The sequence below is a fragment of the Actinophytocola sp. NPDC049390 genome (assembly GCF_044466355.1).
Classification (GTDB): domain Bacteria; phylum Actinomycetota; class Actinomycetes; order Mycobacteriales; family Pseudonocardiaceae; genus Actinophytocola.
The window spans coordinates 56,380-112,772 of record NZ_JBITMQ010000022.1 but is presented as its reverse complement, the minus strand read 5'-3'; the positions used below and the strand labels follow the sequence as shown (position 1 = coordinate 112,772).

Annotated in this window: 49 protein-coding genes (2 of these 49 only partly in view); 32 read left to right on the top strand and 17 right to left on the bottom strand. The window is 72.0% G+C overall.

Features of this window, described 5'->3' with window-relative positions:
* Positions 1 to 1,321, bottom strand: the 5' portion of a protein-coding gene (locus ACIBVP_RS41850) for a tol-pal system YbgF family protein (protein WP_396112163.1). The gene continues 227 nt to the left of window position 1, outside the view; the window shows 1,321 of its 1,548 coding nt (coding positions 1–1,321); its start codon is at positions 1,319 to 1,321; the stop codon falls past the left edge of the window.
* 220 nt (positions 1,322 to 1,541) lie between these two features.
* Between ACIBVP_RS41850 and ACIBVP_RS41845 the strand changes: the two genes are divergently transcribed.
* The gene (locus tag ACIBVP_RS41845; protein WP_396112162.1) at positions 1,542 to 2,996 is read left to right on the top strand and encodes a PKD domain-containing protein; all 1,455 of its coding nucleotides are present in this window, start codon (positions 1,542 to 1,544) and stop codon (positions 2,994 to 2,996) included.
* Positions 2,997 to 3,019: 23 nt separating this feature from the next.
* Entirely contained in the window at positions 3,020 to 4,444 is a 1,425-nt protein-coding gene (locus tag ACIBVP_RS41840) for a PKD domain-containing protein (RefSeq protein ID WP_396112161.1), read from the top strand.
* Between the two features lie 26 nt (positions 4,445 to 4,470).
* Here the strand turns inward: ACIBVP_RS41840 and ACIBVP_RS41835 are convergent, their stop codons facing one another.
* Genes ACIBVP_RS41835 through ACIBVP_RS41825 form a run of 3 tightly spaced genes read right to left on the bottom strand, consistent with a single transcriptional unit; the run spans position 4,471 to position 6,484 of the window.
* Complete coding sequence (locus ACIBVP_RS41835) at positions 4,471 to 5,235, bottom strand: hypothetical protein (protein WP_396112160.1); 765 nt, start codon at positions 5,233 to 5,235, stop codon at positions 4,471 to 4,473.
* Entirely contained in the window at positions 5,232 to 5,723 is a 492-nt protein-coding gene (locus tag ACIBVP_RS41830) for a SigE family RNA polymerase sigma factor (protein ID WP_396112159.1), read from the bottom strand. The genes ACIBVP_RS41835 and ACIBVP_RS41830 overlap by 4 nt, the downstream gene beginning before the upstream one ends.
* Entirely contained in the window at positions 5,681 to 6,484 is an 804-nt protein-coding gene (locus ACIBVP_RS41825) for a molybdopterin-dependent oxidoreductase (protein WP_396112158.1), read from the bottom strand. The genes ACIBVP_RS41830 and ACIBVP_RS41825 overlap by 43 nt, the downstream gene beginning before the upstream one ends.
* Positions 6,485 to 6,536: 52 nt before the next feature.
* On the opposite strand from ACIBVP_RS41825, the gene ACIBVP_RS41820 reads away from it, so the two are divergent.
* The gene (locus tag ACIBVP_RS41820; protein WP_396112157.1) at positions 6,537 to 7,130 is read left to right on the top strand and encodes a TetR/AcrR family transcriptional regulator; all 594 of its coding nucleotides are present in this window, start codon (positions 6,537 to 6,539) and stop codon (positions 7,128 to 7,130) included.
* Between the two features lie 35 nt (positions 7,131 to 7,165).
* On the opposite strand, the gene ACIBVP_RS41815 is transcribed toward ACIBVP_RS41820, so the two are convergent.
* Complete coding sequence (locus tag ACIBVP_RS41815) at positions 7,166 to 8,053, bottom strand: LysR family transcriptional regulator (protein ID WP_396112156.1); 888 nt, start codon at positions 8,051 to 8,053, stop codon at positions 7,166 to 7,168.
* A gap of 75 nt (positions 8,054 to 8,128) precedes the next feature.
* Here ACIBVP_RS41815 and ACIBVP_RS41810 point away from each other — a divergent pair, with 75 nt between their 5' ends.
* On the top strand, positions 8,129 to 9,118 hold the full coding sequence (locus ACIBVP_RS41810) for an alpha/beta fold hydrolase (RefSeq protein WP_396112155.1): 990 nt from the start codon (positions 8,129 to 8,131) through the stop codon (positions 9,116 to 9,118).
* A gap of 15 nt (positions 9,119 to 9,133) precedes the next feature.
* On the opposite strand, the gene ACIBVP_RS41805 is transcribed toward ACIBVP_RS41810, so the two are convergent.
* Entirely contained in the window at positions 9,134 to 9,724 is a 591-nt protein-coding gene (locus tag ACIBVP_RS41805) for a TetR/AcrR family transcriptional regulator (RefSeq protein ID WP_396112154.1), read from the bottom strand.
* 83 nt (positions 9,725 to 9,807) lie between these two features.
* Here ACIBVP_RS41805 and ACIBVP_RS41800 point away from each other — a divergent pair, with 83 nt between their 5' ends.
* The 4 genes from ACIBVP_RS41800 to ACIBVP_RS41785 all read left to right on the top strand — a co-directional run bounded on the left by ACIBVP_RS41800 (position 9,808) and on the right by ACIBVP_RS41785 (position 13,934).
* A complete protein-coding gene (locus tag ACIBVP_RS41800; RefSeq protein WP_396112153.1) occupies positions 9,808 to 11,736 on the top strand; it encodes a fumarylacetoacetate hydrolase family protein in 1,929 nt (642 codons plus the stop codon).
* Complete coding sequence (locus tag ACIBVP_RS41795) at positions 11,733 to 12,329, top strand: DUF2867 domain-containing protein (protein ID WP_396112152.1); 597 nt, start codon at positions 11,733 to 11,735, stop codon at positions 12,327 to 12,329. The genes ACIBVP_RS41800 and ACIBVP_RS41795 overlap by 4 nt, the downstream gene beginning before the upstream one ends.
* Positions 12,326 to 12,721, top strand: a complete 396-nt coding sequence (locus tag ACIBVP_RS41790; RefSeq protein ID WP_396112151.1) for a DUF6463 family protein — start codon at positions 12,326 to 12,328, stop codon at positions 12,719 to 12,721. The genes ACIBVP_RS41795 and ACIBVP_RS41790 overlap by 4 nt, the downstream gene beginning before the upstream one ends.
* A gap of 211 nt (positions 12,722 to 12,932) precedes the next feature.
* Positions 12,933 to 13,934, top strand: a complete 1,002-nt coding sequence (locus tag ACIBVP_RS41785; RefSeq protein ID WP_396112150.1) for a hypothetical protein — start codon at positions 12,933 to 12,935, stop codon at positions 13,932 to 13,934.
* 66 nt (positions 13,935 to 14,000) lie between these two features.
* Here the strand turns inward: ACIBVP_RS41785 and ACIBVP_RS41780 are convergent, their stop codons facing one another.
* The 5 genes from ACIBVP_RS41780 to ACIBVP_RS41760 are packed head-to-tail and all read right to left on the bottom strand — an operon-like array spanning position 14,001 to position 21,341.
* The gene (locus ACIBVP_RS41780; protein ID WP_396112149.1) at positions 14,001 to 15,983 is read right to left on the bottom strand and encodes a hypothetical protein; all 1,983 of its coding nucleotides are present in this window, start codon (positions 15,981 to 15,983) and stop codon (positions 14,001 to 14,003) included.
* Positions 15,984 to 16,005: 22 nt separating this feature from the next.
* The gene (locus tag ACIBVP_RS41775; protein WP_396112147.1) at positions 16,006 to 16,296 is read right to left on the bottom strand and encodes a hypothetical protein; all 291 of its coding nucleotides are present in this window, start codon (positions 16,294 to 16,296) and stop codon (positions 16,006 to 16,008) included.
* Positions 16,297 to 16,317: 21 nt separating this feature from the next.
* Positions 16,318 to 17,379: a hypothetical protein gene (locus ACIBVP_RS41770; RefSeq protein WP_396112146.1), complete on the bottom strand. Its 1,062-nt coding sequence runs from the start codon at positions 17,377 to 17,379 to the stop codon at positions 16,318 to 16,320.
* 39 nt (positions 17,380 to 17,418) lie between these two features.
* Positions 17,419 to 20,568, bottom strand: a complete 3,150-nt coding sequence (locus ACIBVP_RS41765) for a hypothetical protein (RefSeq protein WP_396112145.1) — start codon at positions 20,566 to 20,568, stop codon at positions 17,419 to 17,421.
* A gap of 14 nt (positions 20,569 to 20,582) precedes the next feature.
* A complete protein-coding gene (locus tag ACIBVP_RS41760; RefSeq protein ID WP_396112144.1) occupies positions 20,583 to 21,341 on the bottom strand; it encodes a Pvc16 family protein in 759 nt (252 codons plus the stop codon).
* A gap of 67 nt (positions 21,342 to 21,408) precedes the next feature.
* Between ACIBVP_RS41760 and ACIBVP_RS41755 the strand changes: the two genes are divergently transcribed.
* From ACIBVP_RS41755 to ACIBVP_RS41695, 13 genes are read left to right on the top strand one after another with little or no spacing between them, the layout of a single operon-like run.
* A complete protein-coding gene (locus ACIBVP_RS41755; protein WP_396112143.1) occupies positions 21,409 to 22,944 on the top strand; it encodes a phage tail sheath family protein in 1,536 nt (511 codons plus the stop codon).
* Between the two features lie 29 nt (positions 22,945 to 22,973).
* Positions 22,974 to 23,441, top strand: a complete 468-nt coding sequence (locus ACIBVP_RS41750; RefSeq protein ID WP_396112142.1) for a phage tail protein — start codon at positions 22,974 to 22,976, stop codon at positions 23,439 to 23,441.
* Positions 23,438 to 23,830 (top strand): phage tail assembly protein, encoded by a 393-nt coding sequence (locus ACIBVP_RS41745; RefSeq protein WP_396112140.1) that lies wholly within the window; start codon positions 23,438 to 23,440, stop codon positions 23,828 to 23,830. The genes ACIBVP_RS41750 and ACIBVP_RS41745 overlap by 4 nt, the downstream gene beginning before the upstream one ends.
* The gene (locus ACIBVP_RS41740) at positions 23,827 to 24,006 is read left to right on the top strand and encodes a DUF6760 family protein (RefSeq protein ID WP_396112139.1); all 180 of its coding nucleotides are present in this window, start codon (positions 23,827 to 23,829) and stop codon (positions 24,004 to 24,006) included. Before ACIBVP_RS41745 ends, ACIBVP_RS41740 begins: the two co-directional genes overlap by 4 nt.
* 14 nt (positions 24,007 to 24,020) lie before the next feature.
* Positions 24,021 to 27,161 (top strand): DUF4157 domain-containing protein, encoded by a 3,141-nt coding sequence (locus tag ACIBVP_RS41735; protein WP_396112137.1) that lies wholly within the window; start codon positions 24,021 to 24,023, stop codon positions 27,159 to 27,161.
* Positions 27,162 to 27,174: 13 nt separating this feature from the next.
* On the top strand, positions 27,175 to 27,636 hold the full coding sequence (locus ACIBVP_RS41730) for a phage tail protein (protein ID WP_396112136.1): 462 nt from the start codon (positions 27,175 to 27,177) through the stop codon (positions 27,634 to 27,636).
* A 28-nt stretch (positions 27,637 to 27,664) separates the two neighbouring features.
* Positions 27,665 to 28,135 (top strand): phage tail protein, encoded by a 471-nt coding sequence (locus ACIBVP_RS41725; protein WP_396112135.1) that lies wholly within the window; start codon positions 27,665 to 27,667, stop codon positions 28,133 to 28,135.
* A gap of 1 nt (position 28,136) precedes the next feature.
* Positions 28,137 to 28,988: a LysM peptidoglycan-binding domain-containing protein gene (locus ACIBVP_RS41720; RefSeq protein WP_396112134.1), complete on the top strand. Its 852-nt coding sequence runs from the start codon at positions 28,137 to 28,139 to the stop codon at positions 28,986 to 28,988.
* Positions 28,985 to 31,411, top strand: coding sequence for a phage baseplate assembly protein V (locus ACIBVP_RS41715; RefSeq protein WP_396112133.1), 2,427 nt, complete (start codon positions 28,985 to 28,987; stop codon positions 31,409 to 31,411). The genes ACIBVP_RS41720 and ACIBVP_RS41715 overlap by 4 nt, the downstream gene beginning before the upstream one ends.
* Before the next feature lie 13 nt (positions 31,412 to 31,424).
* The gene (locus tag ACIBVP_RS41710) at positions 31,425 to 31,835 is read left to right on the top strand and encodes a GPW/gp25 family protein (protein ID WP_396112132.1); all 411 of its coding nucleotides are present in this window, start codon (positions 31,425 to 31,427) and stop codon (positions 31,833 to 31,835) included.
* The gene (locus ACIBVP_RS41705) at positions 31,835 to 33,787 is read left to right on the top strand and encodes a putative baseplate assembly protein (RefSeq protein ID WP_396112131.1); all 1,953 of its coding nucleotides are present in this window, start codon (positions 31,835 to 31,837) and stop codon (positions 33,785 to 33,787) included. The genes ACIBVP_RS41710 and ACIBVP_RS41705 overlap by 1 nt, the downstream gene beginning before the upstream one ends.
* Positions 33,784 to 34,332: a phage tail protein gene (locus ACIBVP_RS41700; protein ID WP_396112130.1), complete on the top strand. Its 549-nt coding sequence runs from the start codon at positions 33,784 to 33,786 to the stop codon at positions 34,330 to 34,332. The genes ACIBVP_RS41705 and ACIBVP_RS41700 overlap by 4 nt, the downstream gene beginning before the upstream one ends.
* A complete protein-coding gene (locus tag ACIBVP_RS41695; RefSeq protein ID WP_396112129.1) occupies positions 34,329 to 35,912 on the top strand; it encodes an NADase-type glycan-binding domain-containing protein in 1,584 nt (527 codons plus the stop codon). The genes ACIBVP_RS41700 and ACIBVP_RS41695 overlap by 4 nt, the downstream gene beginning before the upstream one ends.
* A gap of 4 nt (positions 35,913 to 35,916) precedes the next feature.
* On the opposite strand, the gene ACIBVP_RS41690 is transcribed toward ACIBVP_RS41695, so the two are convergent.
* Entirely contained in the window at positions 35,917 to 38,640 is a 2,724-nt protein-coding gene (locus ACIBVP_RS41690) for a BTAD domain-containing putative transcriptional regulator (RefSeq protein ID WP_396112128.1), read from the bottom strand.
* Between the two features lie 222 nt (positions 38,641 to 38,862).
* On the opposite strand from ACIBVP_RS41690, the gene ACIBVP_RS41685 reads away from it, so the two are divergent.
* The 3 genes from ACIBVP_RS41685 to ACIBVP_RS41675 all read left to right on the top strand — a co-directional run bounded on the left by ACIBVP_RS41685 (position 38,863) and on the right by ACIBVP_RS41675 (position 42,793).
* Positions 38,863 to 40,122: a hypothetical protein gene (locus tag ACIBVP_RS41685; protein ID WP_396112127.1), complete on the top strand. Its 1,260-nt coding sequence runs from the start codon at positions 38,863 to 38,865 to the stop codon at positions 40,120 to 40,122.
* A 102-nt stretch (positions 40,123 to 40,224) separates the two neighbouring features.
* A complete protein-coding gene (locus ACIBVP_RS41680; RefSeq protein ID WP_396112126.1) occupies positions 40,225 to 40,863 on the top strand; it encodes a response regulator transcription factor in 639 nt (212 codons plus the stop codon).
* Between the two features lie 277 nt (positions 40,864 to 41,140).
* Entirely contained in the window at positions 41,141 to 42,793 is a 1,653-nt protein-coding gene (locus tag ACIBVP_RS41675; RefSeq protein WP_396112125.1) for a PucR family transcriptional regulator, read from the top strand.
* Here ACIBVP_RS41675 and ACIBVP_RS41670 read toward each other — a convergent pair.
* Complete coding sequence (locus ACIBVP_RS41670) at positions 42,753 to 43,910, bottom strand: lytic murein transglycosylase (protein ID WP_396112124.1); 1,158 nt, start codon at positions 43,908 to 43,910, stop codon at positions 42,753 to 42,755. The genes ACIBVP_RS41675 and ACIBVP_RS41670 overlap by 41 nt on opposite strands.
* A gap of 213 nt (positions 43,911 to 44,123) precedes the next feature.
* Here ACIBVP_RS41670 and ACIBVP_RS41665 point away from each other — a divergent pair, with 213 nt between their 5' ends.
* From ACIBVP_RS41665 to ACIBVP_RS41650, 4 genes are read left to right on the top strand one after another with little or no spacing between them, the layout of a single operon-like run.
* The gene (locus tag ACIBVP_RS41665; RefSeq protein ID WP_396112123.1) at positions 44,124 to 45,197 is read left to right on the top strand and encodes a PQQ-binding-like beta-propeller repeat protein; all 1,074 of its coding nucleotides are present in this window, start codon (positions 44,124 to 44,126) and stop codon (positions 45,195 to 45,197) included.
* A gap of 19 nt (positions 45,198 to 45,216) precedes the next feature.
* Positions 45,217 to 45,660 (top strand): hypothetical protein, encoded by a 444-nt coding sequence (locus ACIBVP_RS41660; protein WP_396112122.1) that lies wholly within the window; start codon positions 45,217 to 45,219, stop codon positions 45,658 to 45,660.
* Positions 45,657 to 46,871, top strand: a complete 1,215-nt coding sequence (locus ACIBVP_RS41655) for an ATP-binding protein (protein ID WP_396112120.1) — start codon at positions 45,657 to 45,659, stop codon at positions 46,869 to 46,871. The genes ACIBVP_RS41660 and ACIBVP_RS41655 overlap by 4 nt, the downstream gene beginning before the upstream one ends.
* Positions 46,868 to 48,601 (top strand): tetratricopeptide repeat protein, encoded by a 1,734-nt coding sequence (locus ACIBVP_RS41650; protein ID WP_396112119.1) that lies wholly within the window; start codon positions 46,868 to 46,870, stop codon positions 48,599 to 48,601. The genes ACIBVP_RS41655 and ACIBVP_RS41650 overlap by 4 nt, the downstream gene beginning before the upstream one ends.
* A gap of 152 nt (positions 48,602 to 48,753) precedes the next feature.
* Here the strand turns inward: ACIBVP_RS41650 and ACIBVP_RS41645 are convergent, their stop codons facing one another.
* Positions 48,754 to 49,275: a carboxymuconolactone decarboxylase family protein gene (locus tag ACIBVP_RS41645; protein WP_396112118.1), complete on the bottom strand. Its 522-nt coding sequence runs from the start codon at positions 49,273 to 49,275 to the stop codon at positions 48,754 to 48,756.
* Between the two features lie 12 nt (positions 49,276 to 49,287).
* Positions 49,288 to 50,703, bottom strand: a complete 1,416-nt coding sequence (locus ACIBVP_RS41640; protein ID WP_396112117.1) for an MFS transporter — start codon at positions 50,701 to 50,703, stop codon at positions 49,288 to 49,290.
* A gap of 185 nt (positions 50,704 to 50,888) precedes the next feature.
* Here ACIBVP_RS41640 and ACIBVP_RS41635 point away from each other — a divergent pair, with 185 nt between their 5' ends.
* Genes ACIBVP_RS41635 through ACIBVP_RS41620 form a run of 4 tightly spaced genes read left to right on the top strand, consistent with a single transcriptional unit; the run spans position 50,889 to position 54,689 of the window.
* Complete coding sequence (locus ACIBVP_RS41635; protein ID WP_396112116.1) at positions 50,889 to 51,170, top strand: metal-sensitive transcriptional regulator; 282 nt, start codon at positions 50,889 to 50,891, stop codon at positions 51,168 to 51,170.
* Between the two features lie 23 nt (positions 51,171 to 51,193).
* Positions 51,194 to 51,400 (top strand): heavy-metal-associated domain-containing protein, encoded by a 207-nt coding sequence (locus ACIBVP_RS41630; RefSeq protein WP_396112115.1) that lies wholly within the window; start codon positions 51,194 to 51,196, stop codon positions 51,398 to 51,400.
* 29 nt (positions 51,401 to 51,429) lie between these two features.
* The gene (locus ACIBVP_RS41625; RefSeq protein ID WP_396112114.1) at positions 51,430 to 52,410 is read left to right on the top strand and encodes a hypothetical protein; all 981 of its coding nucleotides are present in this window, start codon (positions 51,430 to 51,432) and stop codon (positions 52,408 to 52,410) included.
* A 20-nt stretch (positions 52,411 to 52,430) separates the two neighbouring features.
* A complete protein-coding gene (locus ACIBVP_RS41620) occupies positions 52,431 to 54,689 on the top strand; it encodes a heavy metal translocating P-type ATPase (protein ID WP_396112113.1) in 2,259 nt (752 codons plus the stop codon).
* Here ACIBVP_RS41620 and ACIBVP_RS41615 read toward each other — a convergent pair.
* Both ACIBVP_RS41615 and ACIBVP_RS41610 read right to left on the bottom strand, forming a co-directional pair.
* Positions 54,660 to 56,186: an AMP-binding protein gene (locus tag ACIBVP_RS41615; protein ID WP_396112112.1), complete on the bottom strand. Its 1,527-nt coding sequence runs from the start codon at positions 56,184 to 56,186 to the stop codon at positions 54,660 to 54,662. The two genes, ACIBVP_RS41620 and ACIBVP_RS41615, sit on opposite strands and share 30 nt — an antisense overlap.
* 10 nt (positions 56,187 to 56,196) lie before the next feature.
* Positions 56,197 to 56,393, bottom strand: partial view of an alpha/beta fold hydrolase gene (locus ACIBVP_RS41610; protein ID WP_396112111.1) — the end only. The gene runs 712 nt beyond the window's last position; only the last 197 of its 909 coding nucleotides appear in the window; the start codon falls outside the window, past its right edge — the gene reads right to left on this strand; the stop codon is at positions 56,197 to 56,199.

Genomic DNA, 56,393 nt, shown 5'->3' with positions numbered 1-56,393 from the left:
ACCCGGGCCGGCTGTCGGGCACGTACGGGCAGGTCTGGACGGCGGCGCCGTGGTATGACGCCTCCGCGCAGATCACGACGACCGCGTCGGCGGCGTCCTTGGCCCGCCAGCCCGCCGGGATCTTGTTGGTCTGGGCCGTGTTCCCGTACAGCAGCGACCGGTTCGGTTTGCCCGGCCGGTACGGCTTGGCGCCGCTGTACGCCGCGGGCGTGCTGCAGTAGGCGGGCAGCCCGCCCGTTCCGGGTGTGGTCAGCAGGTCGCGCACGTTCGCCAGCTCGATCGCCCGCGTGGCCTTCGTGATTCCCTGCTGCGCCTTGGGTGCCAGCTCGTGGTCGGGGTACTCGTCGACCAGCTGCTGGTAGTACCTGCGCCCGTTCTGCCAGTCGGCGGCCGCCATGAACCCGTCGGCGCACTCGACGATCGCCGTGGGCGCGACGTCGGGCACGACGTCGGAGGCGGCGCGGAGCACACCGCCGGGCTTCCTGTCCGCGAGCCAGTCGGTGATGGCGGTGGTGCGGCACGGGTCCCCGGTCGGCAGCCCGTCGAGGAACCGGTTCACGGTGGACCGGACCATCTCCTGGTGTCCCGGCAGGTCGGTGAGCACGCCGTCGAGGCCGTCGAACCCGTCTTCGAGCGCCTCGGTGTCCCCGTCGAGGCCGGTTTCGAGCTGCCGGCCCGCGTTCCCCAGCCGGTCGCACGCGGCCACGGTGTCGTCGGCGCGCTCGGCGAGCGGCGCGTTGGCGAGCCGGTTGCCGAACCACAGCCGGTCCGTGGCGGCGAGCGCCTCGGCGCAGTCCCCGTTCGCCCGGCCGGCGGCCGCGTCCTCGTCGACGTCGGCGGCGTCGAACCGCAGGAACCCGAACGCCAGCAGGACGGGCAGCGCGACCGCGAGGGCGACGACCCACTGCCTGCGTGCGGGCCGGGCCCGGGGATGCGGCCGTGCCAGCAGGTACCCGTGCGCGACGACCGCCACCCACCACCCGAGGATGACGAACTCGAACCACAGCGTCGGCCAGTCGAACAGGTGGAACAGCACGAGCAGCACCGTTCCCAGCACGGCCAGGACGCCGAGAATCCAGCGGCCCAGCAGGAAGTAGCCCACCCCGAGCAGCGACGCGTTCCCGACCGCCACGGCGAACGGGTCGGCGGGCCTGCGCGGCTTCGGAGCCGGGGTGCCGTAGGGCGGCGTGGCGTCCGGGTCCTGGTAGGGGACCTCCGCGTAGGTCGCCCACGAGATGGCCTGGGTTTCCGGCTCGGGCACGGCGACAGCGGGCTCGGGCGTGGCCTGGTCGGTGGGCTCGGGCTGCTGCGGGCTGTCCATCGGTGGTCCTTCCCCAGAAACGCGGCGGCAGGAATGCATTGTTCTGCCACAGTGCGGGGAGGGGTCCCGGAACAATCCGTTGTGTCCGCTTCCGGTCACGCGTATCAGCGCACGTTCGGCTCACGGACGCTGCGGCGGATGGCGGCATTTCGAGGTGAATCCGTAACACGGTGCGCCGACTCCTCGACAACTGGTGCGAGCGTGTCGAGATCTTGGGGGGATGACGATGTCCGCCACCGCACGGAGATGGTCCTTCGTCACGGCCGTGGTCCTGGCGCTGGGCCTCGCACTGCCCACGGTGGCGGCGGCCGCGCCACCGTCCAACGACGACTTCGACACCGCGACGGCGGTCACCGCCCTGCCGTACACGGCACAGGGCGACACCACCGAGGCGACCAAGGCGTCCGACGACCCGTGGTGCGACTACTCCAACAAGTCCGTCTGGTTCGCGTACACGCCGGTCGCGGACGTGATGCTGCGGGCCACCGTGGAAGCCGGTACCCAGTCGACCCTGTCGGCCTACACCGGTGCGCGTGGCGAGCTGGCGCCCGTACCCGACGCGTGCCGCGGATCGTCCGCCTCCCGCCCGGCGGTGATCACGTTCCGGGCGTACGCGGGCACGACCTACCACTTCATGGTCGCCGGCTACGCCGACCAGTCCGGGCCGGTGTCGTTCGCCCTGCAGGAGGTCGAGCCGGCACCCAACGACGACTTCGCCGACGCGGAGCCCGTCACCGCGTTGCCCGCCACCCGGGCGATCGACCTGTCGGTCGCGTCGACCGAGTACGACGAGCCGCTGCCGACGTGCGCCTACGAGTCCCGGCGATCGGTCTGGTACACGTTCACGGCGGCCGAGACGGCCTCACTCGTGGCGTCGGTCGCCGACAGCGGCGAGCACACCGTGTCCGTCCACACGGGAAGCACGCTGCCCGCGCTGACCGAGATCGGATGCGCACGCGGCGACTCCTTCGAGGAGGTGCTGTTCCGCGCCACCGCGGGCACGACCTATCACCTCCGGGTCGCCGGTCCCGCCACCGCGGCCACGCTGACCTTCGCCGAGGCGCCGCCACTGCGGCCCTACTTCATCGCCTCCTCCGATCCGACGATCTACGAGCTGACCCACTTCACGGGCTACACCGGGGAGTCCGGCACGCCGATCGCGGGCGGCGAGTGGGACTTCGGGGACGGCACCGTGGTCGCGGCGACCGAGGACGGCGTCTCGCACCACTACACCGCCGACGGGACGTACACGGTGCGGCTCAGCGTCGTGAGCCCGGACGGTCGCACCGGTTCGCACACGTCGACGGTGACGGTCTCGACGCACGACGTGTCGATCAGCCGGTTCTCCACGCCCAGCAGGGCAACCGCCGGGGACACCGAGGAGATCGCGGTGCGCGTGACCAACACCCGGTACCGGGAGACGGTCACCACCACGCTGTACCGGTCACGCGGGGAGTACTGGGACGTGGTCGGCACGCTCACGCTCGACGTGCCCGTCGGCCGTGTCGTGACGTTCCCCTTCGCCTACACGTTCACCGACGGGGACGCGGTGGCGGGCAAGGTGGCCTTCCGCGCGGTCGTGACGTTGCCGTACCCGGTGCGGGACGCCCGGCCGTTCGACAACGAGCTGATCTCCACCGGCACCACCGTGCGGCCCGCTCCCGCGGGCGCCTGATCACGTCTTCTGGGGAGCACGACATGACGAACACCATCGTGCGGCGGACCTGGACCGCCTGCCTCGCCGCGGCGGTGCTCGCGGTGCTCGCACCGGGCGTCGCGCGGGCCGAGGCACCGTCCAACGACGACTTCGACACCGCCGCGACGATCACCGCCCTACCCTTCGAATCCACAGTGGACACAACCGGGGCGACGGTGGCCGCCGACGATCCGGTCGGCTGCCAGTCCTCCTACGGCAACAGCGTCTGGTTCCGTTACACGGCACCGGAGGACGGGATCGTCAGGGCCATCGTCGACACCCCCGGGTACTACCCGTTCCTCACCGCCTACACGGGGACGCGCGGCGGCCTCGCGCGGGTGCCGGGCGTGTGCGTGTTCGGCAGCCGCAACCCCGAGACCTTCCACGTCACCGCGGGCACGACCTACCACTTCCTGGTGGGGGCGAACTACCACGACGGTGGCGCGACGACGTTCCGGCTGGAGTCCGAGCCGCCCGCGGCCAACGACGACATCGCGGACGCGCTGCGCGTGCCCGGGCTGCCGACCACGGTCGTCGGCGACCTGTCGCGGGCCTGGACCGAACCCGGCGAGCCGACGCCGAGTTGTGACGCCACCGCGCCCCACTCGCTCTGGTACGTGTACAGCCCGGCGACCCCGCGGTGGGTGAGCGTGTCGGCCGGCAGGGAGGTCACGGTCTACCGCGGCACCCCGTCCGTCGAGTCCGAAGTGGACTGTACGCGCGGAACTCCCGCCGTGTTCCACGCACAGGTGGGCGAGGACTACTACGTCCGGGTCGCCGCGCCACCCGAGTACGCCGGACCGCACACCATCGACTTCGCCACGGCGCCCGCGCTGCGACCGACCGTGTACCCCGCCCAGAACCCCGCGAACGTGCTGGAGCACACCCTGTTCAACGTCAACGCGGGCGACCCGCTCGGCCGGTCGATCGTCGGCGGCGAACTGACCTTCGGCGACGGCTCGTCGGTGCCGATCACCTCGGGCGGGTACTTCCAGCACCGCTACGCGACGGACGGCGAGTACCGGCTGGGCCTGTCCGTCGTCACCGACGACGGGCGCACCGGCACCGCCACCGCGACGCTGCGGGTCGAGACCCACGACGTCACGGTCACCGCGCTCGCGGCGCCGGCCACGGCACGCGCCGACCAGACGAAGCCGATCACGGTGTCGGTGACCAACGACCGCTACGACGAGACGGTGCGGGTGGAGCTGTACAAGCAGAGCGACGAGGGGGCCATCCGCATCGGCGTCCTCACGCTGTCCGTGCCCGCTGGACGCACCGTGCAGTTCCCGTTCGCGTACACGTTCGGGCCCGCCGACGTCGGCACCGTCACGTTCCGTGCGGTCGCGCGGCTGGATCCCTACGGGTGGACGGAAGCCAACCTCGGCGACAACGAGATGAGCGCGACGACAACCGTCCGCCAGTAGCGCAACGGCGGCCGTCACGACCCTCGTCACCACCTGTCGGAGGTGATGATCGCCGTCAGCTGGTCGAGGGTCAGGGGTGGCCGCGACGAGAGGATGGCACCGCCCGGCGAGTTGGTCGCAGCGCCGCGGGGGTCCTCCTGGTTGCCGACGTTCATGAGGACCATCGTCCCGTCGGGCCGCTTGAGGCACGCCATGTGCGACACCGCGCCGGGAGCCCGCCGCGCGGTTCCGGTCGCCAGCCGGGAGCCGTCGGGCAGCGTGCTGACGGCACAGTCCTCCGTGCGGGAGAGGGCGCACCACTCGCTGGGCTCGGAGTCGCTGGGGTAGATCATCAGGACGAAGCTCCCGGTGACGTCGGCGGCGGTCAGGGTCCCGCTGACGAGCGGGCTGGAGGGGGTGTCCGCCGGCTGTGTCAGGCTCGGTCCAGGCCCCGGTTGCCGGGACGGGGAAGCCCCTGGCACGGTGCTCTTCTCGGTCACCTCGAACGTCGCGGTGTCGCCGAGCACCGCGCTGAACCGAGCGATCAGGTCATCCGGTGAGGTGGGGATCGGGCCGCGCACCGTGGTCGTGGCGGGTGCGGTCGACGACGAGGTGCCCGCGGCGGGCGTGCCGGAGTCGCCCGGCGTCAGCCACACCGCACCCGCGACCAGGCCCGCCACCGCGACGACGGTGGCCGCGACGGGCACCAGCCGCGGGGCCCGGCGCGGCCGCACGACCGGGGCCGTACCCGCGGCGTCGGCGCGCCGCTCCAGCTCGGCGAAGGCATCGTGGAGGGTGCGCAGGTCGCTCATGAGGTCTCCTGGAGGTGGTGGGCACTGGCGGAGAGGTCGATGCGCAGAGCGTTGAGCGCTCGGTGGATCTGGCTGCGTACGGTCGGTTCCCGGCATCCCAGCTGTGCGGCGATCTCCCTGTCGGACAGGCCCGCGTAGTAGCGCAGGACCACGGCCGCACGCTGCTTCCTTGGCAGGCCGGCGAGGCGGCGGATCATCGCGTCCCGCTCGGCCCGCTCGGCCGCGCCGTCGGAGATCGCGGTCGGCTCGATGTCGGCGCGCGGGGAGGTGCGGGTCAGCCTTCTGCGCCAGGACAGGTACTCGTTGACGACCATCCGCCGCACGTAGGCGTGCGGCTCGGCCATCCCCGAGATCCGTTCCCAGTGCTCGAACGCCCGGCCCAGCACGTCGCTCACCAGGTCCTCGGCCAGCCACGTCCGGCAGGTCAGGACCGTGGCGAACCGCATCAGCGCGGGCCGCTGCCGTGCCACGTACTCAGCGAACTCCATCGGCCACTCCCGATCGTCGACTCGACCTCTGTTCCCGCACCCCTAATGCGGGAGTGACCCCTTTCGTTGCATTCGAGCCGGTCGTCCTGGGTCGTCCTGTCGTAGCGCTGTCGCACCCTGGGCAGGAGCGCGCGCCAGACGGGGCGCCAGAGCAGGCCGGGAAGGTACGCGCTGCGCTCCTCGTGTGCGACCCGTCCGCGGGGGTGGGCGGCCCAGCGGGCGGAGCCGGGGTCGTAGTCGCGGCGGTACTCGATCGCGCACACGTGTTTGACGCTCTTGTAGCCGTAGTGCGCGGGCGCGACCAGTCGCAGCGGGGCGCCGTGATCGAGGTCGAGTGGAGCGTCGGCGAGACGGTCGGCGAGCAGCACCTCGTCGGCGAGGATGTCGTCGATCCGCAGGCAGGCCCGGTAGCCGTCCAGGCCGGTCACGGTGACCCAGCGAACGGCCGGGTGGACGTCGACGTGGGCGGCCAGGAACTCGTGGACGCCGCCGAACGGCACGCCCTCCCAGCGCAGGTCCTGCGCGGTCCACGTGGTCACGCAGTGCAGATCGGCGCGTTGTGCGCGCCGCCGTCGCGGGTCGAGCAGGTCGTCGAGCGGGAACTGCGTGGGGTGCCGCACGGCGCCGGTCACGGTCACGACCGGACGTTCCGGCAGGTGCGGGCGAACGCGCGCGAACCGTGGCAGCCCGAAGCGGCGCAGCGTCGTGGCGACCTGCCCGGGCGGCAGCGGTCGCGTGGTCAGGTCCCTGGGCGTGCCCACGTCGCCTCCTACTAGAGCGTTCGTTCTAGATTACATGCTCTAGTATTTCGACATGGCCAGACGCCGGCTGCACAGCGACGAGTCGATTCTCGACGCCACGCGTGACCTGCTCGTGGTGGGCGGGGCCGACGCGGCGACCACGGCGGCGATCAGCTCCGCCAGTGGTGCGCCGGTCGGCTCGCTCTACCACCGGTTCGGCTCGCGCACGCGGCTGTTCGCCGAGGTGTGGCTGCGCACCGTCGGCCGGTTCCAGACGGGGCTGCTCGAGGCCGCGGCCGACGGCTCCGGTGTCGAGCGCGCCGTCGCGGCGGCGCGCTGGACGGTCGAGTTCGCCGACCGGCGTCCCGACGACGCCCGCCTGCTCCTGCAGGCCGGTCAGGAGCAGCTGCTTCGAGACGCCGACCTGCCCGCCGAAACCCGGCAGGCGCTCACCGACCTCAACCGGCCGGTGACCGACCTGCTGCGCGGGCTGGCCGTCGACCTGTACGGCGCGGCGACCCCGCGGCACGTCGAGTTGGTGACCGTCGCGGTCGTCGACGTGCCGTACGCGATGGTCCGCCGCCACCTCCGTCGTGGCGGTGTGCCCGCGTCGCTCCGCGCGGTCCTCGCCGACGTGGTCCGCGCCGTGCTGACATCGCCCACCTGACGCGAAGCCTGGGTCGTCTCAATCCTTCCCGCACGTCATGTGCGCGTCAGGTCCCTCGCCAAAGCGGTGAAGTTGGCCGCCGCCGCCGAGCGGGTCGCCGTTGGCAGCGCGATCGCGAGGTCGACCAGCCGGACCAGCGGGCTGACCGGCACGAACGCCACTTCGGGTCGTGGTTGTGCCGCCGAGCCGGGCAGGATGCTGACCCCGCAGCCGGCGGCGACGAGTCCCACGATGGTGGGCAGCTGCACGGCTTCCTGGGTGATGTCCGGGGTGAAGCCGCCGCGCCGGCAGAGTGCGGTGATCTCGTCGTGCAGGCCGGGGCCGAGCGTGCGCGGGAACAGCACGAACGGCTCGTTGGCGAGTGCGCTGACGGTGATCCGGCGGCGCCCGGCGAGCCGGTGGTCGTTGGGCAGCACCGCGACGAGTGGTTCGCGGGACACCGGGACCAGCTCCAGGTCGTCGGCCGGGCCGGGCAGCGGCGGACGCAGCAGGCCGAGGTCGATCGCGGCCGCGCGGAGCCGCTCGACCTGCGTGACCGTGGGCAGTACGTGGAAGGTCAGCGTCACGCCGGGGTAGCGGGCCCGGAACGCGCGGATGATCGTCGGCAGCGGGTGCTGGACCGCGGAGCCGACCATGCCGATCGTCAACTCGCCGGACTCCCCGCGGCCGGTCGCACGCGCCCGCCGCGCCGCGCTGTCCACCATGGACAGTGCGGTCCTGGCGTCGGCGACGAACGCCGCACCGGCGGCGGTCAGCGCCACCGCGCGGGTCGTCCGCTCGAACAACGGCACGCCCAGTTCGGCCTCGAGTGCCTTGATCTGCTGGGAAAGCGGTGGCTGGGCCACGCCGAGCGCGGCGGCCGCGCGTCCGAAGTGGAGGTGGTCGGCGACCGCGACCGCGGCACGCAGGTGCTTGAGATCCATATGGTCACCGAATCAACGAGAGCGAATTGTGTACAGAATAGGCACACGTCGGCGCGGCGGTGACAGCCTGGCGGCATGATCGCAAGTCTGGTGATGGCGTTGTTGACCACTGTTCTGCCCGCCGGGGAGCCGGATCATCTCGTGCGTGCCGACCGGGACGTCCCGGGTGGCGCGGGCACGCTCCACGTCCGCGAGGTGCGGCTCGACTCCGCGAAGCGGGCCCGGCCGGTGATCCTGCTGCACGGCGCGCGGGTGCCCGGCGTCGCCTCGTTCGACCTGCCGGTGCCGGGCGGCTCGCTCGCCGAGGACCTCGCGCAGGAGGGGCACCGCGTGATCGTGATGGACGCGAGCGGGTACGGCGGCTCGACCCGGCCGCCGGTCATGGCCGAGCCACCGGGGGCGAACCCGCCCGCGGTGACCGGCGAGCAGGTCGTGAAGGACATCGACGCGGTGGTGCGGTGGCTGCGGGCCGGCCGGGTGGACCTGGTCGGCTGGGCGACCGGCGGGCACTGGGCGGCCTGGTACGCGAGCGAGTACCCGCACCGGGTGGCGAACCTCGTGGTGCACAGCAGTCTCTACGGCGCGACCGCGGGCCACCCGATGTTCGGGACACCGCCGCCGACCGGGGCGTACCGGTTCAGCACGGCGGCCCAGCTCCTGCCCGCGTGGGACTCGAGCATCCCGGTGCCGGACAAGGCCGAGTGGCGCGACCCGCGCGTCGCACAGTCCTATGTGGACGAGGCGCTGGCGAGTGACCCCACAGCCGAGGACCGCGACCCGCCGAGCTTCCGCGCCCCGGCCGGCGCCATGGCCGACAGCCACCGACTGGCGAACGGCACCCAGCTCTGGGACGCGCACCGGATCCGGGCGCGGACGCTGGTGTCGCGCGGTGAGTACGACTTCTGGTCGCGGCCTGCCGATCTGACGACGCTGGCGGCGGACCTGACCTCGGCGAAGGAGGTGCGGGCGGTGACGCTGGCGGGCGCCACGCACTACGTGCACCTGGACCGCGCGGAGAAGGGCAGGGCCGCGTTCCTCGCCGAGGTCACCGACTGGCTGCGGTGACCTCGGCGCGTGCCGTCAGCGTGGCGCGCCGACGCCCGCCATGCGCAGGAGGACGCCGACCGTCGCGAAGGTGCGGTCGAGGTCGATGGCGTCGGGGTTGACGCGCCACTGCTGGTGGACGCCCATGACGGCGCCGAGCAGGACCGTGCCGAGGTCGTCGGCGTCGACGTCGGCGGGCAGGTCGGCCTGCGCGAGCCAGGCGCGGATCTGGGCGCGCAGCGCCTCGTGCAGGTCGGCGTACCACTTGCGCAGTGCTGAGCCGGGTTCCATGGCCTCCGCGATGAGGGTGACGAAGAGCTGGGTCGACGGGCTCCGGGTGAACGCCTCGAGCGCGCGCATCGCCTCGTCGAGGGTGCCGGCGTCGAGGGTGTCCGCGTCGGCCCGGAAGTCGGCCACGGCGTGGTCGACGACGGCGGCGAGCAGACCCTCCTTGTTGCCGAAGTGCCACGGGATCGAGCCGCGGCTGACGCCCGACCTCTTCGCGATGTCCTCGAACGTGGTCTGCCGGTAGCCGCGTTCGGTGAACAGCTCGGTGGCCGCGGTGACCAGGAGCCGGCGGCTCTCCTGCGTCATCTCGGTCCGCCGGGTGGCTCGTGAAGTCGTCACGGTCGGCGAGTCTACCCGTGGCTGGTGAGCACCTTGTTGGCTATGCAACACTCTCTATGTTCGCCAACACAGGGAGGTATGTCGTGAAGTGGGTCACGTATCGGTCCGGGCGGGGCGACCGGGTCGGCGTCGTCGCGGGCGACGCCGTCCACGCGCTGGCGCCCGGCACCGAGCTGGTCGAGCTGGTCGGCCGGGGTGCGGAGGGGTTGCGAGCGGCGGGTGAGCAGGCGTTGCGGGCGCCGGACGAGGTGGTGGCGCTCGCCGACGTGACGTTGCGTGCCCCGATCCCGCGGCCGCCCGCCATCCGGGACTGCCTGTGCTTCCTCGACCACATGCGCAACTGCCAGGAGGTGATGGGCGCGGGCCGGACGCTCAAGGACACCTGGTACGAGATCCCCGCGTTCTACTTCGCCTGCCCGTCGACGGTGCTGGGCCCGCACGAGCCGGTGCCCACGGCGCCGGGCAGCGTGTGGTGGGACTTCGAGCTGGAGATCGCCGCCGTGATCGGTGCGGGCGGCCGGGACCTGACGCCCGCCGAGGCGGAACAGGCGATCATCGGCTACACGATCTACAACGACTGGTCCGCCCGCGACCTGCAGCTGCGGGAGTCGCCGCTGGCCATCGGCCAGGCCAAGGGCAAGGACGGCGCCACCACGCTCGGCCCCTACCTCGTGACGGCCGACGAGCTGGCGCCGTACCGGCGTGACGGCAGGCTCGCGCTCGAGGTCGAGGCCACCGTCAACGGCGAGCGGATCGGCGGCGGCCGCACCGACGCGATGGACTGGACCTTCGGTGAGGTGATCTCGTACGCCTCCCGCGGGGTCGAGCTGCTGCCGGGCGAGGTGTTCGGGTCCGGCACGGTGCCGGGCTGCTGCCTGATCGAGCACTTCTCGCCCACCGCCGCGTTCCGCGGTTGGCTGAAGCCGGGTGACGTCGTGTCGTTGCGGGTGCGGGAGCTGGGCGAGACCCGGCAGACCGTCACCGCGACGCCCGCCCCGCACCCGATCCCCGCGCGGCGCGACCCGGACGCCGCACCGCGCAGGCGACGGGTGAACCCGGCGCGCTCGGCGGTGCCGTACACCAAGGGCCTGCACGAGATCGGCCCGGACGTGTGGGCGTGGCTGCTGCCCGACGGCGGCTACGGGTGGAGCAACGCGGGCCTGGTCGCGGGCGCGGGCGCCGCGTTGCTCGTCGACACGTTGTTCGACCTGCCGCTCACCGGCGAGATGCTCGCGGCGATGAAGCCGGTCACCGACCGGCACCCGCTCACCCACGCGGTGCTCACCCACGCCAACGGCGACCACACCCACGGCAACCAGCTGCTCGACGACTCCGTGCGCGTCGTCGCGGCGGCGGGCACCGCCGAGCAGATGCACACGGAGATCGCACCGGACATGCTCGCCGCGGTCCGGATCGCCGACCTCGGGCCGGTGCTCACCCCGTTCCTGCGGGACCGTTTCGGCCCCTTCGACTTCGACGGCATCACGCTGCGGATGCCGGACGTCACCTTCGACCGCGACCTCACGCTCGACATCGGGGGCCGCGAGGTCCGCGTGCTGAACCTGGGCCCGGCGCACACCAGCGCCGACTCGGTGGTGCACGTGCCCGACGCGGGCGTGCTGTTCGCGGGCGACCTGCTGTTCGTCGGCTGCACGCCGATCGTGTGGGACGGCCCGATCGCGAACTGGGTCGCCGCCTGCGACACCATGCTCGCCCTCGACGCCCCGACCGTCGTGCCCGGCCACGGCCCGGTCACCGACGCCGACGGCATCCGCGCGGTGCGCGGCTACCTCACGCACGTGGTCGAGCAGGCCGACGCCGCCCATGCCAAGGGCCTCTCGTTCCGGGAGGCGGCCGCGACCGTGGACCTGGCCGAGTACGGCGCCTGGCTGGACGCCGAGCGGATCGTGGTCAACGTCTACCAGCGTTACCGCGAACTCGACCCCGGCATGGCGCCGCTGGCACAGACCGAACTGCTCGCGCTGATGGCCGAGTGGGACGCCGCGCGATGACCAGACTCGACACGTCCGCCTACACCGGCGAGCCGTGGCGCATCCACGAGTTCGCCGCCGACTTCCGGGTCGAGGACACGTGGTCGTTCCGCACCCCCGGCGCCGGGCCCGACGACTTCCCGGTGATGCTCGCCGCGATGCGGGCCGGGGGCGGACTGGCGAAACAACCCGCGGTGGTGCGGGTTCTGTTCTGGGCACGGTGGCGGCTCGGTGCGCTTCTCGGCTGGGACACGGCATCCGACGGGGTCGGGGCGCGGGTCACGTCGCTCCGCGACCGGCTGCCCGACGACCTCCGCGACGCCCCACGCGGCCCGGACAGCGACGACCTGCCGCTCACACCGGTGTACGAACTGGACACCGAGGCCGCACGCGAGCTGGCGAACAGGACCGTGCACACCGTCATGCACCTCGGCTGGTCGCGACGGCCGGACGGCGACCACGAGCTGCGGATGACCGTGCTCGTCAAGCCCAACGGCACGTTCGGGCGCTTCTACATGGCCGCGATCGCACCGTTCCGGTACCTGATCGTCTATCCCGCGCTGACCCGGCGCTGGGAACGCGCCTGGCGTGACCGCCGGGGAGGGAACCGGTGAGCCCGCGCGCGACGCTCCGCTGGGCGAGCGCGATCATGATCGCGATCGGCGTGGGTCACCTGGTGGTACTCACGCTCACCGCGGGCGAGCACGTCGGCACGTGGGTCGACCGGGGCCTGTGGTCGGCGGTCCCGTTCCTGGACCGGGACGCGGGCGTCACGGCGGACGCGGTGACCTTCTGGGCGGGGCCGGGTGGTTTCGCCGTACCCCTGATCCTGCTGGGCGCCCTGCTGTGGCACCTCGCCGGACGTGGTGTGCCGGTGCCCGCCGGGATCGGCTGGGTGGTCGCGGTGTGGGCGCTGCTCGACGGTGTCCTGTTGGGACCGTCGCCGTTCTTCGTGCTGGTCGTGCCCGGCGTGCTGATCGTGCTGGCGGCACGGAAACGCCGGTAGTGCCGCCCGTGCGGATCGTGGTCACGACCAGGCCGTGGACGTCGAACTTACCTTCTTGGGAAATGCGGAGTTGCCCGTCCGCTGCCTCCGCGGGCAGTGCCGGGGCAGCGTGCCGGGTTAGCGTCGGTTCGCCGGTATTCCTGAATTCAGCGGGAAAGCGGCCCTTCTTCGGACCGCCGGCGAAAACCGTACCCCCGTGAAAGGTGACGTGATGTCCAGCAGCTTACGACCGGAACAGTTGGGGCATGACGATTCCGCCGAGCTTCCCCCCGTCGCGACGCCCGCGCAGGCGACGAGTGCCTTCGTCAACGGGCACTTTCCCCGTCGGCGGTGGCGGGTCGTCGGGTTCAGCGCGCTGGCCGGCTTCCTGCTGACCGTGATCTGGTCGGCGTCGTTCGTGGACGGCGTCATCGGCGACACGACGGCGAACGCGATTCTCGGTCACGACGCGAAGGAGACGGCCATCACCGGCGCCGCCGCCGGCATCGTGTTCGCGTTCGTCTCCGGGCTCGCCGGCACGTTCACCGCGTGCAACATCGCGGTGTTCGGCACCGTCGCACCGATGGTCGGCGGCGCGGGCGGGCGGTGGCAGCGGGTGCTGACCACGTTGCGGCCCATCCTGTGGCTGGCGGTCGGCATGATCGTGGTCTCCGCCGTGTACGGCGCGGTGGTCGGTCTCGTCGGCACCGGCATGCCGCAGTTCGACGAGGCCGCGACGCGACCGGGGGAGATCCCGGGGCGGCTCGGCCAGGCGATGGTGGTGTTCGGCCTGATCGGGCTGGTGATGACCTACCTCGGCATGGCCTCGCTCGGGTTCGTGCGTGACCCCTTCAGGCGGATCGCGGCGCGCTTCCCCAACGCGCCGCTGGTGTTCATGGGCGCGCTGGTCGGCGCGTTCCTCATCGGGCGGCCGTTCCCGTTGTTCCGCAAGCTCTTCCGGGACGCGGCCGACTCCGGCAACCCGCTCTACGGCGCCGGGGCGTTCGTGCTGCAGTCGATCGGCAACATCGTCGTGCTCGCCGTGCTGATGCTGGTCATCGCGTTCACCAGCGGACGGCTCCAGCGCTGGTTCGCCGCCGAGCCGCGCCGCCTGTCGGTGCTCACCGGCGCGGCGATGATCATCCCGGGTGTCTTCCTGGTGCTGTACTGGGATGTCCGGCTGCCCGCCATGCTCGACATCATCGGGTGGTTCCCGGTCGCGCCCTGGGTGTGACGGAACGAAACGGTGCGGCCGGCGGTGGCGAGGAGCCACCGCCGGCCGCACCGGCGTCGCGAGGGGTCAGAGGCGGGTGAGGTCGAACCCGTCGGACGGCTTCGTCAGGCTCGCGATGGTGTTCTTCGATCCGCGGCCCGAGCCCGTGTTGTCCTGGGACCGCGCCCATTCCTGCGTGACGCCGTCCTTGTGGAGGAACAGGTAGTACCCGGCGTGGCTCTCGCCGAAGGGCCGGTACCACTTTCCCTTGACGTGTGTGCCGTCCTCGTAGTAGCCGTCCCGTTCGACCACGCACTTCCGCCAGTCCTTGAACGCGGCGGGGTCGACGTCCGCGGGCCAGAACTTCTCGGTCTGGGTTTCGAGGTAGCCCCACACGGCGCCGATGCGGACCCACAGGTGGGGCTGCTCCGGGTCCATGCCCTGCGGCAGGGGGTGACCGACCTTGAAGCCGACGGACAGGTCGACCTCGTCGATGGCGCGTCCCTTGCTGTCCGCGCTGGGCAGCACCGCGAGCGGCTCGAACGCCTTGTCCGCCGCCTCGGCCGGCCGGAAGTCCAGGTCCTCCAGGTACAGCGCGCCTGGCACCCCGCCGATCTGGACCAGCCGGTACGGCTTGTTGTCCTCGTCGACCCGCACACCGCTGAGCACCTTCTCGACCGCGTTGCCGTCCTTGTCCTCGGTCGGCCTGGCGCCGGCCTTCTCCTCGGCCGCCATCTTCGCGGCGAACGCCTCGTCCTTCTTCGGTGCGTCGCCGATGATCTTCTCCGCGAGCTCGTCCATCTGCGCCTTGAGCGTGGCGCCGTCGACGGCCTGTCCCGGCTCGATGGGGAGGTGTTCCCAGATCACTCTGGCGATCCGGTCACCGACGCCGGACAGCACCGCGCCCTTGATCGCGTTGAGCGGGTTGAGAACCTTGAAGAGGTCCTGCTTCCACTCGTCGAGGAACTCCTTTCCGATGGCCTTCGCCACCCGCACCGCCGGGCTGTCCTCCGATTTCTGCCCGAGTTCCTCCTCCAACAGTGTGATCCTGGCGTCGAGATAGCCCACGAAGCTGGACTCGATCGCCTGCCGCACCACGTCCCACGCGAAGTCGGAGTACTCGAACATGTCCAGCACGGGGCCGATCGCGGCGTCGGCGAAGAGCAGCGCCACCTCCAGCTGCGCCTTCCGTTTGTCCACGAGCATCCGCGCCATGAGGGTCGGGTCCTTGGTGTGCGCGTCCCACTTGTCGTCCTCGGCGCGCTTCTTGAGGTACTCCTTGACCCGCTTCTCGTTCGACAGCGCCTTCGCCTGGCGGTGGAGGATCGCCTCCCCGATGGCGAGACAGCGTGAGACGTTGCGCAGCGCGATGCTGACGGGAGTGGTGTACGGGTTCGGGAAATACCCGCAGATGTCCCCCGCAAGCGACATGCCCGCGATGGCGCTCCGGACCGCGTAGAACGCCGCTTCCAGCGGGTAGTTCGGCTTGTCGCGGACGATCGCCTTCACGACCTCGAAGTCGACCGCGTCGTTGAACTGTTCGCCCACCTCGGCGGCCTGTCCCTTGGTGTCCTCGATCAGGTTCCTCATCTTCTCGATGAAGGCCTTGAACGGTTCGAGACCTTGCGCGTCCGCGGTCAACGGGAGCCGGGACTGGTGGCCGTGCAACTCGTGCAGGACGTCGTTGAGCGTCTTCAGCAGTTTCTTCAACCTGCTCGCGGCGGACGCCGCGTCGCTGCCGTGCACGGTCGCCCTGATGAACTCGTACTCACGCAGTTCGTTGCAGCACTTGCTGATCTCCATGGTCTGCCTGATCAGGCCGGTGAGGTAGACCTGGTAGTCACCGAACAGGACCTGGTACTCCGCGATCACCTTGGCGACCTCGGGGTCGAGCTTCTTCTCGATCTCCCCGGCCACCTCCCGCACCGCGGCGTCACGGGCGATCTCCGCCACCGCCGCGGCGTCCACCGCCACCTGGTTCACCTTGCCGCCGCCGAGACGTTTCAGCAGCGAGGCGCCGACGTGTTTGCGCAGCACGTCGCGAGCGGCGGAGATGTCCACGTTGGTCATGGTCTGTTCCTTTCCGTTGGACTCAGGCGGTTTCCGTGCCGAGGGTTTCCATGACGACCTCGGTCAGCGCCTCGCCGACGAGCGCGCTGAGCTCTTCCGGTGGCAGGTCCGCGGCACCGGGAACGGTGCGTCGTATCTCCTCCATGGCCGGGCGGAGCGCCGACTCCCGGACCTCCTCCAGCAGCTGCACGAGGTCGGCCTCGGTGACCGTGGCGTCCTCCTCCGCGCGGAGCGCCTTGAGCGCCAGGAACTTCTCGAGCAGGGGAGCGGCGAACGTGGAGACGTCGGCGGTGGTGGTCTCTTGCGTGGTCATCGATGTGGTCCCTTCGCAGGGTCAGAGGTGTTCCTGTGGGATGGTCGCGAGCAGTTCCCGCATCTGCTCCGGCGACAGGTTCGCGGCCTCCGGCATCTGGTTCACCAGCTCGGCGAACGCCTCGGCGACGGTGTCCTCGTGCTCGTCGGGCACGTGGTCGGACTCGTCCGCGAGCTGCGCGAACTGTTGCGCCGCGTCGGCGATCTGCTCGGCGGTGACCGGCTCCGGCGCGGCGTCGTCGGTGTCGGTCCCGGCATCGGACTCGGCGTCGGACTCGGTCCCGGTCTCGGTGTCGGTCTCGGTGTCGGTGCCGGTGACGACGCCGTAGGTGGCGAAGTACTGGACGCGGGCGTCGTTGTCGTCGGGGGCGTTCTCGAGGAACGCCGCGGCGAATCCCGTCACCCCGCGCTCCTCCGCGTAGTGCAGGAAGTACGGGGTGAAGCTCGCCCAGTTCTCCTCCGCGCCGTTCCAGACCGGGCCGTACTCGGCGAGGAACGCCTGCCACACCTCGGGATCCTCCTCGGCGGGGGCCTCGTCGGATGCCGCGACGTCGATGGTGACGCCGTACCGGGCGAAGAACGCGACGCGGTCGGACTCGCCCTCGGCGTAGTCCAGGAAATCGGTCGCGGGCGCGGCGACCCCGCGTTCCTCCGCGTGGTAGAGGAACCAGGTCCGGAACGCGTCCCAGGTCTCCGCCGCACCGTTCCAGCTCGCGCCGAACTCGGCGACGAAGGCGACCCACACGGACTCGTCGTAGGCGGCGGGGTTCCCGGCGGGCTCGGGCTCGGGCTCGGGCTCCGAGAGCAGGCGTTCGTACTCGCGGACGAGGTTGTCCGCGCCCTCGTCCGCGAACTTGCGCACGGTGTCGGCGCCGCCGTTGTCCGCCAGGTGGCGGACGAACAGCTCGCCGGGTTCGGTGAAGCCGTCGCGGTTCGCGCGTTCGGTGAACGCGGTGCGGAACGCCTCGAAGTCCGTGTTGTCGCCCGCCTGGCACACCTCGTCGAGTGCGGTGAAGAACAGCCTCGGGTCGCTCAGCTCGCTGTCGCACAACACCTCGAGCGAGCCGATCAGGACGGAGTCCATCGTCATTTCCTTTCAGGAAGGGAAACACCCTGGGAGCGGTCAGGAACCCGGCCACCACCGGTACAGCGCGGAGTCCGGGTCGTGCCTGCGGCGGGAGGTGGTGAGCAGCACGAGCCCGCCGACGACGAGGAGTGCGACACCGGCGGCGACGTACCCTGCGACGCTCGCCCCGGTCCACGCCAGCCCGTCACCGCCGCTCTCCGCCGCGTCCGCGTCCCGGCCGGTGCCGGTCGTGCCGCCCGCTGTCCCGTCGTCGTCGCGCACCGGGTCGAGGGGGTCGTCGCCCGGTGCGGGCGCCGGGGCCGCCTGTCCGGCGGCCAGCCGCACCGTCGCGTCGTCGGCGCCGTCCAGCGGCGGACCGGTGTCGCCGCTGCCCGGCAACGGTTCCGCCCGGTAGCCGGCGACGTTGGTCAGCTCCGTCGTGCCTTCGTCCGACGGGGTGGTGACCGTGCACCGCACGCCGTGCGCGGCGCCTGCCCGCAGCCCCGAACCGGGGAGGGTGAAGTCGCAGTCGGGTGCGTTGTCGTTGGTGACCGCCACGGTCAGCGGCACGTCCCCGATGTTGCGCACGGTCACGGCGAAGTCGACCGGCTCGCTGTGCCTGGCCTGCTCGGGCTCCGCGGTGGTGCTGATCGTCATGGCCGGGTTGGTCACCACGACCCTGGCCGGTGCCGTGCCGACCCGCATGACCCGGTCGTACCGGTCGACCGCGGCCGCGAACGCCTGGTTGTCGAACGTCCGGTCGGGGGCGGCTGTGCAGGACACGGACGCGGACTCCCCGGGTGCGAGCTCGGCGACCGGGGCCGGTACACAGTCGGGCGGCATCGTGGGGCTGGTGACACGCACGTCGCGCACCGGCCCGTCCTCCTCGGTGCCGACGTGCTCGACGGTGAAGGTGAGCGTCACCTCGTCGCCGACGCGGACGGTCGTGCGGTCGGCCTGCTGGCGCAGCGCGATGAACGGTTCGAGCACCGTCACCGTGACCGGTTCCGCCTTCGCCTGGACCGGGTCGCCGTTGACGTCGAGCGCCTCCGCTGTCGCGATGACGTCCCTGGTCGCGACCGGTGCGGCGGTGCAGGAGGTCGTGGCGGTCTCGCCGGGGCCGAGCCGGGCGACGGGTTCCGCGGCGCACAGGTCGTCCGCGGTCACGCGCACGTCCGTGAGGGTCTCGTCGGGGTCGGTGCCCGGGTTGGTGACGGTGAACGTCAGCTCTGTGGTGCCGCCCCGGTAGATCGTGTCGGGCTCGACCGCCGTCGCGACGGTGACCTCGGGCGCGATGACGTTGACCGTCACCCGGTCGCTGTCGACGGTGACCACGCTGCCGTCCTCCGTGGTGGCCCGCAGCGTGCCGCCGCTCTCGAACGCGGTGTCGGGCGCGACGACGGCGCAGGTGAACTCCATCGTGGTGGCCGCGCCCAGCGTGGTGCCGGGCGCCGCGCAGTCCGGTGCGGCGCTGTCGGTGTAGACGAGGTCGTGCACCGGGGACGTCGTGTTGTTCCGCAACCGCACCGCGAACTCCACCGTGGCCCCTGCGCGGGTCACCAGCCGGTCGGGCATCCGCGTGACCGCCAGGTCGGACGGGATCACCTCGACGTGCGCCGCGGTCCGCGCCGCCACCGTGCGTGCGGTGCCGTCCGCCCCGGCGAGGTAGGACCCCCGCACCTGCGCGGGCAGGTCGAACGCGGCGGCCTCGGTCACCGGCCGGACGCAGGTCGCGGTGGTCGACGTGCCGGGTTCGAGCGCGGGCAGGACCGTCGGCACGCACCGGGTGCCGTCGCCGGGCGCACCGACCAGCAGGGTGACGTCGGTCAGCGGCAGACCGCCGTCGTTGGTGATCTCGACCTCGAACGTGGCGAGCGAACCCTCGGCGACCGGCGCCGACGGCCCGGTCATCGTGACCGCGACCGACGGGGTTACGGACGCGGACATCACGAGGTTGCCCAGCACCACGAAGTCGGTCACCGAGTCCAGCCCCACCTCGACGTCGCCCGTGTCGTTGTCGGCCAGTGCCGGGCGGACCGTCTTCGCGTCCACGCTGAGGTTGTTGACCGTCTCCGCACCGACCGCGCAGGACCGGAAGAAGTCGGCGGCACCGTCGCCGGTGCACGGCTCCACGACGGGTACGCCGTCGACGGTCATGGTCTCCTCGCCCTGCCGCCGGTCCCCGTCGAACGCCGTGACACCGATCGCCACGTCGGCGGTGGAGCGGTGCGGTGCGAGACCGGGCAGCAGCACGCTGGACCCGGTCAGCACGGGCACGAGGCCGGGCAGCACACCGTCGAGCAGCGGCACGCCCGGCAGCAGCGGCTCCAGCAGACCCGGCAGCAGCACCCCGCTCCTCGGCAGGTCGTCGTTGTAGATGTCGACGACCCGGGGCCGGGGGTGGTCGGCGGTGGGTTGCCCGTGGTCGAACACGACCGTGAGCGACCAGCCGCCAGCGCACCCCGGCCCGGTCGGCACCCACACGTTGCCGACCGTGACCGGTACCGCGACACCGGTCGGCATGTCGGCGAACGCCGGGGTGACGTCCGCCCACGCCGTGTAGACCTGGCTCGGCTCGGCCTGCCCGTCGGTGGTGCGGAAGGCGTCCGGGGCGGGGCTCGCGGCGACGGCGGCACGGCCGGCGACGGAGACGCTCACGGCCTGGTCCGCCGGGTCGGCGGCCGCGGGCGGCGGTGGCGCCTCGCCCTGCAGCAGCAGCGGACGCACGCAGTTGACGCCGGAGAACCCGATGAACCGCCCGGTGTGCCCACCCCAGGTGAGCTGGGCGTGCCGCACCACGGCGCCCGGCGGCACGGTGATGGTGGCCGTGCTGGAGTCGAACGTCTCCTGCCGGTCGTCGACGTCGGCGTGGTGCAGGTAGTAGCCGTTGTTGTTGGACGTGGTGTCGAGCAGCCCGCCCGCGACGTCGCCGCCCGACGTCGCCGCCGCGCACTCGGCGGGGCTGTGGTCGCCCGCGGTCTCCCCGTCGGCCGGGCAGCGCAGCACGCTGTTGCCCGCGAGCAGGAAGTCGCCGTACACGGCGTCCCGGAAGGAGGGGGTGAGCCGCGGGCTCGGCGGCGGGGGCAGCAGGCTCGGCTCGGCCACCTGCTCGGTGGGTGGGACGGTGGCCGGCCGGTCCGCGCCGAGACCCAGGAAGGGAACGGTCACGAGCAACGCGAGCAGGACCACGGTGGCGTGTCGGGACACAGTCGCTCCTCGGGTCAGTGTTCGACGACGGTGGGGCGTTGCCTGCGTCGTGGTATCGCGGGTGGAGGTTGCGCGGCGTCCGCCGACCTGGTCAGGTCGTGCACGTCCAGTTCGCGGGTGCGCACCGGTGGCGCGACCTGCCGCACCCGCTGCGGCAGCGCGGGCGCGGACACCGTGAGCACGAGGTTGGTGCGCATGGGGGTGCCGATGGCGCTCCACACGTCGGGGGCGTGCGGGGATGGCGACCACCCCATCCGCATCGGCAGGGCGGTGTCGAGGTGCACCAGCGCGCCACGCAGGTGCTCACCGCTCAGGCTGTCCCGTTCCGCGTGCGCGCCGAGCACCGCGCCGAGCAGCTCGAACTCCTCGTTCGTGTCGGCCGCCCACGCGGTCACCAGGTACGAGAGCTGGTAGGTGCGGACCGGCGACACCGTGCCTGCCACCCGGCCCTCCGCGTCGACGACCCGTACCCGCGCGCCGGCCAGCCCCTCCAGGTCCTCGGCCACCGCGTACAGGAACAGGTTGACGAGCCCGGCACCGCTGGGCCGCCGCTCGATGCGCGCGAGGGCACTCGGCGGATCGAACCCGATCCCGGTCCCGGGGGACAGTTCGGAGGCGAGCCACGCACGGAGGGAGGATGCGATGTCAGCCAGCACATCCCGCAGTGTGTGACGGTGCGCGGAGTCGGGCAGCGCGGCCACGGCCCGCTCGGCGACCACGATCCGTTGTCCTGACGGGCAACCGGCGTTGGCTGTGCGGTTGCGCGTGCGCACCCTTCGCCTCGGCCGCGCCGGTGCCACTCTCGTCACGAGTGGTCCCCCGCTGCAACTGGGAGTGTCGATGCCCAACTACCTGGCTCCAGGCGTGTACGTCGAAGAGGTGTCTTCCGGGTCGAAACCCATCGAGGGCGTCGGCACAGCCGTCGCGGGGTTCGTCGGCTTCGCGGAGAAGGGCCCCGTCTCCGAGCCGACGCTGATCACCAGCTGGACGCACTACACCCGGGTCTTCGGCGGTTTCGTCGAGGACGCGTACCTGCCGCACTCGGTGTACGGGTACTTCCTGAACGGTGGCGGCGCGGCCTACGTCGTCCGGCTGCCGGAAACCGCCGGTGCCGGTGCGAACGGGAGCGCGGCGCCCCGAGTGGCGGTGCCCGCGTCGTCCGAACAGGACGATCGGCCCGCGTTCAGTGTCGAGGCGCTCAACGCCGCGCAGGCAGGCCAGTTCTCCGTCGCCATCGCCGACGCCAGCGAGTCGGCCGAGGACGGTTTCCGGCTGGACGTGCTGCGCGACGGCAAGGTGGTCGAGTCGTTCGACAACGTGACGGCGAAGCGCGGGCCGCGCAACGTCGCGACCGTGGTGGCCAAGCAGTCGAAGCTGATCGCGTTGGAACAGAGCAAGACCGGCACGGCGGTCGCGCCGCGCAGGGACGCGGTGGTGTCGCTGGGCACGTCCGCGTCGGACGCGGTGGCGGTGACACCGAGCACCTACGTCGGCGACGCGGTGGAGCGCACGGGCATCGGCGGTTTCGAGGCCATCGACGAGATCACCATGGTGCTCGCCCCGGACCTGCTCTCGGCCTACCAGCGCGGCCTGATCGACGCCGACGGGGTGAAGGCGGTGCAGCTCGCGATGATCGCGCACTGCGAGCTGATGTCCGACCGCGTCGCGATCCTCGACCCGCCGCCCGGCATGAACTCCCAGCAGATCAAGCACTGGCGCAGCGAGGTCGCGGGCTACGACTCGAAGTTCGCCACCCTGTACTGGCCGTGGATCACCGCGCTGGACCCGACGACGGGCCGTGCGATCTCGTTGCCGCCCAGCGGGCACATGGCGGGCATCTGGGGCCGCAGCGACGAGACCCGGGGCGTGCACAAGGCGCCTGCCAACGAGGTCGTGCGGGGCGTGGTGGCGCTGGAGAAGGCGATCAGCCGGGGCGAGCAGGAACAGCTCAACCCCGGTGGCGTCAACTGCATCCGGGCGTTCCCCGGCCAGGGCATCCGGGTGTGGGGTGCGCGGACGCTCTCCAGCGACCCGGAGTGGCGTTACATCAACGTGCGGCGGCTGTTCAACTTCATCGAGGAGTCGATCCTCAACGGGACCAACTGGGTGGTCTTCGAACCCAACGACGAGTACCTGTGGGCCTCGGTGCGCCGGGTCGTCGGCGCGTTCCTGCAACGGATCTGGCGCAGCGGTGCGCTGATGGGCCGCGCGGCCTCCGACGCCTACTACGTCAAGTGCGACGAGGAGAACAACCCGCCGGAGTCCCGCGACGCGGGCAACCTGATCATCGAGATCGGGGTCGCCCCGGTCAAACCCGCCGAGTTCGTGGTGTTCCGCATCGCCCAGATGCCGCAGGGCCCGGCCCTCGAAGAGTGAGCAAATCCCAGAACGGTTTGGAGTGAACCATGGCGTTGCCCCGTGTCTCGACCGCGAGCACCAACACCAACACCCTCGTCAGCGCGGCCCGGTTCGTGATCACCGCGGACCGGATGGCGGAGATCTCGTTCTCCGAGCTGTCCGGCATCACCTCCGAGGTGGAGGTGGCCGAGTACCTGTCGAGCAACCGGCTCGGTGTGTCGCTGTCCAAGCAGTTCGGCCGCACCAAGCCGGCGACCGTGGTGCTCAAGCGCGGTGTCGACCAGGACCTGGCGTTGTGGACGTGGCACCAGGAGGTGCTGGCCGGGCAGCCGACCGCCCGGCGCAGCTGCTCACTGATGCTGCTGGACATGGCGGGCGTGATCAAGCAGACCTACGACCTGATCAACGCCTGGCCGTCCAAACTGGACATCTCGGCGATGAGCGCGGGTGACAGCAAGCCGTCGATCGCGACGGTCACGCTCACCTGTGAGCAGATCGACGTCAAGCAGCGATGACCACCGCCGTCACCGAACAGCCGGGGCTGCGCACCGAGTTCCCCTTCACCCTGCCCCGCGGCTACGTGGACGAGGAAGGCAGGGTGCACCGGGACGGCGCGCTGCGGCTCGCGACGGCGAAGGACGAGCTGACCGCGCAGGCCGAGCCGCTGGTCCGGCAGAACGCTTCGTACCTGACCATCTACCTGATCATGCGGACGCTCACGCGGCTCGGCTCCCTGCCGGTGGTCGACCGGTTCGTGGTCGAGCACATGTTCGCCTCCGACCTCGCGTTCCTGCAGGACCTGTACCGGCGCGTCAACCAGTTGGGACACACCGAGGGCGAGGTCGCGTGCCCCAAGTGCGAGCACCGGTTCCTCGTCGACGTGGCCGGTGAGGCCGCGCCGTGACCGGGCCCGTGGTCGAGGAGTCCGACCGGCTGTGGGAGGAGATCGTCTACATCGCCTACTACCTGCACTGGTCGTTCGACTCGATCCTCGAACTCGACCACCGGACGAGGGCACGGGTGATCGAGGAGATCGCCGCCATCAACGCCCGTGTGGACGAGACGCCGGAGCGGTACTGACAGAGGAGCTCGCGATGAAGTGGTGGCCGTGGCGCCGGCAGGCGCGGGACGCGGACCCCGTCACGGGTGCGCCGTCCGCCGTGGCGCGCCCCGCGGGCGCGTGGCGGTCGCTGCCGCCGCTGCCCGCGATCCTGTCCGGTAGCGCACCGCTGACGATTCCGTCCGTCGCCCCCAGTCTCCTGGACCGCCTGACGCTGCCGGAGCCGGTGCTGTCACGCCGAAACGGCCCGGTGGGCAGGGTGCTCGGCCTCGTCACGGCCGTGCCCGGTCCAGCGGTCCGCGACGGTGACCGGGCCGCGCTGCCGGTCCATCGCCGCGGCGGCCCGGCGGACGGGTTCGAGGCGCCGGACCCGCTCCCGGACGCCGGTCCGCGAGCCTTGCCCACCCGGTCCGGTGACGTCCCGGAAAGCCCGCTCACCGTGGCCGCACCGCGGTGGACGGCACCGCCGACGGCGCCGGCCACGCCGTGGACACCGTCAGAGTTCCTGCACCGGGCGTACGCGGAGAAGGACCGCCTGCTGGCGCGGTCCTACCTGGAGGCCAACGGCGAGGCGCAGCCACGCCCCCACGTCGCCGCCACGCGTGCGGACGACGAGGGGCACGTGGCGGCGGGACCGGCCGACGTCCCGTTGGCTCCGGCGCCGCCGGTTTCGGTGCCGGAGCCCGGGTCCCGGCCACCGGCGGCCCGGCGGGCGTCGCTCGCGCAGGCCCGGCGCCAGGGGCTGACCCTCAGGCAGGCATCCACCACACCGCCGCCGAGCGCGTCCGCCGCGGACCGGGCGGTCCAGGAGACCGAGCAGCCGGACCTGCCCGGGGAGCACGAACCTCCCGGTCCGGCGACGGACCAAGCGGCAGGCAATGCCGAGCCGCTGCCGGAGGCGTCCAGCGGGCGGGCGGAGGCAGCTGTGGAGTCGGGGCCGGTGGAGCCGCCCGGGCCGCGATCGGCGTCGCGACGGGACGAACGACGGCCGGACGTACCGGAGGAGCCGCGACCGGTGGGAGGGGAAGCCCGTTCGGAGGTTCCTCGGGAGGGGGTGGAACAGGAGGTGGCGCGGGCCGGGGCACCGCGGGAGCCCCGGCTGACGGCGGGGGAGGAGCAACCACGGACGGCACCGCCGGAAGCAGGACAGGAGACAGCGCGGGAGGTCGTGCGGGAAGCGTCGCGGGCGCGGCAGGAGGGCGTCGAGGACGCGCGGCACGAGACCGTGCACGAGGCGCCACCGGTGCGGCGGGAAGCCCTGCGGGTCGCGCGGCGGGAGGCTGTGGCGGAGACACCGCGGCAGGCATGGCGGGAGGTCCGGCAACAGGCTCCGCGGCAGGTGCGAGACGCCCGGCCGGTGGTTCACGACAACGCGCGGCGCGACGCGCGACAGCCGGCGCCGCAGGAGGTGCTGCCCGTGCGGCGGCGGGAGGTGACGCGGGACCAGGCGCGATCCGCGGCCCCGAGGGACACGGCCGAGGACTGGCAGCCGGAGGACGCGGGCTCGTCGCCGCCACGGGATGGCATGGTGCCGCCACGGGATGGCATGGTGCCGGATGCCGGGGTAGCGGACGACCCTGCCGGTGGTGCCGCCGACAACCCTGTCGATGACCCTGTCGACAACTCTGTCGACGACTCTGCCGGTGACCCTGCCGGTGACCCTGTCGACAACCCTGCCGACAACCCTGTCGATGACTCTGCGGACAACCCTGCCGGTGACCCTGTCGATGACTCTGCGGACAACCCTGTCGACAACTCTGCCGGTGACCCTGCCGACAACCCTGTCGACAACCTTGCCGACAACCCTTTCGATGACTCTGCCGACAACTCTGCCGACAACTCTGCTGGTGACTCTGCCGACGACCCTGTGACGCAGCCGGGAGATGTGGTGATCGCCGAGGGAACTCACGGCCGGCCCGGTCGGCTGCCGGACGTCGTGCGGCTCGTCGACCCGCGCCGTGGCGCACCGGCGCCCGACGGCCGGTCCTCCGTTCCGCTTCGGCCGTACTGGCCCGGCGAACCCAGGCAGCGCGCGCACCCGGAGCCCGTGGTGAACGCGGTCACTCCGCCGGGGCGCGGCGCGACCGTGCCCGCGGGACTCCCGAACGCGGTCGTCCGGTGGCCGGTACCGGTTGGTGGCGTCGAGAACGTCCCGTCGAGCCGGGCGCAGTTCGCCATGGGGAGCGGTCCATCGGACGATGAGTCCGGTTCGGACGGACCGGGGATCGTCGAGGAGCGTGCACCGTCCTCGGTGGTGCGTCCGGTGGAGCTCGCGGTCGGGGTCGACGTCTCGGACGTGACGGTGCGGCGGGGACGGGACGTCACCGCCATGTCGCACCGGCTCGGCGTCCGCGGCTACACCGACGACAACGTGGTGTACGTGCCGGACGACGTCGGCGCGCTGGACAGCACCATGGCCGCGCCCTTGCTGGCGCACGAACTCACCCACGCCGCACAGCAACGCAAGCTCGGGTCGGCGCTCCCCTCCCAGGGGTCGGCCGCCGCGACACAGCTCGAGCAGGACGCGGTCAAGGTCGAGCGTTGGGTGGCGGACGGCGCGAGTGGATCCCCACCCACCCTGGTGCACCCGGTCGGCACGGCCAACCAGCAAACGCAGAACCCGAAGGGCAGTGGCAAGCGGTACCGGGTGGACGACGTGCTGAAGAGCTTCTCCAAGTCACCACTCAACAGGCCGAACCTGAACGTGCACACGATCTTCGCGGAGTTCGACCCGGACACCGGGCAGAGCCGCATGCCCGAGGGGATGGACAGGAAACCGGTACTGGACGTCTCGTCGCTGTTCGGGTCGGACCCGTTCGACCTCGACGCCGAGGACGACGGTACGGGAGAAGGCGGCACGGAAGACGGCGGCACGGAGGACGGTGGCACGGGGGACGGTGGCACCGGAGTGGACAGGCCGGACGCCGACGACGCGGGTGGTGGCGGGAAACCGTCCGGCAGCGGGTGGGAGTTCGACGAGGCGACCGTCGCGAAGCTCGCCGACGCGATCGCGGACCTCTACGCCGACGAGCCGCCGCGCCGGTGGTTCGACCTCGACGACGTCGACGACTTCGAGGAACTGGCCGGGCGCATTCACCACGAGCTCATGAGCCGCATCCGGCTCGACATGGTCGTCGACCGCGAACGGTCCGGCACGCTGCTCGACTTCGGCTGACAGGAGAAGGCACATGCAGGAGGCGGGGTCCAACGGGCGGGCGTTGCTGCACGGGATGGCGCACCGGTTCGCCGTGACCGCGGGTTCGCGCGACCTCGGCGCGTGGTCCAAAGTGTCCGGTCTGTCGGTCAAGTGGGACGTGGCCGAGTACCGCAGGGGCGACTCGGGTCACGTCGACCGGTTCGCGGGCATCCCACGCTTCGACGAGGTCAAGCTCAGCCGGGCCGCGGACACGACGGGCACGACCGCGGTCCAGGCGTGGCTCGACGAGGTGCACGCGTACGGCGGCGTACCGGAGGAAGGCGCGGTGGAGATGCTGACCTCGGCGGGGCTGCCCGTGGCGACGTGGACCCTGCACGACATGTTCCCCAAGGCCTGGCAGATCAGCGAGTTCGACGCGACGACCGGACGGGTCGCGATGGAGACGCTCACCATTGTCCACAACGGATTTCTGACCGGGGCGCATCGGGCCTGACGAAGCACGCGGCAGAGAGGAGCACGATGTGACGCGGACGGGAACACGGCCCGGGATGGGCATGACCATGCGGTTCAGCGTGTCCGTCGGCGGGATCAGCCTCGGTGAGTGGGCGTCCTGCGCGGGCCTGGACGTCAGGGCGAAGGTGCACCGGTTCTACGACCACGGCGAGTACACCTTCCAGCGGATCCTGTTCGCCGACGTCGAGTACACGCCCGTCAAGCTGACGCGGGTGATCGACTCCTCGTCCACCGCCGTGCGGGACTGGGTGAAGGACAAGTGGTCCACCTTCGGTCAGCCGGGCGCCATGCCGATGGTGGTGGGCATGTTCCTCGGGGATGACGCGACGATCCGCCTCCTCGACGCGGAGTGGCGGGAGGTCACCTCCTGGGAGCTGCGAAACGTCTACCCCTCCGGCCTGACGGGTCCTTCCCTGGACGCGGACAAGGCGAAGGTGGCGACCGAGACGCTCGAGCTCGTGCACGAAGGGTTTCTGTGACATGGTCTCCGGACGCACCGTCTCCAACCTCACCAACGCCGCGGGCCTGGTCACGGGCAACGCGAAGGCGACCCTCACGGCCGAGTCCGGCGGGCTCCCGGTGGTGTTCGGGCTCAACCCCGAGTCGGTGAGCGTGCAGAAGCGGAACACCACCGAGGGCAAACGGGGAGTGGTCAAACACAGCTTCGAGGACGCACTCAAGGGCACCAGCAACATCCGGTGGAAGCTGACCAACGCGCACCTGTTCGGCGTCCTCACCAAGTCCTCTGTGGACAGACTCATCGGCTGGGCCACCCCCGCCCCGATCGACGCCGTGGCGGCGTACCACCTCGGGTCGTACTCGGCGGCGGCCGCCATCAAGTCGTTCGCGGACGAGGCCATCGCGAGCAAGACGGCGAACGCGGTTTCGGGCGGCGACGCGCCGCCCGAAACGAAAGGACCGGAGGTGACCGGTTCGACGCCGGTGTTCTTCCGTCTGCCGGTCCTGCTGTTCAGCTGGGGGCTGTCCGGTCCGGCGGGGCGCAACCTGCCGGTGACGCTCGAGTACGTGTCGGTCAAGTACAAGAGGTTCGACGACTACGGCATCCCGGTCTGGGCCACGGTCGAGGTCGACCTGGTCGAGTACGTCGTCGGCAAGCCGAGGACCAACCCGACCTCCGGCGGCGTGCCGGGGCGCACCCGTCACGTGGTGACCCAGGGCGAGAACGTCGTGCAGATCGCAACCCGCGCCTACGGCAGCCCCAACGCGTGGCGCGCGGTCACCGAGGCGAACCGCATCGACGACCCCCTGCGGGTGCGGCCCGGCAGGCGGCTGGCGATCCCGCCCGCAGGCGACATACAGGAGACGCGATGACCGACACCGAAGAGACCGTCGCCAACACCGAGGCGACCGGGCGGCCCAGTGTCTCGGTCGACGGGACACCGCTGCGCGCCGACCTCGCGGCCCGACTGCAACGGGTGGTGGTGGACAACGACGCGCACCTGCCGGGCATGTTCGAGCTGACGTTCCTCGACGCGGACGGCAAGAGCCTGAGCGAGGCACGGATCTCGATGGGCTCCGCGATCACGGTCACCGGTGCCGGCCCGTCCGGCACGGCACTCACGTTGGTCACCGGCGAGGTGACCGGGCTCGAGGCGCAGCTCCGCGGGATGACCCTGCGCACCGTCGTGCGGGGCTACACCGCCGAGCACCGGTTGCAGCGGGCCAAGCGCAGCCGCAGCTTCATCAACGTGACCGACTCCGACGTCGCGCGCCAGATCGCGACCGAGGCCGGCCTGACCGTGGGCGACGTGCGGTGTAGTGGGTTCACCCACGGCTATCTCGCGCAGGTGAGCCAGACCGACTGGGAGTTCCTCGCCGCACGCGCACGGGAGACCGGCTGCGAGTTCGGTGTGGTGGCGGACCGGTTCCACTTCCGGCCCTCGGGCGACGTCCCGTCGGCACAACACGTCGCGATCGCCTACCCGGACGACCTGATCAGTTTCCGGCCCCGGATCACCGCGGGCAACCTGACCCCCGACGTCGAGGTGCGCGTCTGGGATCCCATGGCCCGCAAGGCGGTGGCGGAGAACGTCCGGATGGCTTCCGGAGGCACGAACTCGCCGTCGTCCCTCGGAGAGCGGTTCACCGCGCGCGGCGCGGCGGCCGGTCTCGGCGGTGCCGCGGGCGCCGCGGTCTCCGGCGATCTGGGCGGTGTCGCGAGTGGACTCGGTGGTGCCGGAGGTGGGCGGGGTGGCTCGGGCACGGTCGGCGGCATGCTGGGGTCGCCGGTCGGTTATCTCGGCCCGCGGCCGAGCGCCACGGCGAACGTACGGGCCGACCGGCCGTTCGCGAACGCGGCGTCGATGCCGACCGCCGGACCGACCGTGGCCGCGGCCTTCGGGAGCGCGGCAGGCGGCACCTTCGCCGAGGCGGAAGGCGAGGTGAAGGGCAACGCGGCCGTGCAGCCCGGGGCGGTGCTCGACATCTCCGGCGTACCGGCGGAGTTCGGTGGCACGTGGCGGGTGTCCCGCGCCAGGCACGTGTTCGACGACCTCGAGTACGGGTACCGGGTGATCTTCTCGGCACACGGCAGGCAGGACCGCACCGTGTCCGGGCTCGCGTCGAAGGCGGCGCCCGCCACCGACCGCGCCAAGCTGTCCGGCGTGGTGTGCGGGGTAGTCAGCAACTGCGCCGACCCGCTCGCCAAGGGCCGGATGAAGGTCACGTTGCCGTGGCTGTCGCCGGACTTCGAGACCGACTGGGCACCGAACATACAGTTCATCGCCGGGCAGAAGACCGGCGCGATGTTCCTGCCCGAGATCGGCGACGAGGTGCTGGTGGCGTTCGAGTTCGGTGACGTCCGCAGGCCCTACGTGCTCGGCGGCATGATGAACAACCTCACCCAGTGGGACGTGTCGGCGTCGGGGCCGTTGCAGGCGGGCGGCGAGTTCGTCTCGGGGATCGTCGACAGCATCCTGAACGAGGACGCGAACATCTTCACCACCCTCGCGGACACGTTCAACGCGCAGATGGCCATGGGCACCGGGCTCGCGAAGACGGTGGTCGGCAACGTCGCGGGCACGGCGGGCTTCATGACCGGCGGTCTCGTCGACACCAGTTCCGTCGGGGCTGCGTACGGCGAAGCGGCCGACGCCAACCTCGCCATGTACACCAACGCCGCCAACACGGTGGCCGACGGGCTCAGCGGGATCGGTGGCGGTGGCGGTGCTCGCGGTGGTTCCGCGGCGGGATCGGTGGTGACACCGGGGATGGTCAGCGAGGTGCACCACCGGGGTTACGTGTCGAGCACTGGCAACTCGTTGCTGTTCTACGACGTGCCGCTGCCGATGGGCGCGGCGGCGGGCGCCACCGCGGACCAGTCCGGCTCCGCCGACACAGGCTCGACCGGCAGCACGACCGGCAGTTCGACCGGCGGCACGGGCAAGAGCACGGGCGCCGGGGCCGCGGGTGCCGGGCTGGGCACGCCCGCGATCGGTTCGTCCGTCCGGCTGGGCAGCCAGAACGGTGAGGTGTCGGTGACCGTCGACCAGGTCAACGCCGGGGTGAGCATCAACGCGGCGATGGTGCCCGGCACGTCGGTCAACCCGATGCCGAGCGTCTCCCTGTCGGCCGACAACGGCCTGGTACTCCTGAGCGCGGGCACCGCGGGCGCGGCGATGATCAACGGCGGGGCGGGGATGGCCCTCTCCGCGACCGGCACCATCACGCTGACCGCCGAGAACGTCAACGTCGTCGGTCTGTTGACCGTCAACGGGATTCCAGTCCCGATCTGAGCGAGGAGGTCCGGTGTCCCAACACGACGAGTTCGTCGGCCGGGGATGGTCGTTCCCGCTCGACTTCACCGTCAACGGCACCATCGCCACGGCGGGCGGTCCGCGCAAGCTGGAACAGGCCATGGCGCTCGTGCTCAACACCTACCCGGGGGAACGGCCGTTCCGCCCCCGGTTCGGGTCCCGGCTGCGGGACTTCACGTTCGAGGGCGCGAGCGTCGCGGTGTTCGCGGCCGTCGAGAGCGAGGTCCGCAAGTCGCTGGACCTGTGGGAGCCCAGGGTCGCCGTCGAGGACGTCGCGGTCCGGGCCGACCCGGACCAGCCGTCCCTGCTGCTGATCGACATCACCTACCGGATCAAGGGCGAGAACGACGAGCGGAACCTGGTCCACCCCTTCTACACGATTCCCGAAGAGGGAGACTACTGATGGTCCTTCCCGCGCCGAGTCTCGACGACCGCCGCTTCCAGGAGTTCGTCGACGACGCGAAGAAGTACGTGATGCGCCGGTGTCCGGAGTGGACGGACCACAACGTGTCCGACCCCGGCGTCACGCTCATCGAGACGTTCGCGTTCATGACCGAGCAGCTCTGCTACCGCCTCAACCGGGTGCCGGACCGCCTCTACGTGAAGTTCCTGGAACTGCTGGGACTGCGGATGCTCCCGCCCACCCCCGCCGAGGTGGGGGTGACGTTCTGGCTGTCGACACCTGCCCGCGCGCCGCTGGTCATCCGGGCCGGCACCAAGGTGTCCACCACCCGCACGGAGAGCGACGACGCGATCGTCTTCTCCACCGTGGCGGACCTGCCGCTGCGGCCGACCGCCATCGCCGCGGTGCGGCGGGTCGTCGGCGCCGGTGTGGGCAGCGAGAACCAGACCGCGGTGGTCGAGCTGGGCAAGGAGTTCGCGGCGTTCAGCGAACCGCCGCGGCTGGACGACGTGCTGCTGATCGGCCTGGTCGACGAGGCACCGTCGTGCGCGGTGCGCGTCGACATCGACTGCGGCACCTCCGGTGTGGGCGTCAACCCGCTGCACCCGCCGATCGTGTGGGAGGCGTGGACGGGGGACGACTGGGCGGAATGCGAGGTGACGACCGACGAGACCGGCGGGTTGAACCGGCCGGGTCGCGTCGTCGTGCACGTCCCGGAGTCCCACCGGGCGAGCGTGATCGACGAGCAACGCGCCGGGTGGCTGCGGATCAGGGTGGTCGACCCGTTGCCCGGCCAGCCCGCGTACAGCTCCAGCCCGGTCGTGCGGGCCATGCGGTCGGGCACGGTCGGCGGCACGGCGACCGCGGTGCACGGCGAGCTGGTGGAGTTCGAGGAACTCGGCGAGTCCGAGGGCACGCCGGGACAGCGGTACTCCCTGCTGCGCGCCCCGGTGCTCGCCGGCGCCCACGCGCCGGTGCTCGAGGTCGCGACCGACGACGGCTGGCAGGAGTGGACGGCGGTGGACAACTTCGCCGCCTCCGGCCCCGACGACCGGCACTTCGTGCTGGACGCGGTCGGCGGCGAGGTCGAGTTCGGCCCGGCGGTCCGCCTCCAGGACGGCGGGCTGCGACGGCACGGTGCGGTGCCCCCGCGGGGGACGCGTATCCGCATGCGCCGCTACTACCACGGCGGCGGCGTCGGCGGGAACGTCGCGCGGTTCGCCGTGGACACGCTGAAGGCGTCCATCCCGTTCGTGGCCGGGGTGACGAACCTGCACCCCGCCGCGGGCGGTGTCGACGGGGAGACCCTCGAAGAGGCGAAGGCACGCGGCCCGATCATGCTGCGCACCCGCAGCAGGGCGGTGACCGCCGAGGACTACGAGGCGATCGCGCGCGAGGCGGCGCCGGAGGTGGCGCGCATCCACTGCGTGACCGCGGGCGAGGACGACGTCCCGACGGGCTCGGTCAAGGTGCTGGTGGTCCCGGCGGCCGCGCACCGCAACGGCGAGCTGGCCTTCGCCGACCTGGTGCCGGGCGAGGCCACGCTGGCGCGGATCGCGGACCGGCTGGAGGAGGTCCGCCTGGTCGGCACGAGGGTGCTCGTCGAACCGCCGCGCTACCGCGGCGTCACGGTGGTCGCCCGCCTCGTCGCGCGGACCCGCCTCGACCCGGACGAGGTCCGGGCACACGCCTTGCGCGCGCTGTACGGCTACCTGAACCCGCTCACCGGCGGCGCCGACGGCACGGGCTGGGCCTTCGGCCGCCGTGTGACACACGGGGAGGTGTTCGCGTTGCTGCAGTCCGTGCGCGGGGTCGACGTGGTCGAGGACGTGCGGCTCTACGGCGCCAACCCCGTCACCGGCGAACGCGGGAGCGAGAGCACGCGCCTGTCCGTCGGCCCGGGCGGGCTGGTCTTCTCCTTCGACCACCAGGTGCGGGTGGAGACGACATGACCGCGCCCACCGCCACCGAGGCGCCACCGCTGCCGTCGCCGTACCCGCTGATCGACTACCTGCCCGCCGTCTACGCGCGGAGCCAGGGTGCCGTGCGGTGGACCGCGGGTTTCGACGACGTGCTGGCCTCCCTGATCAACGTCATCGACTGCGTGCACGCCTACGTCGACCCGCTCCTGGCGCCCGAGGAGTTCGTGCGCTGGCTGTCGAGCTGGTTCGGTGTGCTGCTCGACGAGAGCTGGCCGATGGCGGCACAGCGTGCGGTGGTCGCGGAGGCGGTCGACCTGTTCCGCATGCGCGGCACGATGGCCGGGCTGCGCAGGCACCTGGCGGTCGTGGTCGACGGCGACGTCGACATCGAGGAGAGCGGCGGGGTGTCGTGGTCGGTCCGCCCCCGGCCCGCGCTCCCCGACGACGGCGAGCACTGGGTGCGGGTGGTGGTCCGTCCCCGCGAGCCGTCGCAGGTCTCCGAGGAGGCCGTCGCCGCGGTCGTCCGGGCCGCCAAACCGGTGCACGTCGCGCACACGCTGAGAGTGCTCCCATGATCGTCTGCACGATGTGTGGCAACCACAACGACGAGACGCACGCCTTCTGCGGCGACTGCGGCCGGTTCCTCGAGTGGAACGGCGAGAAGGTGACCCCGCCGCCCGAGGTCGTGGTGGTGGTGGCGGAGCCGCCGCCCGCGGTCGAGGAGAAGCTGACGTGGTGGCAGCGGGTGCGCAGAAGGATCCGCTCCTGGTTGCCCGCCCGCGTCCGGGTGGAACCGCGCACGTCGTCGGCGTCGGCGGTCGCGGCGTGGACGTCCGAGTCGGAACCGCCGCCACCACCCGAGGCACCACCCGCGGAGAAGCCGCCACCGCCACCCCCGCCGGGGGGGAAGGCCCCGCCACCTCCACCGGGTGCGAAGGTCCCGCCGCCGCCTCCGCCGGGTGGGAAGGTCCCGCCGCCGCCTCCGCCGGGTGGGAAGGCTCCGCCGCCGCCTCCGCCGGGTGGGAAGGTCCCGCCGCCGCCTCCGCCGGGTGGGAAGGCTCCGCCGCCGCCTCCGCCGGGTGGGAAGGTCCCGCCGCCAGGTGGGACGGTCCCGCCTCCGGCGCCGGGTGCGAAGGCTCCGCCGCCTCCACCGGGTGCGAAGTCGGTGCCGCCGAGCGGAAAGGTGCCGTCGCCACCGGCCGCGGCCTCGGCGGCAGTGGACAGTGTGGACGGTGTCGACGTGGGCTCCCCGCCCCCGGCGCCGGAACTGGTGTCCGCGCTCGCCCAGCCCGTCGACGGGCTCGCCACCGCGCGCCCGGAGGAACCGCCCGAGCTGGCACCCGCTCCGGCCGTCAAGAAGACCCGTGCCGTCGTGCGGACCAAACCGAGCAGGCGGCTCGAACCGGACGACCTCGTCTGCGCCGCCTGCGGGGAGGGCAACGCGCCGTCGCGGAACTTCTGCAGCCGGTGCGGCGAGACCCTCGCCGACGCCGGTGTCGTGCGGCTGGTGTGGTGGCGTCGCCTGTTCCGGCGGCGGCGGCGGAAGTACCCGCTCGGCACGAGACCCGGCGCGAAGGGCACCCGGGGCCGCCGCTCGTGGTTGATGAAGCTGACGTTCCGGCGGCTCCGGGCCGCGCTGGTGCTCGTCGGGCTGACGCTCGGCCTGGTGTACGCCGTCTACCCGCCGTTCCGCGCGGTGGTGATCGACAACGCGCGCGCGGTGTACCGCAAGATCGTCCCGACGATGGACCCGGTCCGCCCGGCCTCGCTGACGTCGGTCCACGCGCTCCCGGGGCACGACTCCAGGCTGCTCATCGACACCTACGACGACACCTACTGGGCCGCCGAGCTGGCCGGCAACCGGCCGAAGATCACGGTCCGCTTCGACGAGAGCCACCTGCTGCGCTCGATCATCATCCACTCCGGCGCGGCGGACGAGTTCACGGAGAACGGCAGGCCGTCGATCCTGCGGCTCACCTACAGCACCGGGAAGAGCGAGAACGTTCTCCCGCTCGACACCAGAGGAGAGCAGACCCTCGCGCTGTCCAACGCGACGCTGGTGACGTCGGTGACCATCGAGGTGGTCGACGTCTACAGCGGGACGGAACGGCGGACGGTGGCGATCAGCGAACTGGAGTTCTTCGCGCTCAAGTAGCCCATCAGCCCTCCGCGAGGAGGGCCCGGTAGGCGTCGTGCGCGCGGGACGCGCCGTCGGTGTCGCCGAGCCGTGCGCGGGCTTCGGCGAGCACCGTCCACAGGCGGTGGTCGAGGTCGTCGATGGCGAGCGCCCGCTCGCACAGCGCCGCGGCGGCGGCCGGGGCACCGGTGTCGAGCTCCAGGCTCGCGAGACTGACCGCCACGCCCATCGCCTCGCCGCGCAGCGACTCGCGCCTGGCGAGGAGCCACTCGGCGGAGCCTTCCTCGGCCAGCAGCTCGCCCCGGTAGAGGTCGAGCACCCTGGTGCCGATCTCACGCACCTGACGCGGGTCGTGTGGCCGTCGCCGCCCTCGCCACTCCCGCATCGCGGCGGCGAACTCCACGACGTCCACGGTGGACCCCTCGGGTAATCGCAGCAGGTAGGCGCTGCCGTGGCGGACGATCCCGCCGTGCCGCTCGTCCGGCAGGTGCGTGCGGAACAGCGTGCGCAGGCTGGAGATCGCGACCTGGAGCCGTCGTTTCGCCGGCTTGAGCGCCGTGTCCGGCCACAGCACCGCCGCCAGCCGCTCCTCGTGGATCGGCTGGCCGTAGTGCACGGCGAGCAGCCGCAGCAGCCGCCGGGCCTGCGCGCGCAACCCGTCGAGCGGCACCGGCTCGCCCGCCACCTCCACCTCGAACGTGACGAAGCAGCGGACCGCGACGGGCGGCGTCTGGACGGTCGGCGCCACAAGTGCCAGCGGGGACCGCCGCGTGGCGGCCGGAGGCGTGCTGAGCACGGCGATGATCGCCGGGCAGTTGTGGTCGGCCATGTCCCGCGCCCACGGCCGGTCCGGTGCGGTCGCGGCGAGGGCCGGGTCGTCGGCCTCCAGCCGTTCGACCTCCGGGCCCACCAGTGCCCGCAGCCACATCTCCAGCAGCGGGGCGCGCATCCGCCGCAGCCGCACCAGGGTGCGCCGCAGGACCGCGGGGTCGCGGGGCTGCCCCGCCCGCAGCTGGCCGATCAGCAGCACCAGCATCACGATCAGGCAACCCCAGTCGTCGCCCGCCGCCTCGAACTCCGCGTGCGCCGCGGTGGCGTCCGCGCACGCGGCGGGTTCCAGCACGGCGGTCGTCGCCCGCGCGATCCTGGCCAGCCACAGCCAGCCCTCCGCCTCCGCCTCCCCGGCCAGCGCGTAGAACTGCGCGACGGTGCCGCGCCCGTACACCGCGGTGGTGATCGCGGTGACGAGCAGCCGCGCCGCGAGCGACGCGAACGGCGCCGCGACACCGGTGAGCGGCTCGGCGAGTTCGACGGCGGTGTCGATCCGCCCGTCGACCATCGCCGCCACCGCGCGGGCGAGGACCCATTCCGGGCTCGCCGACGGCACCGCGTGGGCCATCATCCTGGCCGGGTGTTCCCGCAACGCGTCCGTCAGGTGGCCGATCACGTCGTAGTCCACCGGGGGTGACCCGGTCTCGGCGTGGTCGCGCATCGAGTGCGAGGCCGCCGTGCGTTCGTGTTCGCACTGCCAGCGCAGCGGCCCGTCGGGCAGCCGGGCAGCGGCCTCCGCGTAGTGTGCGTGGGCCTCGGTGAAGCGGCCTGCCGCGCGCAGCCGCCGTGCCTCGGCCAACTCGACCCACGGGTCGTCGAGCCCGGTGACGGTCAGGCCGTACTCGTGGGCGAGGCGGGCGGCGGTGACCCAGTCCCCGGCGTGCGCGGCGCACCGGTGGGCGTCGGCCGGCTTGCCGGCGTCGAGCAGGAGCGCCATCGCCGTCTGGTAGGTCTGGCGGGTGCGGTGCGGGCCGCGGCGTTCGGCGAGCCGCAGTTCGAGCAGCGTGCCGAGCAGCGCGTGGAACCGGAACTCGGTCAGTCCGACGTGGAACGTCAGCGCCTCCCGCGCGGCGAGCTCGGCGAGGTTGTCCTCGCTGTCCTCGGCGCCGAGCAGCGCGTCGCACAACGGGCCGCTGAGGCGGCCGAGCGGGCTGACGTCGACCGCGAACTCGCGCAGGGCGGGCGGCAGCGCGCCGAGCACGGCGCAGGTGAGGAACTCGCGCAGCCGTTCCGAACGCGGCACGGGGTCGCGGAGCACCGCGTCGCGCTCGGCCCCGGACAGCCACGCGGTGTCCAGGTGCAGGTGGCGCAGCGCGGAAGGTAACCCCTCGACCCGCGCGCACAACGCCTCCGGGTCGGCCACCGGCGCCAGGTAGACGGTCTCGAACAACCGGGCGACGTCGTCGGGGGTGAACCTGAGCTGCCGGTAGCTCAACCGGTACACCGGGCCGGGCACGGCGGACAGGTCGAACGGCCGGGCGTCCCGGGTGGTGACGACGAACCGCACGTGGTCCGGGGCCTCGGCGAGCAACCGGTTCAGGTCGGCGAGATCCGCCGGTGTGCGTAACGCGTGGACGTCGTCCACGACGACCGTCACGGGGGTGCCCGCGCGGCCGAGGTCGTCGACCAGCTCGGACATGCCGGCCGCGGACGAACCGGTGAGCGCGGCCAGCTCGCGTGCCAGACCGCTCCTGGCGAGGTGGGTGCAGCGGAGGAGGACGTACCGCGTGTCCGCGTCCGCGGCGGCCACCAGCTGACCGGCGAGGACCGACTTGCCGGAGCCCGGCGGCCCGGTGAGCAACACCAGCCGCGCGCCCGCGGCGCCGCGGAGGTCGGTGAGCAACGTGTTCCGTTGGAGCAGACCGCCGCGGTGGTCACGCGCGGTCGGGGTTCTGCCGGGGTCGCTGGTGAGCACGTCGTCGACTGTGCCTCGCGCACCCGGACAGGTCAGCAGACGATCTGCCCACCACGCCGGGCGCACCGTGGGCAACTCGCACACCGCACGGCCGCGGGGTGACGCGTTGACCGTGCTTCCGGTGCGGGCACCGGAGGTGCCCGTCAGGTCAGCGGACCATGCCCGGGAGTCCGGTGCGGCCATGGCTGCCCCGGCACGCGCCCCGCGGACATGCTGTGGCACATGGCTGTCAGCGCGCTCCTCCGCACGACCGAGGTCGTGGTGGCCCCCGGTGGGGCCGGGCGGTGCCACGTGCTGATCCGCAACAACTCCGAGGTGGTCGACCAGTTCGCGTTCTCGCTGCGCGGTGACCCGGGTGCGTGGACCGAGATCAGGCCCGCGGTCGCCAACCTCATGCCGCGGCAGGAGATCAGCGTTGAGCTGACGTTCCGGCCGCCGCGGTCCCACGAGGTGCCCGCGGGCGAGCACCCGTTCGCGCTGGTGATCGCGTCGCGTGAGGACCCGGCCGGATCGGTGGTGCAGGAGGGCGTCGTCACGGTCGAGCCGTTCACCGAGATCACCGCCGGCGTGGTGCCGGAGACCTCGACGGCACGCCGGGTCGGCAGGCACACCGTCGCGCTGGACAACCTCGGCAACCACCCCGTCAAGGTCGAGGTGGACGCGGTCGACAAGGACGAGCGCCTGACCTTCCGGCGCAGGCCACCACGCCTGGAGCTGCCGCCGGGCCACACGACCTTCACGCGGGTCCTCGTCCGGCCGAGGAAGTACTTCTGGAAGGGGGAGAACATCTCCCTGCCGTTCACGATCACCGTGACGGCGCCGGACTCGCCGCAGATCGGGCTCGACGCCCGGCTCGAACAGAAGGCGCTCATCCCGCGGCGGGTGTTCTGGCTGGTGTCCGCCCTGTTCGGGCTCCTCATGGTCCTGGTGATCGTCGTGACGTTGCTCCTGCGGCAGCGGCCCGTGTCCATCGCGGGACCGTCGTCGGACCGGCCGTCCGGTTCCGCGGCGGCGACCACCACCACGGCCGCCACGTCGTCGGCGCCCCGGTCCGCCACCGCCACCTCGACGCCCACGAGCCGGGTGTCCGCCGGCGGCACGGGCCGGGTGCCGGCGCCTGGCGGGGGCGAGACGGTGACCCGCCGGTTCCGCATCGAGACCCTCGCGTACCCGAACGTGGGCGGCGGGCCGCAGCTGTTCTCCTACGTGGTGCCGGACGGCGGCAGCTACCGGGTGATGTCCGTGGTGCTGCGCAACACCGCGGCGGACACCGGGCAGATCCAGATCCGGCACGGTTCGACGGTCGTCGGCACCGTGGACCTGGCCGCGATCGACCGCGACGGCAACGACGAGCTGACCTTCGTGCCGGACCACCCGCCACTGGTCCGGCCGGGCGAACGGGTCACCCTCGCGGTCGTGTGCACGAACCGTCGTGACCCGTGCACGCCGACGGGCGACTTCACGGCGGCGCTCGTGCGGTAGCGCGGTGTGGTGAGCGGGCGTGGAGCGGTGTTGAGCACGTGTTGAGCACCGTGTCGAGAGTGGACCGTGCACCAGTTCCCCACGTCGACCACGAGGTGTGTCATGGCCGTCCGCATCCCCGTTCACGTGACCTCGACCGACCCGATCCTGCGGACCGGGGTCGCCACCCAGCTGCGCTCCCGGCCGGAGGTCGAGTTGGTCACCGACCCGTCGGCCGGCTCGGCGTCCGCGCCGGAGACCGTCTGCGTCGTCGTCCACGACATCGTCGACGACCAGGCGCTGCGGTTGGTGCGGGAGCTGCGAGCGCAGGGCCACCGGCAGGTGATCCTCGTGGTGTCCACCATCGACGACGCGGCGCTGCTGTCGGTGATCGAGACGGGCGCGTGCGGCGTGGTCGCACGCGCGGACGCGACGCCGGAGCGGTTGGTGACCGCGGTGACCCAGGCGTCGACGATGGGCGGGGTGCTCTCGCCCAAGCTCGTCGGCCGCCTCCTCGAACAGGTGAACCGGCTGCAGAACCAGGTGCTGGCACCCAAGGGACTGAGATTCACCGGGTTGTCCGAACGCGAGGCCGCCGTGCTCCGGATGATCTCGCAGGGCATGGAGGTCCGCGAGATCGCGCAGGAACTGTCCTATTCGGAACGCACGATCAAGAACGCGTTGCACGACGTGGTGAGCCGGTTCCACCTTCGCAACCGGACACACGCGGTCGCCTACGCCATGCGGGAGGGACTGATCTGAACGGGTGACGACGACCGTCGCGGATCACCAAACGTACGGAGAACGAAAGGACGAGCGTCTCGATTTCCCGGCGCCGGTGTGCTAACGCGAGCCGCAACATATTGCGGCGTAACGAATCGGGGCGTCGCTCGTTGTGCCGGACAGGAGTCGGTCCGCGGGTCTCGAGTGCCGGAACGGTCGTCCAAACGGCGGATCCGGTGCTGGACTGTGCTGTCCAGTGGTCGACGTGACAACCGAATGGGCTCAGCCGGATCGCGGGGAGTGAGGAGTCGCGGTCATGTCCATGATGCTCAGGAAGCTGCTCGCGTTCGGGTTCGTGCCCGAGTACGAGATCGTCGGTGCGGAGGCAGCGGGCCGCAGGATCGTGCGTGCCGTCGTCGCGGTGACCAGCGGTGATCAGGTGGACAGGCTGCGGCCGGGGCAGTTCGCCGTGCTCGACCACCCTCGGTTCGCCGCGAGCGACCCCGGTCTGGCCGGGACGATCAGCCGCGCCGCGGAACGCAGGTCCGCCGGTCTTCTCGTGCACGGGTCGGTGGCCGGGCTGCCGCCCGCGACCAGGGCACTCGCCGAACGGTCGGAACTCACGGTGGTCCTGACGGAGCAACGGGTCGACGCGCGAAGACTCGGTGCCGCCATGGACCACTTCGTGCGTTCTCCCGAGCACGCCAACGGAACGCTGATCAACACGGTGTCCCGCAGGCTCGCGACGACGGTGTCGGACGCGGAGGGCATGGTCCGGGTGCTGTCCACCACGTTGCGCTGCCGGCTCGGCCTGCTCGACGCGGAGGGCAGGCAGGTCATGGGCGACCTGCCCGCCGAGATCGTCCGGTCGGCGCCGTTCCGGCTCGCGTGCGGTACGTCGGCGGGCGGGCACGGGCAGACGCAGCAGGTCCGCGCGCTGGACGACGACTCCCTGTTGATCATCCAGCCGGTGCGGCTGGACCCGGCGAGCCCGCTGAACCTGCGGCTCGTCGCGATGGTGCCGAACACGTCCGTGGCGTTCGCGCGCACCACGAGCGTGTCGCTCAGCCTGGCGGGGTGGGCGTTCGTCGCGCACCTCGCGACGGTCGCGGTCGCGCTGGAGCGGCGGAACAAGCCCCGGGCGGCGTTGCTGGTCCGGTTGCTCGCGGAGGCGGACGCCCCCAGTCCCGAGGTGCTGGCGCAGGCGACCGCGGCGGGCTGGCGGCTGGGCGGCAGGCACACCGCCGTCCACGTGCGAGCCATCGGGCAGCCGGTGCCCGGCACCGCGGACCGGTTGCGCGAGGAGCTCATGACACGGGGTCTCGCCGCGGACCCGGTGCGACACGACGACGGCTGGGTTCTGTGGCTCACCGACCTCGGCCCGGAGGTGGCGGACGCGTTGGTGGCGACGGTCCGCGACGTGCTGCTCGACCTGGAGCGGTCCTGCTCCGGGGTGCGGATGTGCGCGGGTGTCGGCGTACCCGGCGACGGCACGCGCGGACTGCGGGAGTCGCTTCAGGACGCTCGGCGTGCGTGCGCGATGGCCGCCGCGCGAGACGTCGCGGGGGCCGTCGAACGGATCGGCGTGAGCAACGTCAAGCGGCTGCTCTCCGACCAGCACGCCACACCGTCCCTCGTGGACCTCGCGGAGCGGCTGCTGAGGCCGCTCACGTCCGTGGACGCGTCCGGGTACCTGACGCTGACGTTGTCGTGCTACCTGGACAACGAGTCGTCGGCCACTGCGACCGCGCTGCGGCTGGGGGTGCACCGCAACACCGTGTTGCAGCGCCTCGACCGGATCCGGGCACTGCTGGACGTCGAGCTGAACGAGCCCGACGAGCGGCTGGCGCTCCACCTGGCCACCCGGCTGGTGCGCGGCGGGCCCGCGGCCGGAGTCTGGCAGGAGGTGCTGACCCCGGGGCACGAGGTCAGCTCGGCGGAGGACACCCCTCGGCGGGTTCCCGGCTGACCTGCCCGCCCAGCAGCCCGGTCAGCAGGCTGGTGGTGGTCGTGACCACCGACACCACGATCCCGTCGACCACGCACACGGTCGTGTCGACGAGGTCGGTGACGGCTTCGTCGGGCGGCGGCGACGGGGACGGCGAAGGCGAAGGCGACGGTGCCGGTGTGGACGGACCGCCGGGCGGCGTGGTCGGTGACCCCGGCTCAGCGGATGGCGGCGCGGCGGGCGGTGCCCCGGGTTCCTGGCCGGGCTCCGGTTCCGGACCGGAACCCGGAGCCCCCGGCGCGGAGTCCGGGCCGGAGCGCCCGGGCCCGGTGACGGGTGCTGCCACCGGGTCGAAGGGCGCGACCGGCCCGAGGACGATCCCGCGTTCGTACACCGCCATCCAGCGCAACACGATCCGCAGGTAGGACTCGGACCGGTTGTAGCTCAGCACACCCGCCCGCAGGCCGTCCTCAGTGGACAGGTCGCGGCCGTCGGCGCACAGGTAGCCGCCCGCGGTCCGGGCCGCGTCGTCGACGTTGTGCGGGTCGGCCACGCCGTCGCCGTTCCCGTCACTCGCCCACCGTCGCCAGGTGGCGGGGATGAACTGCATGGGTCCGACGGCGTGGTCCCACACCGGGTCGCGGTCGTAGCCGCCGCCGTCGGTGTCGGGGATGGCCGCCAGTCCGGGCCCGCCGTCGAGCCGTGGCCCGATGATCGGGGTGAGCGTCGTGCCCCGCGAGTCGACCCGCCCGCCTCGTGCGTGTCCGGACTCGACCCGCCCGATCGCGGCGAGCAGGGTCGCGGGCAACCGGCAGTCCGGTCGTGCCACGGCGAAGTGAGCGGCCGCCCGCGTGTAGGCCAGCCAGACCCGGGCGGGGAGCCCGGAGAGCGTGGACCGCGGCCCGGAGACCGTGCTCGTGCCGGGACTGACCCTGCTGACCGGCCACGACACGACGGCCCCGGGCACGGTGGCGGGCGGTGCCGTCTCGTCCGGCGCGGCCGGGTAATCGGCGACGGGCGGCGTTCCGGCTTCGTGCGTGGGGGCCTGCTCCGGAGCGACGAGCACCGTGGCCGACAACGCGAGCACGGCGGCGAGCGAGGTCCCGGGCCGCGGTGACGGATGACCGGCACGTTCCATGTCAGCGAGTACAACACCGCCACACGGCGAAAAGGGCCCGCCGGCGAGTTCCTGTCCAGAGAGGAACCGACCCCGGGCATCCCCGTGCACCGGGCGACTCCGCCGACGTTGCCCCGCGGGGCAACCCCGGTCGCCTGCGTGAAACTGGAAGGAACGCGCGCGTGCCGCGGCACATCGGAGTCGTGTCTCGGATGGACGGGAGGACGGGGCCTGATGCGCGAGGTGTGGGACCACCGTGGCGGCACCGCTGACGACGAGCATCGGCAGTGGGCCGCCGCGGACGGGACGGTCATCGTCGAAACGTGCTCGTCCGCCGGACCCGGGACGACGCTCACCGCCCTGGACGTCGCCACCGGTGACGTGCGCTGGCGGCGGGCCTGTCCTCCGCTCGGTGTGAACCAGGCCATGGCCGTCGCCGGTGGTCTCCTCGTGGTCCTGCACCCCGGGCAGCGGGCCGAGGCGCGTGGCTATGACGCCGCCACGGGGGCCGAGCTGTGGGCCCATCCGCTGACCGGGGAACCGCGGGGCGTCGCGATGCTCGGGCAGGAGGTCGTGATCGTCGCCGGGTCGTCGGTCCGGAAGCTGGGTCGTGACGGTCGCCTGGCCGCCAGGACGACCCTGTCCGGGTCCGCGCTGACCACGGTCGCGGTCACGGACGACGGGGACGTCGTCACGACCAACGGCCGGGGCAGGCAGAACATCCTCCGGCTCTCCGGCGACACCCTCGCGGTGCGCTGGGACGTCCGGGTTCCCGGCGAGCAGTGGACGTACCGGCACACGCCGCTGGTCACCCGGGACTCGGTCTACTTCCACTCGTACTCGCTGTGGGCGATGGCCGTGGACGTCGCGACCGGTGAGGTCCGCTGGCGCAGGAAGAAGGCGGCGGGACGCGGCGGTGTCGTGCTCCACGGTCCCGACGGCTCCGTCCTGTGGGGAACCGACGGGGTGACCCGCGTCCGGTCACGTGACGGGAAAGCGCTGTGGCGGACACCTCGAGTGATCGCCGCGACCGGTACCGGCGACCCGGCCCGCGTCGTGATCGCCCGGCGCGCCGACGTGCCCTACGCGTTCGCGCCGGCCGAGGGCATCGACGTGCGGGTCGAGCTGCTGGACGCGACGACGGGCGGCACGGTCGGGGGAGTCGGCCTGGTCGATGTGAGAAGGAACTGGGTGGACGGTGACATGTCCGGCCGCCTGTTCACCGTGATCGACGGCATGCTTGTCTCTGGTCTTGAAACCGGACGGGTGCGCGCGTTCAGGCCCGCGACCGCCACAGTGGACAGCTGAGCAGACGAAAGAGAACCGAATGACCGAGGACAACGACCCCGAGCAGGTCGCCGAGCTGGACCGTCTCGACGAGGCGGTCAGGACAGCGCCAGCGGGAGACACGACGGCGCAGATCGCGCTGTGGCGGCACGTGACCGGGTTGGCGCACTGGTTCTTCATTGCGCGGGGCTCGGCCGACCGGCCCCGGCCGTTCGGCGTGGCCGCCGAGCAGGGGTCGATGATCTGCCTCTACAGCAGCGCCGCACGGGCGAAGGACGCCGCCCACACCCTCGGGCTGGTCGACCCGGAGAGTGGCACGGTGCCGTTGATGGGCGTGCCGATGCCGGCCGCGATCGACTACGTCGCCTCGTTCGGGCGGGCCGGTGTCGTCGGTGTGGCGCTGGACCATCCGCGGGTCGGTCACTACATCCCGCTGGCGAACCTGGGGCTGCTCAAGGGCTGGCTGGAAGGGACCGCGCGGTGAACGCCGACGCAGGCGACGACTTCGTCGAGGTGATCGCACGTGAGGTGGCGGCCGACCCCGGCAACCTGGCGTTGCGCGAGGACTTCGTCACGCTGCTGCTGGAGCAGGACCTGGTCCGCGCCGCCGCCGAACTGGACGCGTTCGAGGCCTTCGGCGGTGAGCAGGCGCGGATCCGTCTGCTGCGTGCCCGGCTGATGGCCGCGCGGTTGCGCACCTCGAACCCGCCGCCCGCCGAGCCCGCGCCCCCGCCACGGCCCGCACCGCCGCCGGTACCGGTGCCGGCTCCGGCCGACCGGGACCTTCAGGTCGGCGGCGCGTCCGCGTCGCTGTGGGACGCCGAGCGTCCGGCGGTGACGCTCGCCGACGTCGCGGGGCTCGCCGAGGTCAAGCGGCACCTGGACACCGCGTTCCTGGCTCCGCTGCGCAATCCCGAGCTGGCGGCGGCGTTCGGGCAGAAGCCGGGCGGGTCGCTGCTGATGTACGGCCCACCCGGTTGCGGCAAGACGTTCATCGCCAAGGCGATCGCGGGCGACCTCGGCGCGTCGTTCATCCACGTGACGCTCGCGGACCTGCTCAGCAAGTGGATCGGGGAGAGCGAGAAGGCGATCCAGAGCGTGTTCCGCCACGCACGTGCGGCAGCGCCGTGCGTGATCTTCTTCGACGAGTTCGACGCGCTCGGCGGACGGCGCACCTCCGGCGGCGGCGGGTCGCAGGCGATGCGGATGCTCGTCACCCAGCTGCTGGAGGAGCTCGACGGCGTGGACAGCGCCAACGACGGGGTCTACTTCCTGGCCGCGACGAACCGGCCGTGGGACATCGACGCCGCGCTGCGCCGGCCGGGCCGGATCGACAAGACGGTGCTGGTGCTGCCGCCGGACGCGGTCGCCAGGGCGGCGATCGTGGCGGGCGCGCTGGCCGGCAAGCCCGCCGACGACGTCGACGTCGTGGCGGTCGCGGCGGCGACCGAGGGGTTCTCCGGCGCCGACCTCAGCCACCTGACGACCACCGTGCTGCAGCAGGCGATGGCCGAGTCGATGGAAAGCGGTGCGCTGGTGCCGGTCACCACAGACGCGGTGCTGGCCGCGGTCGGCGGCATCACCCCGTCCACGATGTCCTGGTTCGACCAGGTGGCGCCGGTATTGGAGTACGGCGTGGACGACGGCACCTTCGACCAGCTCCGGGCGTACCGGGTCAAGCGAGGCATGCGATGAGCGACAGCGATGCCGTGGCGCGGGACCTGGACGTGGCCTGGGAGCTCCTCGCGGCACAGCCGACCCATCCCAGGGTCGCCGAGCTGGCGTTGCGGGTGCTCGCGGCCCAGCCGGGGCGCAACAGCGCGCTGATGGCGCTCGGCAACCACCGTCAGGCGTGCGGCGAGATGGCCGAGGCACGACGGCTGTTCCTCCAGGTCGCCGGTCGCCGCGACGGGTGGTTCACCATGGCGGCTCGTGCGCTCCGGCATCTGGAATCCGCGGAGAACAACCATGCCGAGGCGCTGCGGTGGGCGCACGCCGTGCTGGCCGAGGACCAGGAGGACTGGGACGACTGGATGCGACTGGGCCAGGTCCAGGCACGCGCCGGGGAGCACGAGGCCGGGTGGCGGCAGCTCGACGACGCGGTGGCACTGTGCTCGCGGACCGCGCCGGACGACCTCCCCCGAGCGCTCGGGAAACGTGCGGAGTACCTGCTGGAGAGCCTCGCACCACCCGAACGGTTCGCGCCCGCGGCCGAGGAGGCCATCCGGACCAACGCGGCGGACTCCTGGGTCGCCATGCTGCTCGGGTTCGCCTACCTGGCGCAGTACCGGTTCGACGACGCCGAACAGCTCGGTCTGCGGCTGCTGCGCGAGGACCCGACCGACGACCTGCTCCAGAGCCTGGTGGGGACCGCTCGGGCGATGCTGCGGATCGTCGAGAAGGCGAGCGGCGACGACATCACCCTGGAGGACATCCGAGACACCGGCGTGATGGAGATGTCGTGGCGGCAGATCCGCGACCAGAAGCTCGGCATCGACCTGCCTTCCGCGCTGGCGGCACTGGACGCCGTGCTGCCGGCCGAGGTGCGCGCCACCCTGCGACCGGGAGCCGCGCCCCACGCTGAGAGCGGGCGCGACAAGGTCGGCGCCATGGTCGCGGAGGACATGGTGACCTGGCACGACGGCCAGCAGCCCGGCTCCGGTGCCGTCTGGGGGCTGGCCGAGCCGTTCCGCCTGATGTCAGCGGACGAGATCATCGCCATGGACGCCGAGATCGAGGCCGACCGGGCAGCGCACCCCGACTGGCCCGAGAACGAGATCTGGGAACAGGTGATGACCGACGACGCCGGTGCCTACCTGGTCGCCGTCGCGTTCGGGGCGCTCGTCAAGCGCCTGCCCGGTCATCCCGACGAGCCCGTCGCCACGTCGATGGCGGACTGGATCTGGGACCGGGTGGCCGAGTTCGGCGGCCACGACCCGCGACCGGCATCTCGGAAGCCCGAGGATGTCCCGACCGACCTGCCCGCGGTCCCCGGGACGTCGCTGACCGGCGTCATCGCGACGATGTGCGCCGCTCTGGGCGAGTCCGAGGGCTCCGCGGCCTACGCGGAACTGCGTGGGCGCTTCCCCGGCTCGACCGTCCGGCAGAGTGTGCTGGACCCGGTGGTCCCCAGCCCCGACGGCGTCGACATCGCGTTGCTCGACGGGCTGGTGAAGAAGGTCACCGTCGACGTCGCGCGCTGCCCGAGCGCCGACGGCGTGATCGCCGGGCTCGACCTCGACGGGCAACGCGGCCCCGTCGACGGCTACGTGCGTGCGCACGGCGCCCGCGTGCACAACAGCTGGGAGAACGGCGCCACCGGCGAGGTCACCGTCAACTACGACCTCGCGGAGCACCGCCTCGGCCTGCAGTGGGAGACCGGGAGACTCGCCCGGATCTTCGTGTCCGCCATGGAACCGGTGTGACGAAGGGTCCTTCGGTCCGTTGCCGCACGTGTTGATGGACCCGGTCGGCCGGTGACCGAGCGGGACCGCCCAGAGGGTGGGATCCGGCATCCGCGGATCCCACCCTCTCCGGACCGGTCGAGCCGCCGGCGGTGCCGGACGGCCGGTGGTTCTCAGTCCTCGTCCGGCGTGATGCCCGCGACGAGGTTGAACGAACCGGTGAGCAGGTTGAGCGACACCAGGCCGACGACATCGGCGATCGTGCGGTCGGGGAAGCCGTGGCCGCGCAGTTCCGTGACGTCGTCGGTGGTGATCGACGCGGGTTCGGCGAGGACACGCACCGCGAAGGTGAGCAGAGCCGCCTCCCGGGGATCGGTGGCCGTGGCCTCGCGTGCCAGCGCGATGTCGGTGTCGCTCAGTCCCGCGGCCCGCGCGGCGGCGGTGTGTGCCGCCATGCACGTGCCGCAACCGATCCAGCCCTGGGCCGCGATCGAGACCTTCTCGCTGAGTTGCCGGGGCAGTTTCACCCGCTTCAGCGCGCGGGAGAAGTCGAGGTATCCCTGCAGGAGTGCGGGGGAGTGAGCCATGGTCGCGACCATGTCCCCGGCCGAACCGTGCCTGCCGATGATCCCCTCGAGCAGTTCCCGCGACTTCTCGGGCGCTTCTTCCGGGGTGAGTGGCGCGATGGCGCGCATCGTTCCTCCTTCTCACACGGCCGCGGCGGCGGCGGTCTCGCGGACCCGTCGTCCGCGCAGGGTCACGCCTGCCAGCACCGCGCCGGCGACGGCGATGACCGCGGCGCCCACGAACGCCGAGGACAGGCCGTCGGTCAGCAGTGCGGTGTCCTCGGTCTGGCCGGCGCCAAGTGCGCTGGCCACGGCGGTCATCGCGGCGAGGCCGAGTGCGGAGCCGACCTGGTAGCTGGTGTTGACGATGCCCGAGGCCAGGCCGCCTTCCTCCGGGCGTGCGCTGGAGATCGCCGTGCCCAGTGACGGGATGAACGCGAGTGCCATCCCGGCGGCGGTGACGAGCGAGGCCGGGAGCACGTCGATCCAGAACGAGCCTGCCGGGCGGACGAACGACAGCCAGCCCAGGCCGACCGCGAGCACGGCGAGCCCGGCGACGACCATGGCCTTCGTGCCGAAGCGGGCGGCGAGCCGCGGCGCGACCACGATCATGATCAGCATGATGACGGTGGTCATCGGCAGCAGCGCCGAGCCGCTCGCGAACGCGCCGAGGCCGAGCACCTGCTGCAGGTACAGGTTGAGGAAGAACCACATCGGGATCCACGCCGCGCCCAGGAGCAGTTGCGCGAGGTTCGCCGCGGCCAGGTCCGGGGTGCGGAAGATGCCGAGCCGCACGAGCGGGGTGCGGCGCCGGGCCTGCAGAGCGACGAACGCGGCCAGCAGCACGACCGCGACGACCAGGCCGACGACGGTGGCCGTCGAGCCCCAACCGACCTCGGGCGCCCGCACGATCGCGAACACGGCCGCGGCGAGGCCCGCGGTCACCGTCAACGCGCCGAGCAGGTCGGTGGAGCCGCGCTGCCCCGCGCCGCCGGGCATCAGCGCCGGGACGGCGGCCAGGACGATCAGGGCGATCGGGATGTTGATGTAGAACACCCACGGCCAGCTGATGTACTCGGTGATCACGCCGCCGAGAAACACGCCGGCGGTGCCGCCCGCGGGCGCGGCCGCCCCGTAGAGGGCCAGTGCCTTGGTCAGCTCCTTCGGGGTGCCGCCGAACAGCATCATCAACAGGGTCAGTGCCGACGGGGCGATCAGCGCGGCGCCCACGCCCTGCAGCGCCCGTCCGGTCAGCTCGACCCAGACCGTGCCCGCGGCGCCCGCGACGGCGGAGCCCGCCAGCAGCACCACCCAGCCGGACGCGAAGACGCGCTTGGCGCCGAGCAGGTCCGAGAGCCTGCCGCCGAGCAGCAGCAGCCCGCCGAACGCGATGACGTAGGCGTTGAACACCCAGGACAGGTTTTCCTGCGAGAAGCCCAGCTCGGCCTGGATGCGCGGTAGGGCGACGCCGATGATCGAGGTGTCCATGATGACCATGAACTGCGCGGCCGCGATCAGCGCGAGCGCCCACCACCGCCGGGAATCCCTCGGTTCCATGACTACTCCATACGGGTAGGGGGTATCTGTGCGACGGGACGGTACGCCGCCGTGCGCGGCCTACCAAGGGTGTTCCGTCGTGACCTGCGTCTCTCCGGGAGAGGCTTGACGCGCATACCCCCTATGGGTATATGTTCGTGGCAACGAGATACCCGGCGGGGGTATCACGGGCCGAGGAGAAGGACATGCGGGGATACAGCAGCGACCGGGACGGCTACCTCACGCGGCTGCGCCGGGTCGAGGGTCAGATCCGCGGCCTGCAGCGGATGGTCGAGAACGACGAGTACTGCATCGACGTCCTCACGCAGATCTCGGCCGCCACCAAGGCTCTGCAGGCGGTGTCCCTGGGCCTGCTCGACGAACACCTCAAGCACTGCGTGGCGGAGGCGGTCGCCGAGGGCGGCGACACCGCGGACGCGAAGGTGCGCGAGGCGACCGACGCGATCGCCCGCCTGGTCCGTTCCTGAAACACAGAGAAAGGGAATCCGTGATGACCGAGACCACCTACACCGTGACCGGCATGACCTGTGACCACTGCGTGCGGTCGGTGACCGAGGAGGTCAGCGCGCTCGACGGGGTGACCGGCGTGTCGGTGGACCTGTCCACCGGGGCCGTGACGGTCGCCAGTGACGAGGAGGTCGGCGTGGCGCAGGTGCGCGCCGCCGTCGAAGAGGCCGGATACCAGCTCACCGCGTAGCGCGGGAGCACAAACCACAAGGATCTGTCATGAACACTGCGGGAAAGCTCTCCGCCTACGGTGTAGCGCTCGTTCTGGTCGCCGGTGGCGCCTGGGCGATCGGCTCCGCTGTCGGTCCCCTCGACGAGAAGACCGCCGCGCCCGCCAAGGACGCCGGCCACGGGGACACACACAGCGGCACTGTCGCGGAGACGGGGCAGGCCGCCGAGGCAGCGTCGTCGGCGCTCCCCGCCGGGCTCGCGTCGTCGCGGGGCGGTTACACGCTCACACCCACCAGCGCGACGCTGCACCCCGGGGCGAACGACTTCTCGTTCCGCATCACCGGTCCGGACGGCAAGCCGGTGACCCGGTTCGACGTCGAGCACGAGAAGCGGATGCACCTGATCGTGGTGCGCCGGGACACGGCCGGGTTCCAGCATGTGCACCCGGAGATGAGCGCGGACGGCACCTGGTCGGTCCCGCTCACGCTCGACGACCCGGGCAGCTACCGCGCCTTCGCCGACTTCGCCCCGACCGGTGCCGAGGCGACGACGCTCGGCGTGGACCTTGCGGTGCCGGGCGACTTCCAGCCGGAGACCTACGCCGGGTCCCGGGTGTCCACCGTGGACGGTTACGAGGTGAAGCTGGACGGCGAGCTCGTGCCGGGCGCGACCGCGGAGCTCACGCTGACCGTCAGCAAGGACGGCAAGCCCGTCACCGACCTGCAGCCCTACCTCGGCGCCTACGGGCACCTCGTGGCGTTGCGCGGCGGTGACCTCGCCTACCTGCACGTCCACCCGGACGGCGAACCCGGCGACGGCAGGACCGAGCCCGGCCCGACGGTGACGTTCTACGCGGAGGTCCCGTCCGCGGGCGCGTACCGGCTGTTCCTGGACTTCCAGCACGGGAACACGGTCCGCACCGCGGAGTTCACCCTCGCCACCGACGGCCACGCACTGCCGCGACCGTCGCCCGCCCCCGCTCCCGAAGAGAGCGCGGGCCACGCCGACGACGGTCACGGCCACAACTGATCTCGCGAAGGAGGCACACCATGACCGCGGAAGCACAACAGCGGAACCGCGAGATCGAACTGGCCATCGGCGGCATGACCTGCGCGTCGTGCGCGAACCGGATCGAGCGCAAGCTCAACAAGCTCGACGGCGTCACCGCGACGGTCAACTACGCCACGGAGAAGGCGAAGGTCGTCTTCCCCGACGACGTCGACGCCGGCACGCTGGTCGCCCAGGTCGAGGCAGCGGGCTACACGGCCGAGCTGCCCCGGCCGCCGCGGCGCGAGGGCGCAGAAGGGTCCGAAGAGGAGTCCGAAGAGGACCCGACGCGTCCGTTGCGGCAGCGGCTGATCGTCTCGACGCTGCTGTCGGTGCCGGTGATCGCGATGGCGATGATCCCGGCCATCCAGTTCACGAACTGGCAGTGGATCTCGCTCACGCTCGCCGCACCGGTGATCGCCTGGGCGGCGTGGCCGTTCCACCGGGCGGCGTGGCAGAACCTACGGCACGGCGCGGCCACCATGGACACGCTCATCTCGATGGGCACGCTGGCCGCGTTCGCCTGGACGCTGTACGCGCTGCTGTGGGGCACGGCCGGGATTCCCGGGATGAAGCACCCGTTCGAGTTCACCATCGAGCGGATGGCGGGGGACGGCAACATCTACCTCGAGGTCGCCGCCGGGGTGACCACGTTCATCCTCGCGGGCCGGTACTTCGAGGCACGCGCCAAGCGCCGCGCGGGTTCCGCGTTGCGGGCGCTGCTTTCACTGGGCGCCAAGGACGTCGCGGTGCTGCGGGACGGCAGGGAGGAACGCGTCCCGATCGAGTCGCTCACGGTGGGCGACCGGTTCGTCGTCCGCCCGGGCGAGAAGATCGCCACGGACGGTGTCATCGAGGACGGCAACTCGGCGGTCGACGCGAGCATGCTGACCGGCGAGTCCGTGCCGGTCGAGGTCGGCCCCGGCGACACGGTCGTCGGCGCGACGGTGAACGCGGGCGGCAGGCTGGTCGTGCGTGCCACGAAGATCGGTGCGGACACCCAGCTCGCGCAGATGGCGAGGCTGGTCGAGGACGCGCAGACGGGCAAGGCGCAGGTCCAGCGCCTGGCCGACCGGATCTCCGGTGTGTTCGTCCCGATCGTGATCGCTCTCGCGCTCGGCACGCTGGCGTTCTGGCTCGGCGCGGGCGGGACCCCCGCCGCCGCGTTCACCGCCGCCGTCGCGGTCCTGATCATCGCCTGCCCGTGCGCGCTCGGGCTGGCCACGCCGACGGCGCTGCTGGTCGGCACGGGCCGGGGTGCGCAGCTGGGCATCCTGATCAAGGGCCCCGAGGTGCTGGAGTCCACGCGGCGCGTCGACACGGTCGTGCTGGACAAGACCGGCACCGTCACGAGCGGCCGGATGTCGCTGGTCGACGTGCACGTGGCGGACGGCGTCGACGACGTCGAGGTGCTGCGGCTGGCGGGTGCGCTGGAGAAGGCGTCGGAGCACCCGATCGCCGCGGCCATCGCCCGCGCCGCCGAGGACAAGGTCGGCGACCTGCCCGAGGTCGAGGGCTTCACCAACTCGGAGGGCCTCGGCGTCCAGGGCGTCGTCGACGGCCACGCGGTGGTCGTCGGCCGGACCGCGTTGCTCGAGGACTGGGCCCAGCACCTCACCCCGGAGCTGGCCGCGGCGAAGGCCGAGGCGGAGCGGCAGGGCGGGACCGCGGTGGCGGTCGGCTGGGACGGCGCGGCCCGTGCCGTGCTGGTCGTCGCGGACACGGTCAAGCCCACCTCGGCCGAGGCGATCGCGGGACTGCGCAAGCTCGGGTTGACGCCGGTGCTGCTGACCGGCGACAACGAGGCCGCCGCCCGTGCGGTCGCGGCGGAGGTCGGCATCGACGAGGTGATCGCCGAGGTCCTGCCCGCCGACAAGGTCGACGTCGTCAAGCGGCTGCAGTCGGAAGGCAAGGTCGTCGCGATGGTCGGCGACGGCGTCAACGACGCGGCGGCGCTCGCGCAGGCCGACCTGGGCCTGGCCATGGGCACCGGCACGGACGTCGCGATCGAGGCGAGCGACCTGACACTGGTCCGCGGCGACCTGCGGGCCGCGGTGGACGCCATCCGGTTGTCCCGCCGCACCCTCGCCACGATCAAGGGCAACCTGTTCTGGGCGTTCGGCTACAACGTGGCAGCACTCCCACTGGCCGCGGCCGGACTGCTCAACCCGATGATCGCGGGCGCGGCAATGGCGTTCAGCTCGGTGTTCGTGGTCGGGAACAGCCTGCGGCTACGAGCTTTCCGCAGCACGATCGCCTGACACACCACTGTGCCCCAGCCGGTAGACCCGGCTGGGGCGCTGCGTATGTAGTGCGCGGCGCAGCTTTCCTGCCTCGTCCCGCAAGGGCTCACTCGTGAACTCGTAGCTGCGCGGCACTTTGTACGGCGCGATGCGGCTGCGTAGGTAGGACGTCAACGCGTCGGCGTCGAATGCGGCGGAGTCGGTCTGCACGACGGCGTGCGGCACTTGTCCGTACTCCTCGTCGGGGAGACCGATCACGCATGCGCTGTGCACGTCCGGGTGTTCCTCCAACACCGCCTCCACCTCGGCGGGGTACACGTTGGAGCCGCCGACGATGATCATGTCGGTCATCCGGTCGGCCAGGTAGAGGTACCCGTCCGCGTCGAGCCGGCCCCGGTCGCCGACCGACTCCCACCCGTCGGTGCTCACGCGTGGGCGGGCACCGATGTAGCGGTAGGGCGCCGCGAGGTCCGTGCTGCGGCGCATCCAGATCTCGCCGGTTCCGCCGCTGGGCAGTTCGGTGCCGTCGCTGTCCCGAACAGAGATCTGGCCCATGACCGGCCGCCCGACCGAACCCGGGCGGGCCAGCCAGCCGTGCCCGTCGATGACCGTGGCCGCGTGAGCTTCGGTCGCCGCGTACAACTCGAGTAGACGATCGGGGCCGAGCCAGGCCACGCACGCTTCCTTCAGCCATTGCGCGCACGGCGCCGCCATGGTGACGACGGTGCGCAGTGTCGTGAGGTCGAAGCGTTCGCGTAGTGGCGCGGGAAGCTTGACGAAACGGTGCAGCATGGTCGGCACGCTGTACATCCAGGTGACGCGATGACGCTGCACGAGTTCCAGCGCCTGCTCGGCGTCAAAGCGGTCCATGACGACGACGTGCACCCCGAGTAGCAGCCCGGCCAGTGAGAACAGGAACGGCCCGTTGTGCGACAGCGGTCCGGTGCAGAGCACAACCGACGAATCACTCATCCGCAGCAGGGCGGCGAGCCCCGTGAGCCCCTCGGCCACGGCGGGCTCGGTCGAGACGATGATCTTCGGAGTACCCGTGCTGCCCCCGGACGTCGGAGCCTTCAAGCTCGGGGCGATCGCTGGCGGAAGCGGCTGGTCATCGAGTTCCGGGGCGGGCTCGAACCCGGCCGGGACGTGCGCCGCTCCGGAGTCGGCGTCGAGTCCGACGACCAGCTTCGGCGCCACCAGGTCGACGATCGAGCGCAGCTCTCGTTCGGGCAGCCGGTGGGAGAGCGGCTGCGGGGTCGCACCGAGCTTCCAGGTGGCGATGGCCGCCTCGACGAACTCGATCCCGTTGGGCAGGGCGATGGTGACGAAGTCGCCCTCCCGCCCTCCACGTGCCGCGTAGGCGCGGGCCAGTCGGTTGGTGCGTTGCTCGAGTTCGCGGCGGCTCACCGTCCGCCGCGGGTCGGTGACGGCCGCCGCGTCCGGTGCGCGGCGGGCGAGGTCTGCGAGGGCGACGCCTATCGGAGTGCCGGCCGGTGCCGTGCCAGAGGTGACCATGAGTCCTTCCTCAGTCCGTGACGGCGAGCAGGTCGAAGATCGTGTCGCGTACTACGTTCGGGTGTTCCTGCGGGATGAGATGTCCGATGTCCTCGACCACGACGACTTTGCCCTGTGGGGCGGCGGTCATGAGGTCGGCTGCCGTCCGGTTCAACAGCGGGCGGAGCTTGGCCATGCCGCGGTCCACGCGGCCGGCCTGCAGGCAGA

Excerpts from the sequence above, each read along its gene's own strand:
- ACIBVP_RS41845 (WP_396112162.1), top strand. The coding sequence starts at position 1,542 with ATGACGATGTCCGCCACCGCACGGAGATGGTCCTTCGTCACGGCCGTG.
- ACIBVP_RS41840 (WP_396112161.1), top strand. The coding sequence starts at position 3,020 with ATGACGAACACCATCGTGCGGCGGACCTGGACCGCCTGCCTCGCCGCG.
- ACIBVP_RS41835 (WP_396112160.1), bottom strand. The coding sequence starts at position 5,235 with ATGAGCGACCTGCGCACCCTCCACGATGCCTTCGCCGAGCTGGAGCGG.
- ACIBVP_RS41830 (WP_396112159.1), bottom strand. The coding sequence starts at position 5,723 with ATGGAGTTCGCTGAGTACGTGGCACGGCAGCGGCCCGCGCTGATGCGG.
- ACIBVP_RS41820 (WP_396112157.1), top strand. The coding sequence starts at position 6,537 with ATGGCCAGACGCCGGCTGCACAGCGACGAGTCGATTCTCGACGCCACG.
- ACIBVP_RS41815 (WP_396112156.1), bottom strand. The coding sequence starts at position 8,053 with ATGGATCTCAAGCACCTGCGTGCCGCGGTCGCGGTCGCCGACCACCTC.
- ACIBVP_RS41810 (WP_396112155.1), top strand. The coding sequence starts at position 8,129 with ATGATCGCAAGTCTGGTGATGGCGTTGTTGACCACTGTTCTGCCCGCC.
- ACIBVP_RS41795 (WP_396112152.1), top strand. The coding sequence starts at position 11,733 with ATGACCAGACTCGACACGTCCGCCTACACCGGCGAGCCGTGGCGCATC.
- ACIBVP_RS41785 (WP_396112150.1), top strand. The coding sequence starts at position 12,933 with ATGTCCAGCAGCTTACGACCGGAACAGTTGGGGCATGACGATTCCGCC.
- ACIBVP_RS41780 (WP_396112149.1), bottom strand. The coding sequence starts at position 15,983 with ATGACCAACGTGGACATCTCCGCCGCTCGCGACGTGCTGCGCAAACAC.
- ACIBVP_RS41775 (WP_396112147.1), bottom strand. The coding sequence starts at position 16,296 with ATGACCACGCAAGAGACCACCACCGCCGACGTCTCCACGTTCGCCGCT.
- ACIBVP_RS41770 (WP_396112146.1), bottom strand. The coding sequence starts at position 17,379 with ATGGACTCCGTCCTGATCGGCTCGCTCGAGGTGTTGTGCGACAGCGAG.
- ACIBVP_RS41755 (WP_396112143.1), top strand. The coding sequence starts at position 21,409 with ATGCCCAACTACCTGGCTCCAGGCGTGTACGTCGAAGAGGTGTCTTCC.
- ACIBVP_RS41750 (WP_396112142.1), top strand. The coding sequence starts at position 22,974 with ATGGCGTTGCCCCGTGTCTCGACCGCGAGCACCAACACCAACACCCTC.
- ACIBVP_RS41745 (WP_396112140.1), top strand. The coding sequence starts at position 23,438 with ATGACCACCGCCGTCACCGAACAGCCGGGGCTGCGCACCGAGTTCCCC.
- ACIBVP_RS41735 (WP_396112137.1), top strand. The coding sequence starts at position 24,021 with ATGAAGTGGTGGCCGTGGCGCCGGCAGGCGCGGGACGCGGACCCCGTC.
- ACIBVP_RS41730 (WP_396112136.1), top strand. The coding sequence starts at position 27,175 with ATGCAGGAGGCGGGGTCCAACGGGCGGGCGTTGCTGCACGGGATGGCG.
- ACIBVP_RS41720 (WP_396112134.1), top strand. The coding sequence starts at position 28,137 with ATGGTCTCCGGACGCACCGTCTCCAACCTCACCAACGCCGCGGGCCTG.
- ACIBVP_RS41715 (WP_396112133.1), top strand. The coding sequence starts at position 28,985 with ATGACCGACACCGAAGAGACCGTCGCCAACACCGAGGCGACCGGGCGG.
- ACIBVP_RS41705 (WP_396112131.1), top strand. The coding sequence starts at position 31,835 with ATGGTCCTTCCCGCGCCGAGTCTCGACGACCGCCGCTTCCAGGAGTTC.
- ACIBVP_RS41700 (WP_396112130.1), top strand. The coding sequence starts at position 33,784 with ATGACCGCGCCCACCGCCACCGAGGCGCCACCGCTGCCGTCGCCGTAC.
- ACIBVP_RS41695 (WP_396112129.1), top strand. The coding sequence starts at position 34,329 with ATGATCGTCTGCACGATGTGTGGCAACCACAACGACGAGACGCACGCC.
- ACIBVP_RS41685 (WP_396112127.1), top strand. The coding sequence starts at position 38,863 with ATGGCTGTCAGCGCGCTCCTCCGCACGACCGAGGTCGTGGTGGCCCCC.
- ACIBVP_RS41680 (WP_396112126.1), top strand. The coding sequence starts at position 40,225 with ATGGCCGTCCGCATCCCCGTTCACGTGACCTCGACCGACCCGATCCTG.
- ACIBVP_RS41675 (WP_396112125.1), top strand. The coding sequence starts at position 41,141 with ATGTCCATGATGCTCAGGAAGCTGCTCGCGTTCGGGTTCGTGCCCGAG.
- ACIBVP_RS41670 (WP_396112124.1), bottom strand. The coding sequence starts at position 43,910 with ATGGAACGTGCCGGTCATCCGTCACCGCGGCCCGGGACCTCGCTCGCC.
- ACIBVP_RS41665 (WP_396112123.1), top strand. The coding sequence starts at position 44,124 with ATGCGCGAGGTGTGGGACCACCGTGGCGGCACCGCTGACGACGAGCAT.
- ACIBVP_RS41660 (WP_396112122.1), top strand. The coding sequence starts at position 45,217 with ATGACCGAGGACAACGACCCCGAGCAGGTCGCCGAGCTGGACCGTCTC.
- ACIBVP_RS41650 (WP_396112119.1), top strand. The coding sequence starts at position 46,868 with ATGAGCGACAGCGATGCCGTGGCGCGGGACCTGGACGTGGCCTGGGAG.
- ACIBVP_RS41645 (WP_396112118.1), bottom strand. The coding sequence starts at position 49,275 with ATGCGCGCCATCGCGCCACTCACCCCGGAAGAAGCGCCCGAGAAGTCG.
- ACIBVP_RS41640 (WP_396112117.1), bottom strand. The coding sequence starts at position 50,703 with ATGGAACCGAGGGATTCCCGGCGGTGGTGGGCGCTCGCGCTGATCGCG.
- ACIBVP_RS41635 (WP_396112116.1), top strand. The coding sequence starts at position 50,889 with ATGCGGGGATACAGCAGCGACCGGGACGGCTACCTCACGCGGCTGCGC.
- ACIBVP_RS41630 (WP_396112115.1), top strand. The coding sequence starts at position 51,194 with ATGACCGAGACCACCTACACCGTGACCGGCATGACCTGTGACCACTGC.
- ACIBVP_RS41625 (WP_396112114.1), top strand. The coding sequence starts at position 51,430 with ATGAACACTGCGGGAAAGCTCTCCGCCTACGGTGTAGCGCTCGTTCTG.
- ACIBVP_RS41620 (WP_396112113.1), top strand. The coding sequence starts at position 52,431 with ATGACCGCGGAAGCACAACAGCGGAACCGCGAGATCGAACTGGCCATC.
- ACIBVP_RS41615 (WP_396112112.1), bottom strand. The coding sequence starts at position 56,186 with ATGGTCACCTCTGGCACGGCACCGGCCGGCACTCCGATAGGCGTCGCC.